The organism is Uliginosibacterium sangjuense, assembly GCF_059132465.1.
This window is the reverse complement of sequence record NZ_CP101132.1, coordinates 3346604-3400970: the sequence shown is the minus strand read 5'-3', so window position 1 is coordinate 3400970 and position 54367 is coordinate 3346604. Positions and strand designations below refer to the sequence as shown.

Sequence of the window (54367 nt, the reverse complement as noted above, 5' to 3'; positions counted from 1 at the left end):
TTGCTGCGCGCGCTGGCAGGCCTGTGGCCTTTTGCCGAGGGCGAGGTCGTGCGTCCCCAGGGCGCGCAGGCGCTGTTCCTCTCGCAACGTCCCTACCTGCCCCTGGGCAGCCTGCGCGCCGCCTTGTACTACCCCGCATCCGCCGAGCCGGGCGAGGCCGCTGCCGAGGTGTTGCGTCGCTGCCAGCTCGGGCATCTGAGCGCACGCCTCGACGACGAGGATGACTGGTCGCGCATCCTCTCGCTCGGCGAGCAGCAGCGCCTGGCCATCGGCCGCGCCTTGATCGCCCGCCCGGCGGCGATCTTCCTCGACGAATCCAGCTCGGCCATGGACGAAGGCCTGGAGCACGCCATGTACAGCCTGCTGCGCGAGGCCCTGCCACAGACCATCCTGGTCAGCGTGGGCCACCGCAGCAGCCTGCTCGCCTTCCACCGCTACGAGCTGAAGCTCAGCGGACAGGCCGGAGGCTGGAGCCTGCAGCCCCTGGCGGCGTGATGGAATGGGCGGTCGTGCGGAGTAGCCCACCATCATTCCGCCGGCCGCAGCCGCCTTTGATCCAATCCCACGGCGCCGCGCGCCAGTCTTGCTAGCCTTGAGGCAAACCACTCACCAGAGGATTGCCCCATGGACACCCAGCACCTGCTGCGCGAACTCGATGGCCTGTTCCAGCGCGGCGAATACGCCCAGGTCGAATCCTTCCTGCTGCAGAGCCTGCGCCAGGCGGAGGAGGAGGGCGACAAGCACACCGCCCTCAGCCTGCTCAACGAGCTGATGGGCTACTACCGCAGCGTGAGCCGCCTGCCCGAGGCTTTGGCGGCCTCCGAGAAGGCGCTGGGCATGCTGGAGGCGATGGGGCTCAAGGGCAGCATCCATTACGCGACGACCCTGATGAATGCCGCCACCGCCTACCGTGCGGATGGGCAGACGCCCAAGGCGATCGGCATGTTCGAGGAGGTGGGGCGACTCTTCCTGGCCTTGCAGGTGCAGGATGCCTACCTCGTCGCCACGCTCTACAACAACCTGGCCATGGCCTGGCAGGAGGCCGGAGATCACGGGCGGGCCATCCAGTTCCTCGAAGCGGCGCTGCCCATCATCCGCCAGCGGCCCGGTGGCGAGGCCGACGTAGCGGTGTCGCTGACCAATCTGGCGCTGTCGCGCGTCCGCCTGCAGCAACTGGCGGAGGCCCGCGTCGCCTTGCAGGAGGCGCTGCGCCTGTTCGAGTCGCAGCCTCGTCGCAGTGGGCATTACAGCGCCGCGCTGGCCGCCATGGCCGAGGTCCATTACAAGGAGGGCCGCGTGCAGGAGGCCATCGCCTGCTACGAACGCGCGCTGGGCGAGATCGAGGCGCGCTACGGCCGCAACCTGGACTACGCCACCACCCAGGCCAGCCTCGCGCTGGTGCTGGAGGCCCATGACCCGGCGCGCAGCGCCGCGCTGGCGAGCGAAGCGAAGCAACTGGCCGCCGCACTGGGAGCCGCGGCATGAACGGACTGGAACTGTCCCGGGCCTACTACCAGGCCGTGCGTGGCGACCTGTTGGCCGCCTATGCGCCGGTCTGCCATCGCATCGCGCTGGGCATTGTGGGGCATGGCTCGGAATGCTTCGGTTTCGATGACGCGCTGTCACGTGACCATGATTTCGGCCCCGGCTTCTGCCTGTGGCTGACCGACGAGGATTACGATGCCTTCGGCGCCAATCTGCGGGCGGACTACGAACGCCTGCCGCGCGAGTTCGGCGGCTTCGCCGCACGCTTGACGAGCCCGCGTAGCGGGCAGCGCGTGGGCGTGTTCCGCATCGATGATTTCTACGCCCAGTTCCTCGGCGCGCCGGAGCTGCCGATCAGCGACGCGGACTGGCTGCAGATTCCCGAGGAACTGCTGGCGGCCGCGACCAATGGCGAAGTCTTTGCCGATCCGCTGGGCGAGTTCAGCCGCAAGCGCGCCACGCTGCAGGCCTACTACCCGGACGGCGTGCTCCGCCGCAAGCTCGCGCAAGCTGTCGCCCGCATGGCGCAGAGCGGCCAGTACAACCTGCCGCGTGCCTTGCAGCGCGACGAGGCCGCTGCCGCCCTGCTGGCGCAGGCGGAATTCCTGCGCCACGCCTGTGCGGCGATCCACGTCCTCAACCGCCGCTATACACCCGTCTACAAATGGTTGCTGCGCAGTGTGCGTGACCTGCCGCGCCTGGGGGGCTTGCATCAAACCCTGGATCAACTCGCGCGCAGCCCGGCCGGTGCGGTGGGGCCCTTGGTCGAGACGGTCTGCGCCGCCGTGCTGGACGAGTTGGTCGCCCAGGGTTTCACCCGGCCCGGTGACAGCTTCCTGGAGGCGCATGTCGATGCCATCTTGAATCGCGCGCCGGAGGCCCGCCCATGAGCGTCGTCGACGACATCGTGCAACTGGAATGGTCCGCCTTCGACAAGGTGCAGAACGAGGGGGGGCGGGCCGGCTGCCAGGACGACTTCGAGACCTTCCGCATCATGCGCAAGAGCCAGTTCCTGAGCTGGGATACGGACACGCTGATGGGCTACCTGGGCGATCTGCAGCAGGCCGAGCGCGTCGGCCGCAATCTCGTGCAGGAGAAGTACGCGCGCATGATGGCCTCCACCGCCCCCGCGCAGTACGCCGGCTTCGCCCACCTGCTGCCGCCCTTGAGCGAATGGCAGCAGCGCTGCATCGAGCAGATCATCGAGACGCAACTGGCCTGGCGCGAGGATTTCGCGCGGCGCTACCCGCGTCTGTCCGGCCAGGCCCGCCTGATCCGCACAGCGGAGGACACCCCCTTCGCCACTTCCTTCGAGACCTACCTGCGTGGCGAGCTGGGCACCTATTCGGCGGACACCTTGCGCAGCTACCAGCGCATGGTCGAAGACTGTCTCTGCGAAGGGCGCAACCTCACCGAAGTGGCCATGACGCATACCGCCCGACTCTACGGTTACGCCGGGCTGGAGGAGGCCGAGCGCAAGCTGGCCGAGGGCGCGTGACCACGCTTTTCCCTTTTGTCTTCATGGGTTTGTCGTAGGGGTGAAGGGTTGGCCGGTTGGGGCGGCCGTGTTGCGGGATGTGCCAGAATGCGCTCCCCCCGGGTGCGCGGTGGCGCACCCAACACGGAGAGCACCACAACATGCATACCCCATCGCCCGCGCCCCGGCGACGTATCGCCTGGCTGCCCGACCGCCTGTGGGTCGACGCGCCGGAACGTATCCGCGCTTGCGTGGGCGCCTTGCTCGGCATCCTGATCACTGCGCTCGTCGGCCGCTGGTATGTCGATGGCGCGGTGGCGCTGCCCTGGCTGATCGCGCCGATGGGCGCATCTGCCGTGCTGCTGTTCGCGGTGCCGGCCAGTCCTTTGGCGCAGCCCTGGTCCCTGATCGGCGGCAATCTGGTGGCGGGCGTGCTGGGGGTGTTCAGTTGGCAGGTTTTTGGCGATCCGGTGCTGGCTGCGCCGGTGGCGATCGCGCTGAGCATCGGCGGCATGTTCCTGCTGCGTTGCATCCATCCCCCTTCCGGCGCGGTCGCGCTGACCGCCGTGCTCGGTGGGCCCGCGGTGCATGCGCTGGGCTATGACTTCCTGCTCGATCCGGTGATGCTCAACTCGCTGTGCCTGCTGGCCACCGCGATGCTCTTCAACCTGCTGACCGGGCGCCCGGTCCTGCACCGCAAGGCGCCCTCGCCGCTGGCCCCCGAGGTCACCCCGGCGCGCCTGATGGGCGTGACCGCGGAGGACCTCGACGAGGTGCTGCGCAACTACAACCAGGTGCTCGATATCAGCCGCGAAGACCTGGAGTCGCTGCTGACCCAGGTGGAAGGGGCCGCCTACCGGCGGCGTCATGGCGAGGTCTGCTGCGCCGACATCATGACCCGCGAGGTGGTGTGCGTGGAGTTTGGCACCTCGCTGGAGGAGGCCTGGGCCCTGATGCAGGCGCGCGGCATCAAGGCCTTGCCGGTGATTGACCGGGCGCGCCGGGTGATCGGCATCGTGACGCGCGCGGACTTCATGCGCCTGGCTGATCTCAGCGTGTATCCCGATCTCGCGCAGCGCCTGCGCCAGGCAATCCGGCGTAGCGGCAGCACCCATTCCGAGCGCCCCGAAGTGGTGGGGCAGATCATGAGCAGCCCCGCGCAGACGACCGATGCCGGTGCCCACATCGTCGACCTGGTGCCCCTGCTGGGAGGCGAGGGGCACAGCCATGTGCCTGTGATCGACGAGGAACGTCGCCTGGTCGGCATTGTCGCCCCGCGCGACCTGATCGCCGCGCTCTACCAGCGCCGCCTGGGGCTGGCTTAGCGCCTGTTCAAAGCGACCCCGCTGGCAGCAAGCGGTGGCGTGCGGCGTAGTGCGCGATTTCCAGGCTGTTGCGCAGGGCCAGCTTGTCGCAGATGCGTGCGCGGTAGGTGCTGATGGTGTTGGCCGAGAGCGAGAGCTGCTGCGCGATGTCGCTGACCGTGCGGCCCTGGGCGAGCAACTGCAGCACCTGGAACTCGCGGTTCGACAGGCTTTCGTGCGGCGCGCGGTCGTGCTCGCGGCGGATATCCTGCGCCATCAGCTCGGCGATGGCGGGCGTGACGAAGGTGCCGCCCTCGGCCGCGCGGCAGATCGCCGCCAGCAACTCCTCCGGCGCGCAGCCCTTGTTGAGGTAGCCGTTGGCGCCGCTGCGGATGGCGCGCAGGGCGAACTGCGACTCCGGGTAGACCGAGAGCATCAGCACACCGACGCGCGGGAACTCGTGGCGGATGCTGCCCAGCACGTCCAGCCCGTCGCGCTCGCCCAGGGCAATGTCGAGCAACACGACGTCGATCGTCTCGGTGCGGAGCAGCCGCAAGGCCGCCGGACCATCGGCCGCCTCGAAGATGTCGCCGATGCGTGCGTCCTCGGCCAGGATCTGGCGCAGGCCGCGGCGGATGATCATGTGGTCATCGACGAGCAGGATGCGGATCATGTGAAGACACCTTTAAGCCGGATGCGCACCGTGGTGCCCTGGCCGGGCGTGCTGTCGATGGCCAGCTCGCCGCCCAGCGCGCGGGCCCGCTCCTGCATGCCGAGCAGGCCGAAACTGCGTGGTTGCTGCGGCACATGCATGCCGCGCCCGTCGTCGGCCACCCCCAGCACGAGGTCGTTACCCTCGTCGCGTGCCCACAGCAGCACCTTGCTGGCCTGGGCGTGGCGCGACACGTTGGTGAGTACCTCCTGGGCGATGCGGTAGAGCGCGATCTCCGCTTCGCGGCCGAGGCGGCAATGTTCGACGCGTGGGGTGCAGTCGAACTGGCAGCGCAGGCTACTGCGTTGCTGGAAATCGGTCAGCAGCGCTTCCAGCGCGGCCCACAGGCCGAGGTGATCCAGCACCCCGGGGCGCAGGTCGTTGAGGATGCGGCGCACCGCGCCCATCGCGGTGCCGGCGATTTCCAGCATGCCGTCGAGCTTGCCGCGCATGGCCTCGTCGCCCAGCCGGCTGCGCAGCCAGTTCATCTCCAGTTGCAGCGCGGTCAGCGAGGCGCCCAGCTCGTCGTGGATGTCGCGCGCGATATGGCGCCGTTCCTCTTCCCGCACCACGTTGAGGTGGGCCGACAGGCGCTGCAAGGCCTGGTGCGACTGGCGCAGGTCTTCGGTGGCCGCCTGCAGCTCGGCGGTGCGCGCGGCGACGCGCCGCTCCAGCTCGTCGTGCGCAGCCTTCAGCGCCGCTTCGGTGCGCTTGCGCACGCTGATGTCGCTGAAGGTGACCACGGCGCCCAGCACGGTCTCCCCATGTTCGCTGGCGCGGATCGGGTAGGAGGCGTACTCGGCGGGGAAGGCGCTGCCATCACGTCGCCACAGCACCTCGTCGTCGACGCGTACGCCTTTGCCCTCCTGAAAGGCGCGGAAGATGCGGCAGTCGTGCACCGGCATCAGCGAGGCGTCCGCGTGCGAGTGATGGATCAGGTAATGCATGTTGCGCCCCAGCAGCTCGTCCGGGGTGTAGCCCAGCATCTCGGCGCCCGCGCCATTGATGAAGATGCAGCGGCCGCGCAGGTCGATGCCGTAGATGCCCTCGCCGGCGGACTCCAGCAGCATTTCGAGCTGGCGCCGCCAGGCGTGGTGATGGGAGAGCTGGTGCAGGTCGGCAAACATGGCCTGCACCCAAGCAAGGCGGGTGCCCGCTTTCGGTGCCGTGGCAGGGGCATTGCCAGGCCCTGCAAGGGCCGTGGATGCACCGTGGCGGGGCATCCGCCCGCCGGGATGCCTCAGCCTGCAGCAGGCTTGCGGCGTCCTGCTGGCTTGCGTGCTGCGGCGCCGGGGCGATCGGTGTCGCGTGGTGTATCCGGTGGCGCGGTTTCCGCAGGCGTCTCAGTCGCTGGTGCCTCGGGCATGGGGAAGGGCCAGGCCCACAGGGCCGGGTTGGCGAACAGGTTGGGCGGCGGGCTGCCGTCCTCGCCGGGCTGGCTCATGGCACGCATCGCAGCCAGCGTGGCCCGCTGCACCTCCAGGCCCTGGATGGTCATCTGCAGCATGGAGAGATTCATCTTGAGCCAGCCCTCCACGGTGCGCAGATCGTTGATGCGCTTTTCCAGCTCGCCCACGTCCAGCGTCGGGGTCACCATGCCGGGCAGGCCGAAGCCCATGCTGCTCCACATCCTGTTGAGGAAATCCATGCCATCGTCCAAGGGGGGAATCGACTCGCTCATGACCGGCTGCTCCATAGCACCCGCGGGTCTGCGGGGGAGGTCATGATACCGCTGCCACTCATGCGTCTGGCGACAGAAGATGGGTCAGCGCGGCGCGCAGGCGGGCCGGGCGTACCGGTTTGTGAAGCAGGGGGATGCCCTGATCGGTGGCCTGGCGCAGGGTCTCCGGGCCGGTATCTCCGGACAGCAACAGGCCCGGCATGCGCGGGTTGTAGCAGGCGCGTACCGAGGCGATCACGTCCAGACCATCCTTATCGCCGGGCAGGCGGTAGTCGCTGATGATGATGCGCGGCTCCACGCCAGTCTCGTCCAGCGCGTCGAACAGAGCTTCCAGGCTGTCCGCCGCGACCACGAAGCAGCCCCAGGCCCGCAGCAGGCCGGCCAGGCTCTGCTGCGCCAGGGCGTCGTCGTCGACCATCGCCACCACCTCGCCGGTCAGGTCGTGCTGCTGCGCATGGGTGACGCTGGGCACATCGACCGGGCGCGCCTGGGGCACCTCGATATGGAAGATCGAGCCGCGCCCCACGGCTGAGCGCAGGCCCACCGTATGGCCCAGCAACTCGGCCAGGCGGCGCACGATGGCCAGGCCCAGGCCGAGGCCCTTGCTGCGATCGCGCGCCGGGTTGTCGAGCTGCACGAACTCCTGGAACACCGCGTCCTGCGCTTCCTTCGGAATGCCCGGCCCGCTGTCGCGCACCTCGATGCGCACGCGGTTGCCGCCGCGTCGCCGGGCGGCCACCAGCACGGCGCCCCGTGGGGTGTAGCGCAGCGCGTTGCTGATCAGGTTGAGGAGGATGCGTTCGAGCAAAAGTGGATCGCTTTCGATCCACAGGCTGGTCGGGCAGATGCGTAGGCGCAGCCCGCGGTCGCGCGCGGCGCTGGCGAAGTCGCCCTCGATGCGTTCGAACACCGGCCCCAGGGCGAAGGTCTGGATGCTCACCGGCACCACGCCGGCATCCAGCTTCGAGATGTCGAGCAGACTGTCGAGCAGGTTCTCCATCGCTTCGGCCGAGGCGGCAATGCGGTCGATCAGGTAGCGGTTGTCGGCGCTGTGTTCTTTGCGCGCGAGATCGGCGATGAACAGGCCCAGCGCGTGCATCGGCTGGCGCAGGTCGTGGCTGGCCGCGGCAAGAAAGCGCGACTTGGCGAGGTTGGCCTTCTCCGCCTCCTCCTTGCGTGCGCGCAGCTCCACGGTGGAGGCCTGGACCCGCTGCTCCAACTCGCCCCGCGCCACCGACAGGCGTGCCGCCATGTCATTGATGCCAGTCGCCAGTTGCTGCAGCGAGCCCCCGCCCACCTCGGCCACGCGCGTGCCCAGCTTGCCGTGGCCAATGTCGGTCACCGCCTGCGCCATTTGGCTGATCGGCTGGCTCACCGACTGACTCATGTAGGCCGCCAGCAGCATGCTGGCCGTCAGCACCAGGCCCAGGGTCAGCAGGGCGGCGATGATCTGGGTCTGCTTGCGGCTCTCCAGCGCTTCCAGCGATACCAGCACCACGATGTCGCCGAGACGGGTGGTGGTGGCCTGCCCGCCGCTGGCGCCGGTCGTCATTGCATACGGATCGTCGACGGCTACCGGTGCCTGGGTGACCGGTTCGGTGATGCGCAACAGGCGCTTGCCGACCTGCTCCACGCGCGCGCCGCGGTTGGCTGCTTGCGGCGTATGCACCTGCAGCCCCGCGACGGCCATCAGGTTGCGGTCGCGATCGAAGATCGCCACCCCCTGCAGGTCGGAATTGTTGAGAACCGAGTTGGCCAGTCGATCCAGCACCTCGCGGTTGCCGGAGAACAGCCCGAACTCCGACGCCGCCGCGAGTTGCCGGGCGAGGGCCTGGCCGCGTTGCACCATCGCGTCCTCCAGGTCGGTCAGGCGCGAGAAGGTCAGGATCATGGTCAGCAACACGCCCAGTGCCAGCGTCGGCACCAGCGCCACGATCATGACCCGCGTCCGGATTCCCCAGGGGAGCTTCATGGTGCGCGCTCCAGGCGTTCCAGGCGTTCATGGATCGCGCTCTCGCTTTCCACCTGCAGACCCATTGCGCGCGCCACGTAGGCATTCACGCCTACCGTAAACAGGCGCGGGTACTGGGCTGCGGGCAGGCTGCTGCCGGCCAGCACCCCGCGCGCGATGTCGGCGCACTGGCGGCCGATCTGGGTGGGCGTCGAGTACAGCGCCGCCAGTGCCCCCGCCTTGTGCACAAAACTGGGCGAGAAGCCGATCACCGGCACGCGCATGCGGTAGGCCCCGAGCAGGATGTTCTGCACCGTCTGCGCGTTGTAGATGGTTGCGTCCGGCGTGGCGAGCAGGACCCCGCCGTCCATGAACATGCGTTGCATGGCCGGGTAAATTTCGGTCTCGGCGCTGACGTTCTCCACCTGTACGCGCAACTTGCGCTCGCGTGCAGCCTGCGCCAGGCGTTGTGCGCTGTCGCGCCCGTCACGCCCGGCCAGCAGGCCCACGCGCTCGACTTCCGGCAGGGTGGCTCGTACCAGCTCTATGTAACGGCCTGGCGGCTGGTCGATGAAGACTGCACTGAGGCGCCTGTCCTCGCGCTTCTGCTGCGACAGGCGCTCGTAAGTGGTGCGCGGCAGCATCGCCGCCAAGACCGGCGCGCGCAGTTCGCGCGCCGCCAGCGCCTGAGCCGCCTGGCTGCCCACGGCGACGATCACGGCCGCATCGTTGAGCGGGCGGGCGGCCGCCTGGTCGCGGTCCAGCACCTGCACCTCGTGTTCCCCGCTGCGGAACTCCTGCCGCAGGCTGTCGGCGAACTCCTGGTAGGGCGAGGACGCGTCGGACAGCACCACCGCCACCATCGCGGCATGGGCCTCGCCCGCAGCCAGCAACAGGCCGGTCAGCAGCAGGCGCAGCAGGAAGAGTCCGCGGCTCATGGTCGGGGTCGGCAGGGCTGAAAAAAAGGGCAGGATGGACGCAAGGCTTGTAAGGGGCCTGTAGGTGGCAACGCCGACACTGGGCCCGAATACTGGGCCCGACGCTAATGTACGGCAAGCCAGGCGCGCAACCATCTGCCCAAAAGAGAAGGGTCGGGTCCGCGCAGGGGCAGGGGAAGGCCCTGCCTGCGGCAGAGGAATACGGCGTGGTATGCTTATGGCAAGTTTCAACCCATGCTGCGCCGCCCACGGCAAACCACTCAGCCATGCAGACTTGCCGGATCCTGATCATCGAGGATCACGCCCTCGTGCGTGAGGCGATGGCCCATGCACTGGCAGGGCTGTCCATGCCATGTGCATTCACTGAGGCCGCCTGCGCACAAGATGCGTTGACGCAGATCGAGTCCGGCATCGAGTTCGACCTGGTCCTGATGGACCTGGGCCTGCCGGACATGAGCGGTTTTTCGCTGCTGTCTGTGCTGGCGCATCGCTTCCCGTCCATCCCGGTCATGATCGTGTCGGCCCAGGCCGACGAGTCCTCGGTCAAGCGCGCGCTGAAAGCCGGCGCGGCCGCCTTCGTGTCCAAGAATCTCAGCAGCGAGCAGTTGGTGCGCGCGGTCGAGACCGTACTGGCCGGCGGTACGGTGACGCCGGAAGAGGGGGGAGAGGCGGCGGCCACGGCGCACGGGCGTCCTGGCAAGCGACGCAGCGTGGAATCCATCGCCGCCCAGTTCGGCCTGACTGCTGCGCAGACGCGCGTCATGGAGCTGATGGTGGAGGGGCGGACCAATCGCGAGATTGCCGACCTCCTTGGTTTGGCCGAAGGCACGGTGAAGGTGCATTGCTCGGCCATCCTGCGTGCCCTCAACGTCCCGAACCGCGCCCAGGCCCTGGTCGTGCTGTCGCGGCAGGGCTTGCGCGGCTGAGATTGGCCGGGAAGCGCGTCAGCGTCCCGCAGGCGTGCCCATTGAGTTCAGCGCCTGGGTCACTTCCTCCTCGTCGTCCGCCAGCAGGTCCATGACTTGCTGCGCCAGACTGCGTGCTGCGTGGTTGAGCGGAGCCGGCAGCGCTTCCGGCGGGCGCACGGTCAGCAGGAGCTTGGACGCAGCCACGGCATAGACGGGGTCCAGCACGCGGGCCTGAAACTCCTCCGGCATGCTGGCGACCAGACTGTCGGCAGTATCCAGTGCCCACTTGTTGCGTGGCCACTGGGAGGGGAGGGCGAGTGCGCGCGGGAACAACTCCAGATCATGCATGACGATGCGCAAGTCTTCCGCGGAGTCGCGGAACGGTAGCAACACGAAGTCAGACATCTCGTACAGGGAGACATCGGTTTCGGTGCGGTTGGCGCCACCGTCCAGTACGCCGACCCAGCCCGACAGTTCGCGCAGCTTCGCCACCACCTTCTCGCGCGCCTGGGGCGAGCGTGCGTCCGCCATAATGTAGCGCCGGCTCTCGGGGCGCAGCGGCTCGCGGTACTCGTCGGTCATCACGCAGGCGGCACGCCGCCCCAACAGGGTCAGGCCATGGCAGAGCAGGTGGGAAATCGTGGTCTTGCCGCTGCCGCCCTTGGTTCCGATGACGCAGATGATCTCAGCCACGAGTTGCTTTCCTCCCTAGTCCTGGTGTCCGGCCCGCCACGCATTGTCCCCGTTCACTACGGCGGGGCGAGGGGATTCTTCAGTCGCTCCGGGCCGGAGCCCGCCGGGGATCTGATAGCAATAAAGGGTTCTGCCCTTGCCGTCTCCGACCCGCAAGACGGCACTGGCGTGCTGGCCGGGAATCTCGAAACTATTGCTGACCAGCCAACTGCCTGGCGCCATCTCCCGCCGGGCCTTCTGCCACAGACGTGCCATCGGCACGGGGGACAGGAAGGCATATACGACATCAACGCCGGACAGCTTCTCGGTCCAGAAATCACCGCGGCGGAGCTTGAGGTTAGGGCGTGAGCTCAGGCGGCGCCGCGCGATCCAGTATGGAAGCGGCGCATTCTCGATGCCGCTGATGCTCCAGTCGGGGCGCAGGCGGCTCAGGCCCGCCATGAAACTTCCGGTGCCACAGCCGAGGTCCGCGACCCGCAGGCCCGGTCGGTCAGGCAGCCAGCGCGCGAGGCGGTGAATGGCCGGGCGACCGGAAAGGTATAGGGGGACCTGGCTGCGAAAGCTGCTCCAGAACAGCAGGCTCAGCACGCAGAAACCCAGCAGATACAGCCAGGGTGGCACCGACCAGCGCAGGGCCAGGACGATCGAGGGCATGAAACCGAGTTCCAAGGGTAGCCACCATTTCTCGGTTCGTAGCCACAGTGCCATGAAGGTGGCCAGCACGCCCTGCAGGCAGGCCAGGGGCAGCAGGTCCAGGGGCGGCACCAGACCGCTGCGCGACAGGGTCAGCGTGGCCAGCAAGGCGATGATCTGGCAGCTCAGGGCTTTGAGGGCGGGCATGGTGCTGGAGGTGCGGCAAGACGTGGGCGACTCAGGCGCGCAGTCTGACCTGATCGTCTAACGATGACCAGTGGTGCGGAGTCTGTCAAAACAGCCCTCAACAGAGCTTGACTTCTAATTATTCGATCTCTATAGTGCTGCGTCTTACGTCTGGAGGGATTCCCGAGCGGTCAAAGGGATCAGACTGTAAATCTGACGGCACAGCCTTCGAAGGTTCGAATCCTTCTCCCTCCACCAAAGTTTTAAGAGCGCTGCCTAGTTCGGGTGGTGCGGCAGGTGTAGGGTCGCTGCGTTTTCGGCGCGGGTGTAGCTCAATGGTAGAGCTGAAGCCTTCCAAGCTTAAGACGAGGGTTCGATTCCCTTCACCCGCTCCAGGTTGTAAGTAGTGCGTTGTTTGTCGGTTTGCCCATGTAGCTCAGTGGCAGAGCACTCCCTTGGTAAGGGAGAGGTCGCGTGTTCAATCCACGCCATGGGCACCACGGTTAATGTGTTTGGGATCTTCGGACCCAGCTTTTGCGAAGGTTGATTGGGGTAAATAAATGGCCAAGGAAAAGTTTGAGCGGACGAAACCGCACGTGAACGTAGGGACGATTGGTCACGTTGACCACGGCAAGACGACGCTGACGGCGGCGATCACGACGGTGCTGGCATCGAAGTTCGGTGGTTCGGCCAAGGCGTACGACCAGATCGACGCGGCGCCGGAAGAAAAGGCCCGTGGTATCACGATCAATACCGCGCACGTCGAATACGAAACCGCCAACCGCCACTATGCCCACGTGGATTGCCCGGGGCACGCGGACTACGTCAAGAACATGATTACCGGTGCCGCCCAGATGGACGGCGCCATCCTGGTGTGCTCGGCCGCTGACGGCCCCATGCCCCAGACCCGCGAGCACATCCTGCTGGCCCGCCAGGTTGGTGTGCCCTACATCGTCGTGTTCCTGAACAAGTGCGACATGGTCGACGACGCCGAACTGCTTGAGCTCGTCGAAATGGAAGTGCGCGAACTGCTCTCCAAGTACGAATTCCCTGGCGACGACGTGCCCATCGTCAAGGGCTCGGCGCTGAAGGCCCTGGAAGGCGACAAGGGTGAGCTCGGCGAAGGCGCCATCATGGCCCTGGCCGAAGCCCTGGACAGCTACATCCCGACGCCCGAGCGCGCCATCGACAAGCCCTTCCTGATGCCGATCGAAGACGTCTTCTCGATCTCGGGTCGCGGCACCGTCGTGACCGGCCGTGTCGAACGTGGCGTGGTCAAGGTTGGCGAAGAAATCGAAATCGTCGGCATCAAGGCCACCGTCAAGACCATCTGTACCGGCGTCGAAATGTTCCGCAAGCTGCTCGACCAAGGTCAAGCGGGTGACAACGTCGGCGTGCTGCTGCGCGGCACCAAGCGTGAAGAAGTCGAGCGCGGCCAAGTGCTGGCCAAGCCGGGTTCGATCACCCCGCACACCCACTTCACCGGTGAAGTGTATGTGCTGAGCAAGGACGAAGGTGGTCGTCACACCCCGTTCTTCAACAACTACCGTCCGCAGTTCTACTTCCGTACCACGGACGTGACCGGCGCCATCGCCCTGCCGGAAGGCACCGAGATGGTGATGCCGGGTGACAACGTGTCGATCACCGTCAAGCTGATCGCCCCGATCGCCATGGAAGAAGGTCTGCGCTTCGCGATCCGCGAAGGCGGCCGTACCGTCGGCGCCGGTGTTGTCGCCAAGATCATCGAGTAATTTGGAGTGCTCAGGGCGGCTCGCCGCCCGGATGATCAAGATGGCGCACGGGAAGTGATTCCCGTGCGCTTTACAGTCTCTGCTGCAGGGGCATAGCTCAATTGGCAGAGCGTCGGTCTCCAAAACCGAAGGTTGGGGGTTCGAGACCCTCTGCCCCTGCCACTTTTACCGGATAGGCTGCTCTTTCAATGGCAGACAAAGTCAAGTTCGTACTGGCACTCCTGCTGCTGGTGGCGGGTCTTGCAGGCTTCTACCTGCTGGCAGGCCAGCCGGCCATCCTGCGCGTGCTCAGCGTGCTGGCGGGCTTGGCGGCCTGTGCCGCTGTCGGCTGGACGACCGAGCCGGGGCGCCAGTTTGCTGGTTTTGCCCAGGATTCGATCACCGAGGCCAAGAAGGTGGTGTGGCCGACTCGCAAGGAAACCATCCAGACCACGGGCGCCGTGTTCGCCTTTGTCGTGGTTATGGCCATCGTGCTGTTCGCGACTGACAAGACGCTGGAGTGGTTGTTGTACAGCGTGATTCTGGGGTGGAAGTAATGAGCAAGCGCTGGTACGTCGTACACGCCTATTCCGGCTTCGAGAAGTCGGTGCAGCGCGCGCTGGTGGAGCGCGTGGCGCGCTCTGGCATGCAGGACATGTTTGGCCAGATCCTCGTTCCCGTCGAAGAAGTCGTGGAAATGAAGGGGGGCCAGAAGAGCGTGACCGAACGCAAATTCTTCCCCGGCTACGTGCTCGTCGAGATGGATATGAACGACGACTCTTGGCACTTGGTGAAGAGCACGCCCAAGGTCACCGGCTTCGTCGGCGGGACTGCCAACAAGCCGACGCCGATTTCCGAAAAGGAAGTCGAGAAGATCCTGCACCAGATGCAGGAGGGCGTTGAAAAGCCGCGCCCCAAAATCCTGTTCGAAGTGGGCGAGATGGTGCGCGTCAAGGAAGGCCCGTTCACGGACTTCAATGGCAGCGTCGAGAGCGTCAACTACGAGAAGAGCCGCCTTCACGTGTCAGTCACGATCTTTGGTCGTGCCACGCCGGTGGAGCTTGAATTCAGTCAGGTCGAAAAGACCTGACGCCAGTTTTCCGGGCGCTGGTCAATGCCTGGAATCGAGGAGCGTCGGCAGGGAAACCGAGGGCGCGTTATCACTCACACTAAGGAGCCATCATGGCAAAGAAAATCGTCGGCTACGTCAAGCTGCAAGTGCCGGCGGGCAAGGCCAATCCTTCGCCCCCGATCGGTCCCGCGCTGGGTCAGCGCGGTCTGAACATCATGGAATTCTGCAAGGCCTTCAATGCCCAAACTCAGGGCATGGAGCCGGGCCTGCCGATTCCCGTGGTCATCACCGCCTACGCGGACAAGTCCTTCACGTTCATCATGAAGACGCCGCCGGCGACCGTGCTGATCAAGAAGGCTGCCGGCGTGCAGAAGGGTTCTGCCAAGCCGCATACCGACAAGGTCGGCAAGGTGACCCGCGCTCAGCTGGAAGAAATCGCTAAGACCAAGATGAAGGATCTCACTGCGGCTGACCTCGATGCCGCCGTCCGCACCATTGCTGGCTCCGCGCGCAGCATGGGCATCACCACGGAGGGCGTGTAATCATGGCCAAGCTGTCCAAGCGAGTTCAAGCGGTGCGTGCCAAGGTCGACCGCAACAAGCTTTATCCGGTTGCCGACGCACTGTCGTTGGTCAAGGAAATCGCCAGCGCCAAGTTCGATGAGTCGGTTGATGTCTCCGTCAACCTGGGCGTGGATGCCAAGAAGTCGGACCAGGTGGTGCGTGGCTCTGTTGTGCTGCCCGCAGGCACTGGCAAGACCGTACGCGTTGCCGTGTTCGCTCAAGGTCCCAAGGCTGAAGAAGCCAAGGCCGCTGGCGCCGATGTCGTCGGTTTCGACGATCTGGCTGAACAGGTCAAGGCCGGCAACATCGACTTCGATCTCTGTATCGCCACCCCGGACGCCATGCGCGTCGTCGGTGCGCTGGGTCAGATCCTCGGCCCGCGTGGCCTGATGCCGAACCCGAAGGTCGGCACCGTGACCATGGACGTGACGACTGCCGTCAAGAACGCCAAGGCCGGTCAGGTTCAGTACCGTACCGACAAGGCCGGTATCGTGCATGCCACGATCGGTCGCGCCTCCTTCTCGGCCGAAGCGCTGAACCAGAACCTGAGCGCGCTCATCGGTGCCCTGGTGAAGGCCAAGCCGGCTGCGTCGAAGGGTGTGTACCTGCGCAAGATCGCGCTGTCCTCGACCATGGGTCCTGGGGTGCGTGTCGAGCCGACGACGGTCGCGCAGTAAGAGTTTGCTGGGGTGGCCGCGTGCCACCCCGAAGTACTTTGGGCCTGTCACAGCAAAGTATCGCCGTGATGGGGTTGTCAAAGACCGTTGGGGATAAAGGCTCGTACTGCTTTGTCTTAATCAGATCGAAAGATCGGCCCAGCGCAGATGGCGCTACCCGAAAACAGGATTCCCGGCTAGTGCGCAAGCACTGGTCACCTGAATTTGAGGTCGCCGTGTCTGGACGGGAGGGTGAAAACCCAAGCGTTCTAATTGTTAGGAGCTGACCTTGAGTCTCAATCTCGAAGACAAGAAGGCCGTCGTGGCTGAGGTGTCTGCACAGGTTGCGAACGCTCAGACGATCGTGGTCGCCGAGTACGCTGGCATTGAAGTGGGTGATCTCACTGTGCTGCGTGCAAAGGCCCGCGAACAGGGCGTTTACCTGCGTGTGCTGAAGAACACCCTGGCCCGCCGTGCGGTGGCTGACACCGCGTTCTCCGGCCTTGCTGACCAGCTCGTCGGTCCGCTGATCTACTCGATCGGCGCTGACGCAGTGGCCCCGGCAAAGGTGCTGAACGACTTCGCAAAAACCAACGACAAGCTGGTCCTGAAGGCAGGCAGCTACAGCGGCAAGTTGCTGGACAAGGCGGGCGTGCAAGCGCTGGCTTCCGTCCCGACCAAGGAAGTGCTGCTGGCGCAACTGCTGGGCCTCATGCAATCGCCGATCTCTGGCTTCGCGCGTGCCATCGCCGCCGTTGCCGCGCAGAAGGGCGAGCCTGCTGCCGCTCCGGCCGAAGCTTGATTCATTCGCAACTCATTCAAATTCAGGAATATCAAAATGGCATTCGATAAAGACGCTTTCCTGTCCGCCCTGGACAGCATGACCGTGCTGGAACTCAATGACCTGGTCAAGGCCATCGAAGAAAAGTTCGGCGTTTCCGCTGCAGCCATGGCTGCTCCTGCTGCTGGTGGCGGTGCTGCTGCTGCTGCTGCTGAAGAAAAGACCGAGTTCACCGTTGTCCTGGCTGCTGCCGGCGACAAGAAGGTGGAAGTCATCAAGGTGGTGCGTGCTGCTACCGGCCTGGGCCTGAAGGAAGCCAAGGACCTGGTGGATGGTGCTCCGAAGCCTGTCAAGGAAGCGATTCCGAAGGCAGACGCCGAAGCGCTCAAGAAGCAACTGGAAGACGCTGGCGCGAAGGTCGAGATCAAGTAATCTCGCCTGTGTCACACGGGGTTGGCGGCCTGGGGCCGCCAGCCCTTTTGTGCTTTTGTATTACAGGCTGGCGCCTGGGGCGCTGGCAGGCCACGAGGCCACAATACAACGCTGTCATGCAGGATATCCCTTCCCGCGACAACGCTGTCTTCTGTCCTCTGACGTCGGACTCTTGACCCGGAGCATCTATGGCGTACTCCTACACCGAGAAAAAGCGCATTCGCAAGAGCTTTGCCAAGCGCGCGAGCGTTCTGAATGTACCTTTCCTGCTGGCTACCCAGTTGGAATCCTTTACTGCATTCCTGCAGGCGGATGTTCCGCCCGCGACGCGCAAGAACGAAGGTCTGCAAGCAGCCTTCACCTCGATCTTCCCGATCAGCTCGCACTCCGGCAATGCCCGGCTCGAGTTCGTGCACTACATCCTCGGTGAACCCGCCTTCGATGTGAAGGAGTGTCAGCAGCGCGGCCTGACCTTTGCGTCTCCGCTGCGCGCGCGCGTGCGCCTGGTGATCCTGGACAAGGAAGCCGCCAAGGAAACCATCAAGGAAGTGAAGGAGCAGGAAGTCTATATGGGCGAGATTCCGCTCATGACGACGACCGGTTCTTTCGTGATCAATGGCACCGAGCGTGTCATCGTGTCGCAGTTGCACCGTTCGCCGGGTGTGTTCTTCGAGCATGACCGCGGCAAGACGCATAGCTCCGGCAAGCTGCTGTTCTCGGCTCGCATCATTCCTTACCGCGGTTCCTGGCTGGACTTCGAGTTCGACCCGAAGGACTTCCTCTATTTCCGCGTCGACCGTCGCCGCAAGATGCCGGTCACCATCCTGCTGAAGGCCATCGGCATGTCCGCCGAGGACATCCTGGCGACTTTCCATGACTTCGATACCTTCGAGTTCGCCGGTCAGGATGTGCGATTCGAGATCGTGCCGGACCGCCTGCGTGGCGAAGTGGCGCGCTTCGACATCCTGGACGCCAAGGGCAACGTGATCGTTGGCAAGGACAAGCGCATCAACGCCAAGCACATTCGTGACCTGGCCACGGCTAACATCACCTCGATGCTGGTACCGGAAGATTTCGTGGTGGGTCGCGTGTTGGCGCATGACATCGCCGATCCTGAAACGGGCGAAATCCTGGCCCGTGCCAACGACGAGATCACTGAAGACCTGCTCGGCAAGTTGTCGGTGGCGGGCGTCAAGGGTTTCAAGACGCTGTACATCAACGATCTGGACCGCGGCGGCTACATTTCGCAGACCCTGCGTGCCGACGAGACGCTGGATCAGTGGCAAGCTCGCGTGGCCATCTACCGCATGATGCGTCCGGGCGAGCCGCCGACCGAAGATGCGGTCGAGGCGCTGTTCCAGGGGCTGTTCTACGCCGAAGAGCGTTACGACCTGTCGACCGTGGGTCGCATGAAGTTCAATCGGCGTGCTTACCCGGAGAAGATGGACGACAAGTCCCCCGAGTGGCTCAAGCGCTTCTACGCAACCGTCGGTGCGCGTGGCGAAGACGGTCCCGGTGTGCTGTCGAACGAAGACATCCTGGCCGTCATCGGTGTGCTGGTCGAACTGCGCAATGGTCGCGGCGACATCGACGATATCGATCACCTGGGCAACCGCCGCGTACGTTCGGTGGGTGAGCTGGCCGAAAACCAGTTCCGTGCCGGCCTGGTGCGTGTCGAGCGCGCGGTCAAGGAACGCCTCGGCCAGGCCGAGAGCGACAACCTGATGCCGCATGACCTGATCAATGCCAAGCCGATCTCGGCCGCGATCAAGGAGTTCTTCGGGTCTTCGCAACTGTCGCAGTTCATGGACCAGACCAACCCGCTGTCCGAGATCACCCACAAGCGCCGCGTGTCGGCTCTTGGCCCGGGCGGTCTGACGCGCGAACGCGCCGGCTTCGAGGTGCGCGACGTGCACCCGACGCACTATGGCCGCGTGTGCCCGATCGAGACACCAGAAGGTCCGAACATCGGCCTGATCAATTCGCTGGCTGTGTATGGCCGTACCAATCGTCACGGCTTCCTGGAGACGCCGTATCGTCGCGTCGACAGTGGCAAGGTCACGCAGGAGGTGGATTTCCTGTCGGCGATCGAGGAAGGTCAGTACATCATCGCCCAGGCCAATGCGCAGATCGGTGCTGGCGGTACGCTGGAAGGCGAACTGGTGTCTGCCCGCTACAAGGGCGAGGCCATGTTGGTCGAGCCCAGCCAGGTGCAGTACATGGACGTGTCGCCGTCGCAGATCGTGTCGGTCGCGGCTTCGCTGATTCCGTTCCTCGAACATGACGATGCAAACCGCGCATTGATGGGCGCCAACATGCAGCGTCAGGCCGTACCCTGTCTGCGTCCGGAGAAGCCCCTGGTCGGTACTGGTATTGAGCGCACTGTAGCGGTCGATTCGGGTACTACCGTGCAGGCGCTGCGTGGCGGTGTGGTGGACTACGTCGATGCTTCGCGCGTGGTGGTTCGCGTCAATGACGAGGAAACCGTGCCGGGCGAAGTCGGCGTCGACATCTACAACCTGATCAAGTACACCCGTTCCAACCAGAACACGAACATCAACCAGCGTCCGATCGTGAAGATCGGTGACCGTCTGGCCAAGGGCGACGTGATCGCCGACGGCGCTTCGACCGACCTCGGCGAACTCGCGTTGGGCCAGAACATGCTGGTCGCGTTCATGCCCTGGAATGGTTACAACTTCGAAGACTCGATCCTGATCTCGGAACGTGTCGTTGCGGATGATCGTTTCACCTCGATCCACATTGAGGAACTGACGGTCGTAGCGCGTGACACCAAGCTGGGGCCCGAGGAAATCACGCGCGACATCGCCTCGTTGGGTGAAGTGCAACTGGGCCGTCTGGATGAGTCCGGCATCGTCTATATCGGCGCCGAAGTCGACGCCGGTGACGTGCTGGTCGGCAAGGTCACGCCCAAGGGCGAGACCCAGCTGACGCCGGAAGAAAAGCTGTTGCGTGCCATCTTCGGCGAGAAGGCTTCCGACGTGAAGGACACATCGCTGCGCGTGCCCTCGGGCATGAATGGCACCGTCATCGACGTGCAGGTGTTCACGCGTGAAGGCATCGAGCGCGACAAGCGTGCGCAGTCGATCATCGACGACATGCTGCGCGGCTATCGCCAGGATCTGGGCGACCAGATGCGCATCGTGGAGCGCGATACCTTCGAGCGTATCGAGCGTCTGATCACTGGTCAGGTGGCCAACGGCGGCCCCAAGAAGCTGGCCAAGGGCGCCAAGATCGACAAGGCCTACCTGGAATCGATCGAACAGTACAACTGGTTCGACATCCGCCTGGCCGATGACGCGGTCGCGGTGCAACTGGAGCAACTGCGCGAAGGCCTGGAAAAGACCCGTAAGGATTTCGACCTGGCGTTCGAAGCCAAGAAGAAAAAGCTGACTCAGGGCGATGAGCTTCCCCCGGGCGTGCAGAAGATGGTCAAGGTGTACCTGGCCGTCAAGCGCCGCCTGCAGCCTGGCGACAAGATGGCCGGTCGTCACGGCAACAAGGGTGTGGTGTCCAAGATCGTGCCGGTTGAAGACATGCCTTACATGGAAAACGGGACGCCGGTCGATATCGTGCTGAATCCGCTGGGCGTGCCTTCGCGGATGAACATCGGTCAGATTCTCGAGACCCACCTGGGCTGGGCTGCCAAGGGTCTGGGCAACAAGATCGACGCGATGCGCCGCGCTAACGCCAACGCTAAGGAAGTGCGTGCGTTCCTGGCCCAGATCTACAGCAACAAGGACAAGGGCGAGAGCATCGACGGTCTGGCCGATGGTGAGGTGCTCGAACTGGCGGACAACCTTCGCAAGGGCGTGCCTTTCGCGACGCCGGTGTTCGACGGTGCGACCGAGGAAGACATCGACGGCATGCTCAAGCTTGCCGGCATGGATTCCGGTGGCCAGGTGACCCTGTTCGATGGCCGTAACGGCGAAGCCTTCGAGCGCAAGGTCACGGTCGGCTACAAGCATGTGCTGAAGCTGCACCACTTGGTCGACGACAAGATGCACGCGCGTTCGACCGGCCCGTACTCGCTCGTCACGCAGCAGCCGCTGGGTGGCAAGGCGCAGTTCGGTGGCCAGCGTTTCGGGGAAATGGAAGTGTGGGCGCTGGAAGCTTACGGCGCCGCCTACACCCTGCAGGAAATGCTGACGGTGAAGTCCGACGACGTGACCGGTCGTACCAAGGTGTATGAAAACATCGTCAAGGGCGAGCACAAGATCGACGCAGGCATGCCGGAGTCCTTCAACGTGCTGGTGAAGGAAATCCGCTCGCTGGCGATCGATATTGACCTCGACCGTTACTGATCCACGTTCGCGAATCCTGAGATTTGGAGTGATACATGAAGAGCTTGCTCGCTGATCTGTTCAAGCAAAGCCTCCCGAACGAGGAAGAGTTCGACGCTATTACCATCGGCCTCGCTTCGCCGGAGAAGATCCGCTCGTGGTCTTACGGCGAAGTGAAGAAGCCGGAAACCATCAACTACCGTACCTTCAAGCCGGAGCGCGATGGCCTGTTCTGCGCCAAGATCTTCGGCCCGGTGAAGGACTACGAGTGCCTGTGCGGCAAGTACAAGCGCCTCAAGCACCGTGGTGTCATCTGCGAGAAGTGTGGCGTCGAAGTCACGCTGTCGAAGGTGCGTCGTGAGCGCATGGGCCACATCGAGCTGGCCTCGGTGGTGGCGCACATCTGGTTCCTGAAGTCGCTGCCGTCTCGTCTGGGCATGGTCCTGGATATGACCCTGCGCGACATCGAGCGCGTGCTGTACTTCGAAGCTTTCGTCGTGGTTGAGCCGGGCATGACCCCGCTGACCAAGGGTCAGTTGCTGACCGAGGACGACTACCTCGCCAAGGTGGAGGAGTACGGTGACGAGTTCACCGCGCTGATGGGGGCCGAGGGTATCCGTGGCCTGCTGCGCGGCATCGACATCATGTCCGAAGTCGAGCGACTGCGTTCCGAGTTGGAAACCACCGGTTCCGAGGCGAAGATCAAGAAGATCGTCAAGCGCCTCAAGGTGCTGGAGGCCTTCCAGCAGTCCGGCATCAAGCCTGACTGGATGATCATGGAAGTGCTGCCGGTACTGCCGCCGGACCTGCGTCCGCTCGTTCCCCTGGATGGCGGTCGTTTCGCCACTTCCGACCTGAACGATCTGTATCGTCGCGTCATCAACCGCAACAACCGTCTGAAGCGTCTGCTGGAGCTGAAGGCCCCTGAAATCATCGTGCGCAACGAAAAGCGCATGCTGCAGGAAGCCGTCGACTCACTGCTCGACAACGGCCGTCGCGGCAAGGCCATGACCGGTGCCAACAAGCGCCCGCTCAAGTCGCTGGCCGACATGATCAAGGGTAAGGGCGGTCGTTTCCGCCAGAACCTGCTGGGCAAGCGCGTTGACTACTCGGGCCGTTCGGTGATTACCGTGGGCCCGCAGCTCAAGCTGCACCAATGCGGCCTGCCGAAGCTGATGGCGCTGGAACTGTTCAAGCCCTTCATCTTCAACAAGCTGGAGCTGATGGGGCTGGCTACGACCATCAAGCAGGCCAAGAAGCTGGTTGAATCGCAAGAGCCGGTGGTGTGGGACATCCTCGAAGAGGTGATCCGCGAACATCCGGTCATGCTGAACCGCGCGCCGACGCTGCACCGTCTGGGTATCCAGGCTTTCGAACCGACGCTGATCGAAGGCAAGGCCATTCAGCTGCACCCGCTCGTCTGCGCGGCGTTCAACGCCGACTTCGACGGTGACCAGATGGCCGTCCACGTGCCGCTGTCGCTGGAAGCCCAGATGGAAGCCCGCACCCTGATGCTGGCCTCCAACAACGTACTGTCGCCCGCCAACGGCGAGCCCATCATCGTTCCGTCGCAAGACGTGGTGCTGGGCCTGTACTACGCGACCCGCGCTGGCGTGAATGTGCCCGGCGAAGGCATGGCCTTCGTTGACGTGTCCGAGGTGAAGCGTGCTTACGAATCCAAGCAGATTTCGCTGCACGCCAAAATCTCCGTGCGTATCCGCGAAGTCGAGGTGAGCGAGTCGGGTGAGAAGACCGAGAAGATCACGCGCTACAACACAACGGCTGGCCGTGCGTTGCTGAGCGAGATCCTGCCCGCGGGCTTGCCCTTCAGCGTGATCGACAAGGCGCTGAAGAAGAAGGAAATCTCGCGCCTGATCAACACCAGCTTCCGTCGCTGCGGATTGCGTGAAACCGTGATCTTCGCCGACCGCCTGATGCAGTTCGGTTTCAGTCTGGCAACCCGCGCCGGTATCTCCATCGCAGTCAAGGACATGCTGGTTCCGAGCGCCAAGGAAAGCATCATCTCGGCCTCCGAGCACGAGGTGAAGGAAATTGCCCAGCAATACGCGTCCGGTCTGGTGACTGACGGTGAGCGCTACAACAAGGTGGTGGATATCTGGGGCCGCACCGGCGACCAGGTGGCCAAGGCCATGATGGAGCAGCTCGGCCAGGAAGACGTCATTGACCGCAACGGCAACAAGGTCAAGCAGGAATCCTTCAACTCCATCTACATGATGGCCGACTCCGGCGCCCGTGGTTCCGCTGCCCAGATCCGTCAGTTGGCGGGTATGCGCGGCCTGATGGCCAAGCCGGATGGCTCCATCATCGAGACGCCGATCACCACGAACTTCCGCGAAGGCCTGAACGTTCTGCAGTACTTCATCTCGACCCACGGTGCGCGTAAGGGCCTGGCCGACACGGCACTGAAGACCGCGAACTCCGGCTACCTGACGCGTCGTCTGGTCGACGTGACGCAGGATCTGGTCGTGACCGAAGATGATTGCGAAACCACCAACGGTTTCGTCATGAAGGCGCTGATCGAAGGCGGTGAAGTGGTTGAGCCGCTGCGTGAGCGCATTCTCGGTCGCGTGACTGCCGATGACATCGTCAATCCGGAGACGCAAGAGTCCGTGATCTACGCCGGCGATCTGCTGGACGAAGACGCCTGCGACCTGATCGACGCGTTGGGTATCGACGAGGTGCGCGTACGTACGCCGCTGACCTGCGACACGCGTTACGGCCTGTGCGCCAAGTGCTACGGCCGTGACCTCGGTCGCGGCAGCCTGGTCAACGCGGGTGAAGCGGTCGGTGTGATCGCGGCCCAGTCGATCGGTGAGCCCGGCACGCAGCTGACGATGCGTACTTTCCACGTCGGTGGCGCGGCTTCGCGTGCAGCGGTGGCGAGTTCTGTCGAAGCCAAGTCGGCCGGTTCGATTCGCTTCACCGGCAACATGCGCTACGTGACCAATGCGAAGGGCGAGAAGATCGTCATCTCGCGTTCGGCAGAAGTGCTGGTCGCGGACGACATGGGCCGCGAGCGCGAGCGTCACAAGATCCCGTACGGCGCGACCCTGCAGGTCGACGACGGCGACACGATCAAGGCCGGCAAGCAACTGGCGACCTGGGATCCGCACACCCGTCCGATCATCACCGAGTACTCGGGCTTCATCAAGTTCGAGAACGTGGAAGAGGGCGCCACGGTCGCCAAGCAGATCGACGAAGTCACCGGTCTGTCGACCCTGGTGGTCATCGACGCCAAGCGTCGCGCCGGTTCGGCTTCGTCCAAGGGCGTGCGTCCGCAAGTCAAGCTGCTGAATGCCGCTGGTGAGGAAGTCAAGATCGCCGGCACCGAGCATGCGGTGACCATCACCTTCCAGGTCGGCTCGCTGATCACGGTGAAGGATGGGCAGGAAGTGTCGGTGGGTGACGTGCTGGCCAAGATTCCGCAGGAATCCGCCAAGACCCGTGACATCACCGGGGGTCTGCCGCGCGTGGCTGAACTGTTCGAAGCCCGTGCTCCGAAGGACGCCGGTGTGCTGGCTGAAGTGACGGGTACCCTGTCCTTCGGCAAGGACACCAAGGGCAAGCAGCGCCTGGTGATCACCGAGCCGGATGGCACGGTGCATGAGACGCTGATCCCGAAGGACAAGCATGTGCTGGTGCACGATGGCCAGGTCGTCCAGCGTGGCGAACTGATTGTTGACGGTCCGGCCGATCCGCACGATATCCTGCGTCTGCAGGGAGTCGAGGCGCTGGCTCGCTACATCATCGACGAAGTGCAGGACGTCTATCGTCTGCAGGGCGTGAAGATCAACGACAAACACATCGAGGTGATCGTTCGCCAGATGCTGCGTCGCGTGATCGTGGTCGACCCGGGCGATACCAAGTTCATCCGCGAGGAGCAGGTGGAGCGCTCCGAAGTGCTGGATGAGAACGACAAGATTGTGGCCGACGGCAAGATCCCGGCGCAGTACGAATACATGCTGCTCGGTATCACCAAGGCTTCCCTGTCGACCGACTCCTTTATCTCGGCGGCGTCCTTCCAGGAAACGACCCGCGTGCTTACCGAGGCTGCCATCATGGGCAAGCGCGACGAGCTGCGCGGTCTGAAGGAAAACGTCATCGTCGGCCGTCTCATCCCGGCCGGCACCGGTCTGGCCTACCACCGCACCCGTCGGGCGCAGTCGGCGGGCCTGGACTTCGGTGGCGACATTCTCGGCATGTCCGGGGAAACCATTGTCGAAGGGGCAGAAACCCCCGAGGCTGGTTGACGAGTCTCGCGGGGGTTCTTATACTCCCGCGTCTTTAGTCTGAGGCGGCTACCCTTGGTAAGGTAGTCGCCTCATGTGTTTGACTGCGGCCCAATGGCGGAATCCTCTGCCTGGTGGTGCGGTCCGAGGGAAAGTAATGCCAACCATCAATCAACTCGTTCGTAAGGGCCGTGAAGCCACGGTCACCAAGAGCAAGGTGCCGGCGCTGGAGTCCTGTCCGCAAAAGCGTGGCGTGTGCACCCGTGTTTACACCACGACCCCGAAGAAGCCGAACTCGGCGCTGCGTAAGGTCGCCAAGGTGCGTCTGACCAACGGTTTCGAAGTCATCTCCTACATCGGCGGTGAAGGCCACAACCTGCAGGAACACTCGGTTGTGCTGATCCGCGGTGGTCGTGTGAAGGACTTGCCGGGTGTGCGTTACCACATCGTGCGCGGTTCGCTTGACTTGCAAGGCGTCAAGGACCGTAAGCAGGCCCGTTCCAAGTACGGCGCGAAGCGCCCGAAGAAGTCCTGATTTTGACGAAGAGAGGAGATTGATATGCCCCGTCGTCGTGAAGTACCCAAGCGCGAGATTCTGCCGGATCCGAAATTCGGTTCGCAGGACATCTCCAAGTTCATCAATGTGCTGATGATTGGCGGCAAGAAGGCTGTCGCCGAGCGCATCATCTATGGTGCTCTGGACCTGATCGCCACCAAGTCCGGCAAGGATGCGCTGGAAGTGTTCCAGTCCGCCCTGTCGAACGTGAAGCCGGTCGTCGAAGTGAAGAGCCGCCGCGTGGGTGGTGCCAACTACCAGGTGCCCGTCGAAGTGCGTCCGAGCCGTCGTATGGCCCTGTCCATGCGCTGGCTGCGCGAGGCAGCCCGTAAGCGTTCTGAAAAGTCGATGGCCCAGCGTTTGGCTGGTGAGATCATCGAGGCTTCGGAAGGCCGTGGCGCCGCGATGAAGAAGCGTGACGAAGTGCACCGCATGGCGGACGCCAACAAGGCGTTTGCTCACTTCAGGTTCTGATTGGAAGTCGTCAAAAGAACCTTCGGGCCCTGCAAAGGGCTCGATTGCTTTTAACGAATCGACCGCAGACTGCCTGATTCCCGCAACCTGATTGAATAAACGAAGGTAACGACCGTGGCACGCAAGACCCCGATCGAGCGATACCGCAATATTGGTATCTCGGCGCACATCGACGCCGGCAAGACGACGACGACCGAACGCATCCTGTTCTACACCGGTGTGAACCACAAGATCGGTGAAGTGCATGACGGCGCGGCCACCATGGACTGGATGGAGCAGGAGCAGGAGCGTGGCATCACCATCACGTCCGCTGCCACGACCTGTTTCTGGAAGGGCATGGCGAGCAATTTCGAAGAACACCGCATCAACATCATCGACACCCCGGGGCACGTGGACTTCACCATCGAGGTGGAGCGTTCCATGCGCGTGCTGGACGGTGCCTGCATGGTGTATTGCGCCGTGGGCGGCGTGCAGCCTCAGTCGGAGACCGTGTGGCGTCAGGCCAACAAGTACGGCGTGCCGCGTCTCGCCTTCGTGAACAAGATGGACCGTCAGGGTGCAGACTTTTTCAAGGTCTACAACCAGATGCGCACTCGTCTGTCGGCGAACCCGGTGCCCATCCAGGTGCCTATCGGCGCCGAAGACAACTTCTCCGGCGTCATCGACCTGGTGAAGATGAAGGCCATCGTTTGGGACGAGGCCTCGCAAGGCACCAAGTTCAGCTACGAAGACATCCCCGCGAACCTGGCTGCCACGGCTCAGGAGTGGCGCGAGAAGATGGTCGAAGCCGCCGCCGAGTCGTCGGAAGATCTGATGAACAAGTACCTCGAAGAAGGTGACTTGACGGAAGATGAGATCAAGGGTGCGCTGCGCGACCGTACCATCAAGGGCGAAATCGTCCCGATGATGTGCGGCACCGCCTTCAAGAACAAGGGCGTGCAGGCCATGCTGGACGCCGTCATCGAACTGCTGCCCTCGCCGGTTGATATTCCTCCGGTCAAGGGCCTGGACGAAGACGAAAAGGAAGTCGAGCGCCCCGCCGACGACAGTGCGCCGTTCTCGGCCCTGGCGTTCAAGCTCATGACTGACAAGTACGTCGGCCAACTGACCTTCATCCGCGTCTATTCGGGCGTGCTGAAGTCGGGCGACTCCGTCTACAACCCGATTAAGGGCAAGAAGGAGCGTATCGGTCGTCTGGTGCAGATGCACGCCAACAACCGCGAAGAAATCGATGAAGTCCGCGCGGGCGACATCGCGGCCTGTATCGGCCTGTCCTCGGTGACCACGGGTGAAACCCTGTGCCCGACCGACAGCGTCGTCACCCTGGAGCGCATGGAGTTCCCCGAGCCCGTGATTCACGTGGCCGTCGAACCCAAGACCAAGGGTGACCAGGAAAAGATGGGTATCGCCCTGGGCCGTCTGGCTCAGGAAGACCCCTCCTTCCGCGTGCGTACCGACGAAGAGTCCGGCCAGACCATCATTTCCGGCATGGGCGAGCTGCACCTGGAAATCATCGTCGACCGCATGAAGCGTGAATTCGGTGTGGAAGCCAACGTGGGTGCCCCGCAAGTGGCCTACCGCGAAACCATTCGCAAGACGGTGGAAGACGCCGAAGGCAAGTTCGTGAAGCAGTCCGGCGGCCGCGGTCAGTACGGCCACGTCGTGCTCAAGATTGAGCCGAACGAGCCGGGCAAGGGCTACGAATTCGTCGACGCCATCAAGGGTGGTGTGGTGCCGCGCGAATATATCCCCGCGGTCGACAAGGGCCTGCAGGAAGCGCTGCCGAACGGTATCCTGGCCGGCTTCCCGGTGGTGGATGTGAAGTGCACGCTGCACTTCGGTTCTTACCACGACGTGGACTCGAACGAAAACGCGTTCAAGATGGCCGCCTCCATGGCTTTCAAGGAGGGCTGCAAGAAGGCGAGCCCTGTGCTGCTCGAGCCGATGATGTCGGTCGAAGTGGAAACGCCGGAAGAGTTCATGGGCAACATCATGGGCGACCTGTCGGGTCGTCGCGGTGTCGTGCTGGGCATGGAAGACCTGCCTGGCGCCATCAAGGCGATCAAGGCGGAAGTCCCGCTGGCTGAAATGTTCGGCTACTCGACCACGATGCGTTCGCTGTCGCAGGGTCGTGCTACCTACTCCATGGAGTTCAAGCACTACGCCGAAGCGCCGAAGAACGTGGCGGACGCCATCATCAACAAGAAGTAATTCAACTCGCGAATTAAGGACGAAAAATGGCTAAGGAAAAGTTTGAGCGGACGAAACCGCACGTGAACGTAGGGACGATTGGTCACGTTGACCACGGCAAGACGACGCTGACGGCGGCGATCACGACGGTGCTGGCATCGAAGTTCGGTGGTTCGGCCAAGGCGTACGACCAGATCGACGCGGCGCCGGAAGAAAAGGCCCGTGGTATCACGATCAATACCGCGCACGTCGAATACGAAACCGCCAACCGCCACTATGCCCACGTGGATTGCCCGGGGCACGCGGACTATGTCAAGAACATGATTACCGGTGCCGCCCAGATGGACGGCGCCATCCTGGTGTGCTCGGCCGCTGACGGCCCCATGCCCCAGACCCGCGAGCACATCCTGCTGGCCCGCCAGGTCGGCGTGCCCTACATCGTCGTGTTCCTGAACAAGTGCGACATGGTCGACGACGCCGAACTGCTCGAGCTCGTCGAAATGGAAGTGCGCGAACTGCTCTCCAAGTACGAATTCCCTGGCGACGACGTGCCCATCGTCAAGGGCTCGGCGCTGAAGGCCCTGGAAGGCGACAAGGGTGAGCTCGGCGAAGGCGCCATCATGGCCCTGGCCGAAGCCCTGGACAGCTACATCCCGACGCCCGAGCGCGCCATCGACAAGCCCTTCCTGATGCCGATCGAAGACGTCTTCTCGATCTCGGGTCGCGGCACCGTCGTGACCGGCCGTGTCGAACGTGGCGTGGTCAAGGTTGGCGAAGAAATCGAAATCGTCGGCATCAAGGCCACCGTCAAGACCATCTGTACCGGCGTCGAAATGTTCCGCAAGCTGCTCGACCAAGGTCAAGCGGGTGACAACGTCGGCGTGCTGCTGCGCGGCACCAAGCGTGAAGAAGTCGAGCGCGGCCAAGTGCTGGCCAAGCCGGGTTCGATCACCCCGCACACCCACTTCACCGGTGAAGTGTATGTGCTGAGCAAGGACGAAGGTGGTCGTCACACCCCGTTCTTCAACAACTACCGTCCGCAGTTCTACTTCCGTACCACGGACGTGACCGGCGCCATCGCCCTGCCGGAAGGCACCGAGATGGTGATGCCGGGTGACAACGTGTCGATCACCGTCAAGCTGATCGCCCCGATCGCCATGGAAGAAGGTCTGCGCTTCGCGATCCGCGAAGGCGGCCGTACCGTCGGCGCCGGTGTTGTCGCCAAGATCATCGAGTAAGACTGCATCAGGCGGCAGGCCGAAAGGTCTGCCGCCCTTGTTTTTGTTCTTTCGTTCTTTTGCTCTTTTAAGGAAGCATCATGGCAAACCAGAAGATCCGTATCCGTCTCAAGGCTTTCGACTATCGCCTGATCGATCAGTCCGCCCTTGAGATCGTCGACACCGCCAAGCGCACCGGCGCTGTCGTGCGTGGCCCCGTGCCGCTGCCGACCCGCATCGAACGCTTCAACATCCTGCGTTCGCCGCACGTGAACAAGACCTCGCGTGACCAGTTCGAAATCCGCACGCACCAACGTCTGATGGACATCATCGACCCGACCGACAAGACGGTCGACGCGCTGATGAAGCTGGACCTGCCGGCTGGCGTCGACGTCGAGATCAAGCTGCAGTAATTCTTTGTGCTTGCGCTGGAGCGCAAGTACGAGCTAGAATCGCAGGCTTCGCACTTTGGGGTGCGAAGCTTGTGCGTTTTTTGAGCGCTTTCAAGCGTTATTCAACGGCGGCTCCGGTCAATCGAAACCGGTGCCATAGGAGAAAAACATGAGTCTAGGCCTTGTTGGTCGCAAGGTCGGCATGACTCGCATCTTTGCTGAGGATGGGGCTTCCATCCCGGTGACGGTGCTTGACGTGTCGAACAATCGCGTGACCCAGATCAAGACCCCGGAAACGGATGGCTACTCGGCTGTCCAGGTTGCATTCGGCACGCGTCGCGCGAGCCGTGTGACCAAGGCGTTGGCTGGCCATCTGGCCAAGGCTGGCGTTGAAGCGGGTTCGGTCATGCGCGAATTCCCGGTTTCCACCGAGCAGCTTGGTGGCTACAAGCCGGGTGACGTGATCAGTGTTGAAATCTTCGCTGTCGGGCAAAAGGTGGATGTCACCGGTACCTCGATCGGTAAGGGTTACGCTGGCACGATCAAGCGTCACAACTTCTCGTCGAACCGTGCTTCGCACGGTAACTCCCGTAGCCACAACGTGCCGGGTTCGATCGGTATGGCGCAGGATCCGGGTCGCGTTTTCCCGGGCAAGCGCATGACTGGTCACCTGGGTGCGGTCAAGGCCACTGTCCAGAATCTGGAAGTGGTGCGTGTGGATGCCGAGCGTGGTCTGCTGTTGGTCAAGGGCGGTGTGCCTGGCCATGACGGCGGCGACGTGATCGTGCGTCCGGCGGTCAAGAGCTGAGCGGGGGCGACATGGAACTCAAGCTGATTAACGATCAGGGTCAGGCGGCGTCCACGCTGCAGGCCTCTGATGCGCTGTTCGGTCGCGATTACAACGAAGCGCTGGTGCACCAGGTCGTCGTGGCTTACCAAGCCAACGCGCGTTCCGGCAACCGCGCCCAGAAGGATCGTGGCCAGGTCAAGCATTCGACCAAGAAGCCTTTCCGTCAAAAGGGTACGGGTAACGCCCGTGCCGGTATGACGTCCTCGCCGCTGTGGCGCGGAGGCGGTCGCATCTTCCCGAATAGCCCGGAAGAAAACTTTACCCAGAAGATCAACCGCAAGATGTTCCGCGCCGGTATCGCTGCGATCCTGTCGCAGCTGGTGCGTGAAGATCGTCTGCAGGTGGTCGAGAACGTGAGCGTCGAGGCTCCGAAGACCAAGCTGCTGGCCCAGAAGCTCAAGGGTTACGGCGCGGACAACAAGGTGCTGGTGATTACCGACGAGATGGATGAGAACCTCTATCTGTCGTCGCGCAATCTGCCGAACGTTCTGGTGCTCGAAGCGCATGAGGCCGATCCGGTTTCGCTGGTGCGCTATCCCCGCGTGCTGGTGACCCGTGCCGCGGTCGCCAAGATGGAGGAGATGTGGCAATGAGCTTCAGCCAAGAACGTTTGCTGCAGGTGCTGCTCGCGCCTCAGGTGTCGGAAAAGGCGACCACGGTTGCCGAAAAGCATGAGCAAGTGATCTTCCGTGTGGCGTCTGACGCCACCAAGCCGGAGATCAAGGCTGCGGTCGAGCTGCTGTTCAAGGTCCAGGTCGAATCTGTCCAGGTCCTGAACGTCAAGGGCAAGGTCAAGCGCTTCGGTCGTACGATCGGTCAGCGCAAAGACTGGAAGAAGGCTTTTGTGTGCCTGAAGCCCGGCCAGGAAATCAATTTTGCCGAAGGGGGGGCCGCGTAAATGCTGGTCAAAGTTAAGCCCACTTCCGCCGGTCGTCGCGGCGTCGTCAAGGTCGTCAATCCGAATCTGCACAAAGGCGCTCCGGTTGCCTCGCTGATTGAGAAGAAGACCAGCACGGCTGGCCGTAACAACAACGGCCACATCACGACCCGTCATAAGGGTGGTGGTCACAAGCAGCACTATCGTGTCGTTGACTTCAAGCGCAATAAGGATGGCATCCCGGCCAAGGTCGAGCGTATCGAATACGATCCGAACCGTACCGCCAACATCGCGCTGCTGTGCTACGCCGACGGTGAGCGTCGTTACATCATCGCCCCGAAGGGCGTGCAGATCGGCCAGGAAATCCTGTCCGGCGCCGAAGCTCCCATCAAGGCCGGTAACGCGCTGCCGATCCGTAACATTCCGGTCGGTACCACGATCCACTGCATCGAGATCCTGCCCGGCAAGGGTGCTCAGCTCGCCCGCTCGGCCGGTACCTCGGTCCAGCTGCTGGCGCGCGAAGGCTCCTACGCCCAGTTGCGTCTGCGCTCCGGTGAAATCCGTCGTGTGCATATCGAATGCCGCGCCACCATTGGTGAAGTCGGCAACGAAGAGCACAACCTGCGCAAGATCGGCAAGGCCGGCGCGCAACGTTGGCGCGGTATCCGTCCGACGGTTCGTGGTACGGCCATGAACCCGGTGGATCACCCGCACGGTGGTGGTGAGGGTAAGACGGGTGAGGGCCGCGTGCCGGTCAGCCCGTGGGGTACCCCGACCAAGGGTTATCGTACGCGTAAGACGAAGCGTACCGATAGCATGATCGTTCAGCGTCGTCACAAGCGTTAAGAGGAAGTCATGGCACGTTCTATTACCAAGGGACCGTTCGTCGACGACCATCTGATCAAGAAAGTCGACGCTGCGGTCAGCTCCAACGACAAGCGTCCTATCAAGACCTGGTCGCGCCGTTCCACGATCCTGCCCGAGTTCATCGGTCTGACCATCGCGGTTCACAACGGTCGTCAACATATTCCGGTCTTCGTGACCGAGAACATGGTCGGCCACAAGCTGGGCGAATTCGCGCTGACGCGTACCTTCAAGGGTCACGCTGCCAGCAAGAAGGCCAAGAAGTAAGAGGGGATCATGGAAACGAATGCGATTCTGCGCGGCGTTCGCCTCTCGGCCCAGAAGGGCCGTCTGGTGGCGGACCTGGTGCGCGGCAAGAAGGTCGACCAGGCCCTCAACATCCTGGCCTTCTGCCCGAAGAAAGGTGCAACCATCATCAAGAAGGTTCTGGAGTCCGCGATTGCGAACGCCGAACACAATGATGGTTCCGATATCGATGCGCTGAAGGTCACGCGCATCCATGTGGAAAAGGCGACTTCGCTGAAGCGTTTCACGGCTCGTGCAAAGGGCCGTGGCAACCGCATCGAGAAGCAGACCTGCCACATCTACCTGACTGTTGGGGAGTAAGCGAGCTTATGGGACAGAAAATCCATCCGACCGGGTTCCGCCTTGCGGTGACTCGTGACTGGGGCTCTCGCTGGTTCGCCAACAGCCAGAGCTACGCCAAGATGCTGCGTGAGGACATCATGGTGCGTGAGCACCTGAAGCGTAAGCTCTCGCACGCATCCGTCAGCCGCGTGCTGATCGAGCGTCCGGCCAAGAACGCCCGTATCACTGTCTTCTCGGCACGTCCGGGCGTGGTGATCGGCAAGAAGGGCGAAGACATCGAAGCGCTGAAGGCCGACCTGCAGAAGATCATGGGCGTGCCGGTGCATGTGAACATCGAAGAAGTGCGCAAGCCCGAAATCGATGCTCAGCTGATCGCCGACTCGATCGCCCAGCAGCTCGAAAAGCGGATCATGTTCCGTCGCGCCATGAAGCGCGCGATGCAGAACGCGATGCGTCTGGGTGCCCAAGGCATCAAGATCATGAGCTCGGGTCGTCTGAACGGCATCGAAATCGCGCGTACCGAGTGGTACCGCGAAGGCCGCGTGCCTCTGCACACCCTGCGTGCCGATATCGACTACGGCTTCTCCGAAGCACGTACGACCTACGGCATCATCGGGATCAAGGTGTGGGTGTACAAGGGCGAATACGCTGCTCGCGACGAACAGGCCGCAGCAGTGGAAACCAAGGAAGATGAAGGCCGTCGTGGTCGCCGTCCGGCGCGCAACGATGGTGACGCCAAGCCGGCCGCGCGCCGCACGGTACGCAAGTCCGCTGGCGTGAAGACCGCAGGAGCGAGCGATGCTGCAGCCGAATAGAAGGAAGTACCGCAAGGAGCAGAAGGGCCGTAACAAGGGCGTGGCCACGCGTGGCAACGCTGTGAGTTTCGGTGACTTCGGTCTCAAGGCGATTGGTCGTGGTCGTCTGACCGCTCGCCAGATCGAGTCCGCTCGTCGTGCCATGACGCGTCACATCAAGCGTGGTGGCCGCATCTGGATTCGCATCTTCCCGGACAAGCCCATCTCGAAGAAGCCCGCCGAAGTCCGTATGGGTAACGGCAAGGGTAATCCGGAATACTGGGTTGCCGAGATCCAGCCCGGCAAGGTGCTGTACGAGATGGATGGTGTGGACGAGACGCTGGCGCGCGAGGCTTTCCGCCTGGCTGCTGCCAAGCTGCCGCTGGAGACCGCGTTCGTGACGCGGCATGTGGGGTAATCATGAAGGTTAGCGAACTCCGCGCCAAGGGCGCTGAAGACCTGAACAAGGAGCTGCTGGAACTGCTCAAGGAGCAGTTCTCGCTGCGCATGCAACATGCGACGCAACAGCTGTCGAACACGTCCCAGTTGGGTCGCGTCCGTCGTGACATTGCGCGTGTGCGTACCATTCTGCGTGAGAAGGCGGTGACGCAATGAGCGAAGAGAAGCAAGTCGTGCGTCGTACGCTGGTGGGCCGCGTGGTGAGCGACAAGATGGACCGTACGGTCACTGTCTTGATTGAGCGCCGCGTCAAGCACCCGCTGTATGGCAAGGTGATCGTGCGTTCGGCGAAGTATCACGCCGATGTCGACAACGGTGTGACCGGCGAAGGCGACCTGGTTGAGATCGAGGAATGCCGTCCGATCTCCAAGACCAAGAGCTGGCGCGTCACGCGCGTGGTCGAAAAGGCGCAAGCCTGACAGATCTGAAACAGCACCGCGCTTCCGAGTGCGGTGCTTGTTTTTTTTAAAAAGCCGGTCTATACTCTCTGGCTCAGCTTACCTGCCGGCCTTTCGGCGGGTGTTATTCCCGGACGGGATCCAAGACTGTGGTGCCTTTGGCGCCGCAAGTTGGATGGAGTAAAAACAAATGATCCAAATGCAGACGATTCTCGACGTCGCCGATAACACCGGTGCGCGTTCGGTGATGTGCATCAAGGTGCTGGGCGGCTCCAAGCGGCGTTACGCCGGTGTGGGCGACATCATCAAGGTGTCCATCAAGGATGCGGCTCCGCGTGGTCGCGTCAAGAAGGGTGATGTTTACAACGCTGTGGTGGTGCGTACCGCCAAGGGCGTGCGCCGCAACGACGGTTCCTTGATCAAGTTCGACAAGAACGCCGCGGTGCTTCTCAACACCAAGCTGGAGCCCATTGGCACCCGTATCTTCGGGCCGGTTACGCGCGAGCTGCGTACCGAGCGCTTCATGAAGATCGTGTCGCTGGCTCCTGAAGTTCTCTGAGGCGCGAGCATGAACAAGATTCGCAAAGGCGACGAAGTGGTCGTCCTGACCGGTAAAGACAAGGGCAAGCGCGGTTCCGTGCTGCGTGTCGATGAAGACCGCGTGGTGGTGGAGGGCGTCAATCGCGTCAAGAAGCACACCAAGCCGAACCCGGTGAAGGGTCAGGTTGGCGGTATCGTGGAAAAGGAAATGGCGCTACACATCTCGAATGTCGCGCTGTTCAATCCGACGACGCAAAAGGCCGACCGCGTGGGTTTCAAGATTGAAGATGGCAAGAAAGTTCGCGTCTTCAAATCGAACGGCAACGTGGTGGGGGCATAAGTCATGGCTCGTTTGCAAGAATTCTACAAGTCGACGGTCGCGCCCGAGTTGGCCGCCAAGTTTGGCTACAAGTCGGTCATGGAAGTGCCGCGCATCACCAAGGTCACCTTGAATATGGGTGTGGGTGAGGCAGTGGGTGACAAGAAGGTCCTGGACAACGCGCTGGGTGACCTCGTCAAGATCGCCGGCCAGAAGCCGGTGACCACCAAGGCCAAGAAGTCGATCGCCGGTTTCAAGATCCGCGAAGGCTATCCGATCGGCTGCATGGTCACGCTGCGTGGCCCGCGCATGTTCGAATTCCTGGATCGTCTGATCACTGTGGCGATGCCGCGTATCCGCGACTTCCGTGGTGTGATGTCCAAGGGTTTCGATGGTCGTGGCAACTACAACCTCGGCGTGAAAGAGCAGATCATTTTCCCCGAGATCGAGTACGACAAGATCGACGCCCTGCGTGGTCTGAACATCAGCATCACCACTACGGCTAAGACGGACGAAGAGGCGCGTGCGCTGCTCGCCGCCTTCAAGTTCCCGTTCAAGAACTGAGGCTCTCATGGCAAAACTGGCTCTGATTAATCGTGAAGAAAAGCGTCGCAAGACGGTGGCGAAGTTTGCTGCCAAGCGCGCAGCCCTGATCGCCGTGATGGACGACGTGAACCGTTCCGAAGAGGAGCGTGCCGAAGCGCGTGCCAAGTTCAATAAGCTGCCGCGCAACGCCAGCCCCAGCCGTCAGCGTAACCGCTGCGAACTGACGGGTCGTCCGCGTGGTGTGTTCCGCAAGTTCGGTCTGTGTCGCAACAAGCTGCGTGAAGTGGCTTTCCGCGGCGAAGTGCCGGGCATGTCCAAGGCTAGCTGGTAAGGAGATCGAGAGATGAGTATGTCTGATCCGATCGCCGATATGCTGACGCGCATCCGCAATGCGCAAGCTTCGCAAAAGGGTTCCGTGGTGATGCCCTCGTCGAAGCTGAAGGTTGCGATCGCGCAGGTGTTGAAAGACGAAGGTTACATCGACGACTTCGTCGTTCGCGGCGAAGGTGCGCTGCGCGAGCTGGATATCGCGCTCAAGTATTACGCAGGTCGTCCGGTCATCGAACGCATTGAGCGCGTAAGCCGTCCTGGCCTGCGCGTCTACAAGGGCAGCACCGAGCTGCCGCGCGTGATGAACGGCCTTGGCGTGGCCATCGTGTCGACTCCCTCTGGCGTCATGACGGACCGTCGTGCCCGCGCCAGCAAGGTCGGCGGCGAAGTGCTTTGCATCGTGGCCTAAGGAGAACACTATGTCGCGTGTTGCAAAGAATCCGGTCGTGCTGCCCTCTGGTGTCGATGTGACGCTGGGTCAGGGCGAGATCACCGTCAAGGGTCCGCTGGGTACGCTCAAGCAGCGTCTGAACGGTTCGGTGAAGATCGAGCGTGATGGTGCGAACTTGCAATGTTCCGCCGTGGAGGGTGCCGACAATGCCAACGCCATGTCGGGTACGGTGCGTGCCCTGCTGGCGAACATGGTGGTTGGTGTAAGCAAGGGTTTCGAGCGCAAGCTGACCCTGGTGGGCGTGGGTTATCGCGCTCAGGCCCAAGGCGATAAGCTGAACCTGACGCTCGGCTTCTCTCACCCCGTGGTGCATCAGATGCCCGCCGGCGTGAAGGTGGAAACGCCCTCGCAGACGGAAATCATCATCAAGGGTGTCGACAAACAACAGGTTGGTCAGGTGGCTGCCGAAGTGCGCGCTTACCGTGCTCCCGAGCCCTATAAGGGCAAGGGTGTGCGTTACGCCGACGAAGTGGTGGTCATCAAAGAGACCAAGAAGAAGTAAGGGCTGACGTTATGAACAAGAAAGATGCACGTTTGCGCAGGGCCCGTAAAACCCGGGCTCACATTGCCGAGCTGCGGGTTGCCCGACTGACGGTGTTCCGCTCCAATCTGCACATCTATGCGCAGATCATCTCTGAGAGCGGCGACCGCGTTCTGGCGTCGGCCTCGACGGTGGAAGCCTCGGTGAAGTCCCAGGTTCCGAATGGCGGCAATGTGAAGGCGGCGGAAGTGGTTGGCAAGCTGATTGCCGAGCGCGCTGTGGCAGCCGGGGTTCAGTCGGTCGCATTTGACCGCGCTGGTTTCAAGTACCACGGTCGCGTCAAGGCGCTGGCGGAAGCCGCGCGTGAAGGCGGTCTCAAGTTCTAAGGCGAATGAGTCATGGCTAAGCAACAGACCAAGAAACCTCAGGGTCAGGAAGAACGCGACGACGGCCTTCGCGAAAAGATGGTGTCGATCAACCGTGTCACGAAGGTCGTGAAGGGTGGTCGTATCCTCGGTTTCGCTGCGCTGACCGTCGTGGGGGATGGCGATGGCGCCGTCGGTATGGGCAAGGGCAAGGCGCGTGAAGTGCCGGTCGCTGTCCAGAAAGCGATGGACGAAGCCCGTCGCAAGATGGCCAAGGTGGCGCTGAAGAACGGCACGCTGCAGCACTCGGTCGTCGGCAAGCACGGCGCCGCCGTGGTGCTGATGCAGCCGGCGCCCAGCGGTACCGGCATCATCGCGGGTGGCGCGATGCGCGCAGTGTTCGACGTCATGGGTGTGACCGACGTGATCTGCAAGTGCATCGGTTCCACCAATCCGTACAACGTGGTTCGTGCAACGCTCAATGGCCTGCTGGCAACCAGCACGCCGGCTGAAATCGCAGCCAAGCGCGGCAAGACCGTCGAAGAGATTCTGGGGTAATACCATGGCCGACAAGAAAATTCGCGTCACCCTGGTGAAGAGCCTGATCGGCACCAAGCAGCCGCACCGCGCCACCGTGCGTGGTCTGGGTCTGCGTCATGTGAACCACACGGTGGAACTGGTTGATACGCCTGCTGTGCGCGGCATGATCAACAAGGTGTCCTACCTGGTTAAGTGCGAGGGATAAATGCAACTCAACAAGCTCAAGCCGGGTGCTGGCTCCAAGCACGCTGCCCGCCGCGTTGGCCGCGGTATCGGTAGCGGTCTGGGCAAGACCTGTGGCCGTGGTCATAAGGGGCAGAAGTCCCGCGCCGGTGGTTTCCACAAGGTCGGCTTCGAAGGCGGTCAAATGCCGATCCAGCGTCGTCTGCCCAAGCGTGGTTTCGTGTCGCTGACGGCGGCACGTAACGCCGAAGTGCGTCTTTCGGAGATCAACGCGTTGCCGATCGATGAGATTGACCTGTTGTCGCTGAAGCAAGCCGGCATCATCGCGGGCGACGCACTGTCGGCCAAGGTTGTGCTGTCGGGCGAGATCACCCGCAAGGTGACCCTGCGGGGCATTGCAGTGACCAAGGGTGCGCGTGCAGCCATCGAGGCGGCCGGCGGTTCGATTGCAGACGTAGCAGCTGAGTAAGACAGGAACCAAGCGTGGCCAATCCATCGGCAGTCATCGGAAAGAGTGGCAAGTTCACCGATCTGAAGCGTCGGCTGTGGTTCTTGCTTGGCGCCTTGGTTGTGTATCGGATCGGCGCGCACATTCCGGTTCCGGGTATCGACCCGACGGAGCTTGCGCGTTTGTTCGAATCGCAGAAAGGCGGCATCCTCGGCGTGTTCAACCTGTTCTCAGGGGGAGCGCTGTCTCGCTTTACCATCTTTGCGCTGGGGATCATGCCGTACATTTCGGCATCGATCATCATGCAACTGCTGGCGATCGCTTCGCCGCAGTTGGAGGCGTTGAAGAAGGAGGGGGAGGCCGGTCGTCGCAAGATGACTCAGTACACGCGCTACGGGACGGTCGCGTTGGCGTTGTTCCAGGCCTTCGGTATCTCTATGGCCTTGCAAAACCAGCAAGGTTTGGTGATCCAGCCTGGCCCGATGTTCATGATCACGACCGTGACGACGTTGGTGACCGGAACGATGTTCCTGATGTGGCTGGGTGAACAGATCACCGAGCGCGGCATTGGCAACGGCATCTCGATCATCATTTTCGGCGGCATTGCGGCAGGCTTGCCGAGCGCGATTGGTGGTTTGTTCGAGTTGGTCCGGACCGGTGCGATCCATGCGCTGTGGGCTTTGTTCATCTGTGCAGCCGTCGTGTTGGTGACCGCCTTCGTGGTGTTCGTTGAGCGTGGGCAGCGCAAGATCCTGGTGAACTACGCCAAGCGGCAGGTGGGTAACAAGGTCTATGGCGGGCAAAGTTCGCATCTGCCGTTGAAGCTCAACATGTCGGGCGTGATCCCGCCGATCTTCGCCTCGTCGATCATTCTGTTCCCAGCGACTGCCGCGCAATGGTTTAGCAGCGGTGACAGTATGGTTTGGCTGAAGGACGTCGCCAGTACGCTGTCACCTGGTCAGCCGATCTACACACTGCTGTACTGCGCTGCCATCGTGTTTTTCTGCTTCTTCTATACGGCCTTGGTGTTCAATGCCAAGGAGACAGCAGACAACCTGAAGAAGTCGGGTGCCTTCGTGCCGGGTATTCGTCCGGGCGAGCAAACTGCGAAGTACATCGACAAAATTTTGATGCGTCTGACATTGATCGGGGCTGCATACGTCACCTTCGTGTGTCTGATCCCGGAGTTGATGATTCAGCAATGGCAGGTTCCGTTCTACTTTGGCGGCACGTCCTTGATGATTATCGTGGTTGTAACCATGGACTTCATGGCGCAGGTGCAGGCATACATCATGTCGCACCAGTATGAAAGCCTGCTCAAGAAGGCCAACTTCAAAGGCGGCTCGATGTTGCCGGTCAAGTAAGGGATGAGCAAGGAAGACGTTATTGAAATGCAGGGTGAAGTGACCGAGACCCTGCCGAATGCGACCTTTAGGGTGAAGCTGGAAAACGGTCATATGGTGCTGGGGCACATTTCCGGAAAAATGCGAATGCATTACATCCGGATACTTCCCGGCGACAAGGTGACGGTGCAGCTGACCCCTTATGACCTCACCAAGGGTCGCATCGTGTTCCGCTCGAAATAGAACTGGTTTTTGGGAGCAAGCAAATGAGAGTACAAGCCTCTGTCAAGGCGATCTGCCGCAAGTGCAAGATCATCCGTCGTAAGGGCGTGGTTCGTGTGATCTGTGAGGATCCCCGCCACAAGCAGCGCCAGGGTTGATCGGGTTTGTTTTTTGTAATAGAATCTTCCGTTTCCCTTTCGCGCGTCGATTGTGCGGAAGTTGTATGTAAAAGGTAAATCATGGCCCGTATTGCTGGTGTCAATATTCCGAATCACAAGCACGCGGAGATCGCGCTGACCGCGATCTACGGGATCGGCCGTCCTCGTGCGCAAAAGATCTGTGATGCAGCTGGCATTGCCCGCAGCACCAAGATGAAGGACCTCACCGAAGAGCAGATGGATCGTCTGCGCGAAGAGGTGGGCAAGTTCACGGTGGAGGGCGATCTGCGTCGCGAGATCACCATGAACATCAAGCGTCTGATGGATCTGGGCTGCTACCGTGGCGTGCGTCATCGCCGTGGTTTGCCGGTTCGTGGTCAGCGTACCCGTACGAATGCCCGTACGCGCAAGGGTCCGCGCAAGACGATCGCTGGCAAGAAGTAATCAGGAATAGAACATGGCTAAGACTGCTGCGAAGGTACGCAAGAAGGTCAAGAAGAACGTTGCTGAAGGTATCGCGCACGTTCATGCTTCCTTCAACAACACGATCATCACGATCACTGACCGTCAGGGTAATGCCCTGTCATGGGCAACCTCGGGTGGTGCCGGCTTCAAGGGTTCCCGCAAGAGCACCCCGTTTGCCGCCCAGGTGGCCGCCGAGGCCGCTGGCCGCGTCGCCCAGGAGTGTGGTGTGAAGAATCTGGAAGTGCGCATCAAGGGCCCCGGCCCTGGTCGTGAATCGGCCGTGCGTGCGCTCAACGCGCTTGGCATGAAGATCACCTCGATCACCGACATCACGCCGATCCCGCACAACGGCTGCCGTCCGCCGAAAAAGCGCCGCATCTAACAAGGAGTTTGAACAGTGGCTCGCAATCTCGACCCCAAGTGCCGTCAGTGCCGTCGTGAGGGTGAAAAGCTCTTTCTGAAGGGCGAAAAGTGTTTTACCGACAAGTGCGCCATCGAGCGCCGCGCATATGCGCCTGGCCAGCATGGTCAGAAGTCGGGCCAGCGTCTGTCCGGGTACGGTCAGCAGTTGCGCGAAAAGCAGAAGATCCGTCGTATCTACGGCGTGCTGGAAAGCCAGTTCCGCAAGACCTACGCCGAAGCCGACCGCAAGAAGGGTCAGACCGGTGAGAACCTGCTGCAACTGCTGGAAGGTCGTCTGGATGCCGTCGCTTACCGCATGGGTTTTGGCGCGTCGCGTGCCGAGGCTCGTCAGGTCGTGCGTCACAACGGCGTGCTGGTCAATGGCAAGCGCGTGAACATCCCGTCCTATACCCTGCGTCCGGGCGACGAAGTCACGCTGACCGAGCGTGCGCGCGGTAGCCTGCGCGTCAAGGCTGCGCTGGCCGCTGCCGAAGGTCGTGGCTTCCCCGAGTGGCTGTCGGTTGATGCGAAGGAAGGCAAAGGCGTGCTGAAGGCTTATCCGCAGCGTGCTGAGTTGTCTTCGACGATCAACGAGAGCCTCGTGGTCGAACTGTACTCGCGTTAATTCGTCGGGCTCGCGTAGCCCTGAGATAAGGAATGCCAATGCAGAGTAATAGCCTTCTGAAGCCGCGCATCATTGATGTGCAGAACGTTTCTCCTGTGCACGCTGTTGTCGTGATGGAGCCGTTCGAGCGCGGTTATGGCCATACCCTGGGTAATGCGCTGCGCCGTATTCTGTTGTCCTCGCTGCCCGGTCACGCCGCGACAGAAGTGTCGATCGACGGCGTGCTGCACGAGTACTCCACGCTGGATGGCGTGCGTGAGGATGTGGTCGACATCATGCTCAACCTGAAGGGCGTGGTGTTCAAACTGCACAATCGTTCGGAAACGGTGCTCCGCCTGTCCAAGTCGGGCGAGGGCGTGGTCAAGGCCGGTGATATCGAAACGACGCACGACGTCGAGATCATCAATCCGGAACACGTGATCGCGCACATTGCTCCGGGCGGCAAGCTGGACATGCAGGTGAAGGTGGAGCAGGGCCGTGGCTACGTGCCGGGCAACATGCGTCCCGCTGCGAACGAGAACAAGATCATCGGCCGTGTCGTGTTGGACGCTTCGTTCAGCCCGGTGCGTCGTGTCAGCTACCAAGTCGAGAGCGCCCGCGTCGAGCAGCGTACCGACCTGGACCGTCTGGTCATCGACATCGAAACCAACGGTGCCGTCGAGCCGGAAGAAGCGATCCGCTACGCAGCCCGCGTGCTGATGGATCAGCTGTCCGTGTTCGCCGACCTGGAAGGTACGCCGGTGGCGGACGTGAAGCCGGCCGCTCCGGCCATCGACCCGATCCTGCTGCGTCCGGTGGACGATCTGGAACTGACTGTTCGTTCGGCCAATTGCCTCAAGGCTGAGAACATCTATTACATCGGTGACCTGATCCAGCGCACCGAAACTGAACTGCTGAAGACCCCCAATCTCGGTCGCAAGTCGCTGAACGAGATCAAGGATGTCCTGGCCTCCCGTGGCCTGACGCTGGGTATGAAGCTGGAAAACTGGCCGCCGGCTGGCTTGGAAAAGCTGAGCTGAGCAGCAAAGCACTAGGGAAACATAAAAATGCGTCACGGTAACGGTCTCCGTAAGCTCAACCGCACCAGCAGCCACCGTCAGGCTCTGCTGCGCAACCTGTCCAACGCCCTGCTGCGTCACGAGGTCATCAAGACCACGCTGCCGAAGGCGAAGGAACTGCGCCGCGTGGTTGAACCCATCATCACTCTCGGTAAGCAGCCCAGCCTGGCTAATCGCCGTCTGGCGTTTGATCGCCTGCGCGACCGTGAAATGGTCGTCAAGGTCTTCGACACGCTGGGCCCGCGTTTCGCGAAGCGTAACGGTGGCTACCTGCGCATCCTGAAGTGCGGCTTCCGCGTTGGTGACAACGCGCCGATGGCGTACGTGGAATTGCTGGATCGTCCGGAAGGCACCGAAGCTGTGGCCGCTGAATAAGCGCCTGTAGTTTTCTGCCATCAGCAAAAAGCCCGCTTCGTGCGGGCTTTTTGTTTTGGTGTTGCTCAGTTGACGGCCTACAGGTGGCATCCGGGTCTGGGTCGGCCTTGCGGCGAGGATCTCGCAGCGTCGCATCCGAAACAGGGGCATGCGCCTGGCGGTCAGGGCCTGTTCGCGTGTCGTTGAAGCTACTGGATTCCAGCCTTTGCGGGGATGGCGTCGCTTGGGTGGGCCGCACCGCGGGACCCTGTCTGCCCACTTAGGCGGAATCCGGCGCTGCCCGATGAGCTGTCGCTCGATGCAGGTGATCTCACTGGCGCGGGACGTTCTGGCTTTTGCCGGGCTCGGTTGCTTGAGCGTCAGTCACCTCTGGCGCGGAGGGCACCGCTGCGTCGTCCGCTTCACGCTCCAAGGCTTCCGCTTCCGCCTGCCGCGCCGCCATGTCGCGCAGGCGGATGCGCTGGGTGTAGAACATCCAGATGCCGACGCTGACCAGCAGGACGGCAACAGACAGCACGCCGCCACCGCTCAGCCAACCCATCGGTGCGATGGCGACGCCTGCGACAAGCAGGATCAGGCCGATGGATTCGCGCAGTGTGGTATCGAAACGCTTGCTCATCATTTGTCTCGCGCGAGATAGCGGCCGGTGTGGCTTTGCTTGCACTTGGCCACTGTCGCAGGAGTCCCTGAAACGAGGATCTGTCCGCCGCCAGCGCCGCCTTCGGGGCCAAGGTCGATGAGCCAGTCGGCGGCACGGATCACGTCCAGGTTGTGCTCGATGATGACGATGGTATTGCCGTGCTCGCGCAGGCGGTATAGCACCTTGAGCAGCATTTCGATGTCCTGAAAGTGCAGGCCGGTGGTGGGTTCGTCGAGGATGAACAGGGTGCGGCCGGTGTCGCGCTTGGACAGTTCCAGCGCCAGTTTCACACGCTGCGCCTCGCCGCCGGACAGCGTGGTCGCGCTCTGACCCAGGCGGATGTAGCCGAGGCCCACGTCCATCAAGGTCTCCAGCTTGCGTGCGACGACGGGCACGGCGTCGAAGAAGCGCAGCGCTTCTTCCACCGTCATCTCCAGCACTTCGTTGATGCTCTTGCCTTTGTAGCGGATTTCCAGGGTCTCGCGGTTGTAGCGTTTGCCGTGGCAGACATCACAGGGCACGAACACGTCGGGCAGGAAGTGCATCTCCACCTTGATCATGCCGTCGCCTTGGCAGGCTTCGCAGCGTCCCCCTTTGACATTGAAGGAGAAGCGGCCCGGGCCGTAGCCGCGCGAGCGGGATTCAGGCACGCCGGCATATAGTTCGCGGATCGGCGTCAGCAGGCCGGTGTAGGTGGCCGGGTTGGAACGTGGCGTGCGTCCGATGGGCGACTGGTCCACGCTGATGACCTTGTCGAACAGTTCCAGGCCGACGATCTCACGGTAGGGTGCCGGCTCGATGCTGGCGCCGTTGATCTCGCGGGCGGCGATGGCGTACAAGGTGTCGTTGATCAGCGTGGACTTACCGGAGCCGGAGACGCCGGTGACGCAGCTCATGAGGCCGACGGGGATCTCCAGTGTGACGTCCTTGAGGTTGTTGCCTGTCGCGCCGATCAAGCGCAGATAGTCGAGGGACTTAGGCGGTTTCTGCCGTGGTGGCATCTCCAGCTTGCGCCGACCCGACAGGTAGGCGCCTGTCACCGAGTCGGAGTGTGCCATTACCTCCTGCGGCGTGCCATGGGCGACGATCTGGCCGCCGTGTTCACCCGCGCCTGGACCCATGTCGATGACGTAGTCGGCGTGGCGGATCGCGTCTTCATCGTGTTCCACCACGATCACGGTGTTGCCGATGTCGCGCAGGCGGGCCAGCGTGCCGAGCAGGCGGTCGTTGTCACGCTGGTGCAGACCGATCGAGGGTTCGTCCAGCACGTACATGACGCCGGTGAGGCCGGAGCCGATCTGCGAGGCGAGCCGGATACGCTGCGCCTCGCCGCCCGAGAGCGTGTCGGCAGAGCGGTTCAGCGACAGGTAGTCCAGGCCGACGTCGATCAGGAACTGCAGGCGCGCGGCCACCTCTTTCATCACCTTGTCGGCGACCTGCGCCTTGTGGCCGCTCAGGCTGGTGTGTGCGAAGTAGTCGCGGCAGGCGCCAATCGGCAGTGCGGTGACTTCGGGTAGCGTCTTGGTGCCAATGCGTACATGGCGCGCTTCGCGACGCAGGCGACTGCCGCCGCAGGCCGGGCACGCTTGAGCGGAACGATATTTGGACAGTTCCTCACGCACCACGATGGAGTCAGTCTCGCGATAGCGCCGCTCAAGATTGGGGATGATGCCTTCGAAGCTGTGTTCCTTGGTCGTCATGCGGCCCGACTCGCTCATGTACTTGAACGGCAGCTTGCGCGTGCCGGAACCATACAGAACGGCCTGGCGCGCGGCCTCGTCGAGTTCGGCGAAGGGCGTGTCGACGCTGAACTGGTAGGCGCTGGCCAGGCATTGCAGCATCTGGAAGTAGAACTGGTTGCGGCGGTCCCAGCCCTTGATGGCGCCGGCGGCGAGTGACAGCTCGGGGTGGGCGACCACGCGCAGCGGATCGAAGAAGTCGAGCGTCCCGATGCCGTCGCACTGCGGGCAGGCGCCGACCGGATTGTTGAAGGAGAACAGGCGCGGCTCCAGCTCCGGCACCGCGAAGCTGCACACCGGGCAGGCGTAGCGGGCGGAGAACAGGTGCTCCTTGCCGGACTCCATCTCAAGCGCGATGGCACGGCCTTCGGCATGGGCCAGCGCCGTCTCGAAACTCTCCGCCAGGCGTTGGCGCGAGTCGGGACGCACTTTGATGCGGTCGACCACAATGTCGATGTTGTGCTTGCTGTTCTTGTTGAGCGCGGGCGCGCGGTCGATTTCGTGGATTTCACCGTTGATGCGCAGGCGTACGAAACCCTGGGCGCGCAGCTCGTTGATCAGCTCCTCGTGGCTGCCCTTGCGCTCTGTGATGGCGGGCGCCAGGATCATCAGCGCCGTGCCCTCGGGCAGGCTCTGCACCTGGTCAACCATCTGCGATACGGTCTGCGCTTGCAGCGGCAGGTCGTGGTCCGGGCAATAGGGCGTGCCGGCCCGCGCGAACAGCAGGCGCAGGTAGTCGTGGATCTCGGTGACCGTGCCCACGGTGGAGCGCGGGTTATGGCTGGTGGCCTTCTGTTCGATCGAGATCGCCGGTGACAGGCCCTCGATGTGGTCTACATCCGGCTTCTCCATCAGTTGCAGGAACTGGCGCGCATAAGCGGACAGTGATTCGACGTAGCGGCGCTGCCCTTCGGCGTAGAGCGTGTCGAAGGCAAGCGAACTCTTGCCGGAGCCGGACAGGCCGGTGATCACCGTGAGGCGGTCGCGCGGGATGTCGAGATTGATGTTCTTGAGATTGTGCGTGCGTGCGCCGCGAATCCTGATCCAGTCCATGCTGTCTTGTAAGGGCGTCCGGCCGAGGGGGAACCCGAGACTATAGCGCCCCGTTCCCTCGCAAAGAAAGTCTTGCGCCACCCTGCTGCCAGGGGGTGAGCTGGGCAGGCGGCGCTGGTAGAATCCACGCCTTGCTTGCGCCCACCGTTTCGGGCGAGGCGCGCGCCCCCATCCGTCGTCCCAGTCGTCCATCCCCGTTTGTCCATGAGCCGTTATCCCGAGCCCGAAGACCGCATGAGTCGCAGCGAACTGCGCGCCGGCATCGCGCTGGCGGCGATCTACGGCCTGCGCATGCTGGGGCTGTTCCTGGTGTTGCCAGTGTTCGCGGTGTTCGCCTCGGGCCTGCCGGGGGGGCAGGATGTCTTCCTCGTGGGGCTGGCGCTGGGCATGTTCATGCTGGTGCAGGCCATCCTGCAGGCGCCTTTTGGTTTCGTATCGGATCGCCTTGGGCGCAAGCCGGTCATCGTGCTGGGCCTGCTGCTCTTTGCTGGCGGGTCGGTGATGGCGGCCTGGGCGCCGGACATCTACTGGATGATCGCCGCGCGCGCGGTGCAGGGCCTGGGCGCCGTGTCCGCCGCGATCAGCGCGCTGGCGGCAGATCTCACGCGCGAGCAGCATCGCACCAAGGTGATGGCCATGATCGGCTCCACCATTGGCCTGGTATTCGCGCTGTCCTTGGTCGTCGCGCCAGCGCTGTATGCCTGGATCGGCATGTCCGGCATGTTCCTGTTGATCGCGGCACTGGCCGTGCTGGCCATTCCGCTCTTGCTGCGCGGCGTGCCGAATCCGCCGGCCATGGTGGCGCGCGCCACGGTGCCGGTGGGCCAGGTGCTGCGCGACGGGCAATTGCTGCGCCTGAACTTCGGCATTTTCGCGCTGCACGTGCTGCAGACCGCCATGTTCCTGGTCGTGCCGCGCCAGCTTGAGGCCCTGCATCACATGCCGGTAGCCACCCACTGGCACATCTACCTGCCGGTGGTGCTGGGCAGTTTCGTGATCGCGGTGCCGGCCATTATGCGCTCCGAGCGCGGCGGGCGTGGCCGTCAGGTCTTCCTGGTGTCGCTGTTTCTGCTGGCCGCGTCGCAACTGGGCTTGTTGCTGGGTGTGGCGCATTTTGCGATGGTGGCGGGCATGCTGTGGCTGTTCTTCGCGGCCTTCAACATCCTGGAGGCTTCGATGCCGGCCCTGGTGTCGCGCTTTGCGCCGGTGCGCGCCAAGGGCACCGCACTGGGCGTGTTCAATACCGCTCAGGCGCTGGGCGCGGCGGCTGGCGGCGCGATCGGTGGCTGGGTGGCCCTGCACTTCGGGGACGAAGCGGTGCACCTGATGGGGGTGCTGCTGGTAGTCTGCTGGATCGTCGTGGCCTGGACCATGCGGGCGCCGCCCCGCTTGGCTCATAAGGAGTTCGAAGTGGCGCCGCATGTCGATCTGGATGTGCTGTTGCGTCAACTGGGCGAGGAGCCGGGCGTGCGCGAGGTGGCCTATGAGCCGGCGCGGCGCGTGGCGAAACTGAAAATAAACCCGGAGCGCTGGGACGAAGCCCGGCTGCGCCGTTTGACTGAAGGGGAAGCCTGAATGGCCTCGGTAAATAAAGTGATCATCGTCGGCAACCTGGGCCGCGATCCTGAGACCCGCTACGCACCGAGCGGGGACGCGTTCTGCACCATCACGGTGGCAACCACCGACACCTGGAAGGACAAGCAGACTGGCGAGAAGAAGGAGGCCACCGAGTGGCACCGCATCGTCTTCAATGGCCGCCTGGCCGAGATCGCCGGCCAGTACCTGAAGAAGGGGCGCGCGGTCTACGTTGAAGGCAGCCTGCGCACGCGCAAGTGGACCAACAAGGAAGGGGTGGAGCAGTACACCACCGAGATCCGTGCGGACCAGATGCAGATGCTGGGTGGTGCGCGCGAAGGGGGCGAGGCTCCGATGCGCGGCGGAGATGACTTTGGCGGCAGTGGTGGTGGCGGCAACGCGCCGCGCCGTCCGGCGCCGCAGCGCGAGGGCCGTCAGGAGTCCGCGCCGCCGGCTGGGAACTTCGGGGATTTCGACGACGACATCCCGTTCTAAGTGGGATCCGATGCCTGGCTGATGGGCTGCGTCCGGAAGGAGGCAGCCCATTTTTCATGCCGGCAGGATCAATATCGGTGGAGTATGCTGTAGTGCAACAAGCCCGACGCATCAAAGCGTCATCTATATGAAGTAGAAGACAAGGAGAGATTCAATGAAGAAGTTGCAAGCGCTTGCCCTGTCGTTGTCCATCGTGCTGGTCCTGCCGGTGGCTGCGTCGGCTGCTGGTGCGGATGCCGGCGCCGTGGTGACCAAGTCGGCTGACAACAAGAAGGTGGCCGCAGTGGCGACCATCAAGGTTGTGGCGGACGTGGTGGCCGTCGATGTGGCGACGCGCGAGTTGGTGCTCAAGACTGTGCGTGGCGACGAGCTCGTCCTGGTGGCTGGCGAGGAAGTGAAGAACTTTGCCCAGATCAAGACGGGTGATCGCCTGGCTGTGCAATACGTGGAGTCGCTGGTGATGGCGCTGAAGAAGGGCACGGCCGGCATTCGCGAACGCGTGGAAGGCGCCGATGCGGTCAAGGCGGCCGAAGGTGCCAAGCCCGGCGTGGCCGGCGCGCGTCAGGTATCGGTGGTGGCCGATGTGGTGGCGGTGGACGCCAAGCGCCAGGACGTGACGCTCAAGGGGCCCAAGCGCACCGTCACCCTGCATGTGGAAGACAAGGCGGTGTTCGCCAACATCAAGGTCGGCGACCAGGTGGCCGCGACCTACACGCAGGCCCTGGCCGTCGCGGTCGAGCCGGCGAAGTGAGCGCAACACAGTCAGCAAAGTAGTCGCGGGGAGCGGCGTTGGCCGCTCCCGGAAGGTCCGGGTTTTCGTTGCGTAACAGCCGGGTGGACCTGGGTGTCCGTCCGATCAGGAGGAAGCCATGCTTGCGGATTTCGGAAAGCAACTCGCCGCCAGTCAGAAACTGCTCGCCAATACGAGCAGGCTGTACCAGAAGCGCTCCCAGGTGGCCGCGCAGCGCGCCACCGAGCGGTTGAAGCGTGATTTCGAGAAGCTCGCCGCAGGCGGTAGCCCGCTGGATTATTGGTCCGGCTGGCAGGCCTACCTGAGTGATGCGGCACAGCGCAGCATCCTGTTCTGGGACACTTTGCGCCAGCGCGGCAACGTATTCATCGAGCACGAGCGCGCCGGCAAGCCGCCGCTGCTGCACTTCGACTACGAGATGATCGTCGACGCACGGACCTTCGAGCCCCCGGTCAACTACGCGCTGCTCAAGATCACCCCGCCACCGGGCATCACGATCGACAACAAGCGCCGCCCCTACATCATCATCGACCCGCGTGCCGGCCATGGGCCCGGCATTGGCGGCTTCAAGGAAGACTCGCAGGTGGGGGTCGCGCTGCGCGACGGCCACCCGGTCTACTTTGTGATCTTCTTCCCGCAGCCCGAACCGGGGCAGACCCTGCTCGACGTGGCTGCGGCCGAGCGCGCCTTCATCGCCGAGGTGCGGCGGCGTCACCCGCACAGCCCGAAGCCGGTGCTCATTGGCAACTGCCAGGGGGGCTGGGCGGCCATGATGCTGGCGGCCTCCGATCCGCAGGACACCGGGCCGGTGGTGATCAACGGCGCGCCCATGTCCTATTGGGGCGGGGCGTTCAGCGAGGGCGAGGGCGACAACCCCATGCGTTATTCCGGCGGCATGCTGGGTGGGTCCTGGCTGTCCTCGCTGGTGGCAGATCTTGGCAACGGCGTCTTCGATGGCGCCTGGCTGGTCCAGAACTTCGAGAACCTGCATCCCTCGAACACTTTCTGGGACAAGTACTACCACGTGTATGCCAACGTGGACACCGAACCGCCGCGCTTCCTCGAGTTCGAGCGCTGGTGGGGCGGCTTCTTCCTGATGAATCGCGAAGAGATCGAGTGGATCGTGCGCAATCTCTTCGTCGGCAACAAGCTGTGGGACGGCAGCATCCGTTCGCATGAAGGCGAGGCCTTCGACCTGCGCAACATCCGCTCGCCCATCGTGCTGTTCGCCTCCATGGGCGACAACATCACGCCGCCGCAGCAGGCCTTCAACTGGGTCGCTGACGTGTACTCGTCCACTGAGGACATCAAGGCGCGCGGCCAGGTCATCGTCGGGTTGCTGCACGAGGACGTCGGCCACCTGGGCATCTTTGTCTCCGGCCGCGTGGCCAAGAAGGAGCATGCCCAGATCGTGTCGGTGCTCAAGTCCATCGAATCCCTGCCGCCCGGGCTGTACGGCATGCAGATCAAGGAGAGCAAGGGGGCGGGCGGCAAGATCGACTACGAGGTCCAGTTCGTCGAGCACACGCTGGAGGACGTGGTGGCCCGCCTCAACCGCGCCCAGCGGCGCGACGAGGACGCCTTCGAGTCTGTCGCCAAGCTGTCCGAGCTGAACCAGCGCGCCTACGAGCTGTTCATGCGGCCCTGGGTGCGTGCCTTCAGCACCGAGCAAGGCGCGCAACTGGGGCGGATGTTCCATCCCTTGCGTTTGCAGCGTTGGGCGTTTTCCGATCTCAACCCCGCGCTCGCCTGGCTGGGGCCGGCAGCGGCCCTGGTCAAGGGGGCCCGCCAGGAACTGCCGGCGGATGCGCCCTTGCGCAAGCTGGAGAAACTGGGTGCAGAGAGCATCGGCACGGCGCTGGATTTCTATCGCGACATACGCGATGCCGCCACCGAGTTCGCCTTCTTCCAGACCTACGGCAACCTGCATGCCGCCGGCTTCGAGGACAAGGACCGCGCCGTCCAGCAGCCGCACACGGCGACCCGCAAGGACCCGATGATCGCCGAAGCCCTGGCGGCCATCGAGCGTGGTGGCTATGTCGCCGCGGTGGCGCGCGCCGCCTCGTTGCTGGCCAATCGCCATGGCCCGCTGCCCCTGTCGCGCCTGGAGCTCAAGCGCGAACTGATGGCGGACTACGCCGATCTGCTGCCCGAATTGCCGGCCGAGGAACTGCGCCGCCTGCGCGGCCAGCAGGACATCATCTGCAAGCATGCGCCCAAGCGCGCGCTGCAGACCCTACCCAGCCTGCTGGCTGAGCCGGCTGATCGTCAGCGCTTCCTGCGTCTGTTGGGGCTGGTGGAGAACGACCCGCGCGTGCATGAGGCGGGTGTCACCGAGCAGCAGCGCGAGATGGCCGCACGCCTGCGCGCGGTACTGGCGGAAGAGGCGGCCACACGCTCGGCCGAGGTGGCGAGCCAGGTCGTGCGCAAGGCGGTGAGCACGCCGCGCGTGGCCCCGAAGGCGGCTCCGAAGCCGGCTCCCAAGGCGGCGCCCAAGCCCGTGTCCAAGGCGCCGCCCAAGGCCGTCGCCAAACCCGTTGCCAAACCTGTTGCCAAGGCGGCACCCAAGCCCAAAGCTGCGGCGGCGGCCAAGAAGCCGGCGGCGGCCAAAGCCGTGGTGCCGCTGAAGCCCCGTCGCAAGTTGGCCGCCAACGGCTGAGCATGACAAGACCGGACGCCGGGCGCGTGTGCCCCGGCGTACCGGCTGCACGAGGAGACAGACGCGATGCGATTCCTGCAGATCGAATTCATGGATGGCAGCAAGGAGACCTTCTCCTTCCCCGTGCAGGCCACGACCCCTGCGGCTCAACGCATGCGCCTGGATGACTTTTTCCAGGGGCAGTTCGCGGTGATTGCCTGCGAGAGCGAGGTGCTGGTCTTCCCGCTCGCCAACATCAAGGCCTTGCGTCTCACCCTGCCGGAGACGGAGGTGCAGGCCCTGCACCTGCCACCCTCGGCCATTCGCGGCGCCGAGCCGCGCTGAGCTCGCGCTGACGCCACGCTTGTTGCGCTGCGGTATCCGACAGGCATGTTGCCGCCCGGCGCATGGCGTGCGTGTGCGTTGGCGCGACTGGGTTAGAATCGCGTACCGCATGTCCAGCGCCGCCGTACAACGGCCATCACGTGGCTTTGTCGCAAGGCGGGCGGCACATGTCGCCAGGCCACCCTTTGGCGGCCTGAGCATTGCATCCCAATCAATTGGAGCACCGGCGGTTACCCATGACCGGTGCCATTTAGCCAAGAGGCATCTTGCATGAGCGAGGGTTCACAAGGCGGCAAACCGGAACGGGAATACTGCAGTACCAGCGATGCGGCGCAGATGCTTGGCGTCTCGCTGGGTACCGTGCAGCAGATGGTGGAGAACGGCCTGCTGGATGCATGGAAGACGGCGGGTGGTCACCGGCGCATCCGGGTGACATCGGTGGAAGCCTTCCTGCGCAGCCGTCAGACCGGTGGCGGTGTGTCGCAGGGCGATGCCGGCGTGCTGCGCCTGCTGGTGGCGGAAGATGACCGCATCATGCAGGCCTTGTACGAGCACACCATTCCCGGCTGGTCGATGCCGATCGAGATGAAGATCGTGGCCGGTGGTTTCGAAGGCTTGATGGAGATCGGTCGCCAGGTGCCGCACCTGCTGATCGCAGACCTGGTGATGCCGGACCTCGATGGCTTCGCGATGATCCGCAAGCTGCGCAGCGATCCGCAACTGGCCGGCATGGACATCCTGGTGGTGACCGGCTTGTCGCCCGACGAGATCGAGCGCGAGGGCGGTCTGCCTGAGGACGTGATCGTGTATGCCAAGCCGATCCCCTTCAAGGAGATCAAGGGCTACATCCAGGCCAAGCTGGTACAGA

63 protein-coding genes and 4 tRNA genes (2 of these 67 cut by a window edge) are annotated in these 54367 nt (G+C 63.1%); 58 read left to right on the top strand and 9 right to left on the bottom strand.

Translation table 11 applies throughout. The features are described from left to right. From NMB43_RS15505 to NMB43_RS15485, 5 genes are all read left to right on the top strand, one after another. On the top strand, positions 1-495 hold the 3' portion of the coding sequence (locus NMB43_RS15505; protein WP_494349063.1) for an ABC transporter ATP-binding protein/permease. Its footprint begins 1296 nt before the window's first position; the window shows 495 of its 1791 coding nt (coding positions 1297-1791); its start codon lies beyond the left edge, outside the window; the stop codon is at positions 493-495. Between the two features lie 129 nt (positions 496-624). Then, entirely contained in the window at positions 625-1485 is an 861-nt protein-coding gene (locus NMB43_RS15500) for a tetratricopeptide repeat protein (protein WP_494349062.1), read from the top strand. Beyond that, a complete protein-coding gene (locus NMB43_RS15495; protein WP_494349061.1) occupies positions 1482-2375 on the top strand; it encodes a DUF4037 domain-containing protein in 894 nt (297 codons plus the stop codon). Before NMB43_RS15500 ends, NMB43_RS15495 begins: the two co-directional genes overlap by 4 nt. Next, positions 2372-2983: a DUF4125 family protein gene (locus NMB43_RS15490; RefSeq protein WP_494349060.1), complete on the top strand. Its 612-nt coding sequence runs from the start codon at positions 2372-2374 to the stop codon at positions 2981-2983. Before NMB43_RS15495 ends, NMB43_RS15490 begins: the two co-directional genes overlap by 4 nt. 140 nt (positions 2984-3123) lie before the next feature. Further along, complete coding sequence (locus NMB43_RS15485; RefSeq protein ID WP_494349059.1) at positions 3124-4287, top strand: HPP family protein; 1164 nt, start codon at positions 3124-3126, stop codon at positions 4285-4287. A gap of 7 nt (positions 4288-4294) precedes the next feature. On the opposite strand, the gene NMB43_RS15480 is transcribed toward NMB43_RS15485, so the two are convergent. The 5 genes from NMB43_RS15480 to NMB43_RS15460 all read right to left on the bottom strand — a co-directional run bounded on the left by NMB43_RS15480 (position 4295) and on the right by NMB43_RS15460 (position 9548). Beyond that, positions 4295-4939, bottom strand: coding sequence for a response regulator (locus NMB43_RS15480; RefSeq protein ID WP_494349058.1), 645 nt, complete (start codon positions 4937-4939; stop codon positions 4295-4297). Continuing rightward, complete coding sequence (locus NMB43_RS15475; protein ID WP_494349057.1) at positions 4936-6105, bottom strand: PAS domain-containing sensor histidine kinase; 1170 nt, start codon at positions 6103-6105, stop codon at positions 4936-4938. Before NMB43_RS15475 ends, NMB43_RS15480 begins: the two co-directional genes overlap by 4 nt. Positions 6106-6218: 113 nt before the next feature. Continuing rightward, complete coding sequence (locus NMB43_RS15470; protein ID WP_494349056.1) at positions 6219-6659, bottom strand: PhaM family polyhydroxyalkanoate granule multifunctional regulatory protein; 441 nt, start codon at positions 6657-6659, stop codon at positions 6219-6221. A gap of 58 nt (positions 6660-6717) precedes the next feature. After that, positions 6718-8631, bottom strand: a complete 1914-nt coding sequence (locus tag NMB43_RS15465; protein ID WP_494349055.1) for a hybrid sensor histidine kinase/response regulator — start codon at positions 8629-8631, stop codon at positions 6718-6720. Continuing rightward, positions 8628-9548 (bottom strand): ABC transporter substrate-binding protein, encoded by a 921-nt coding sequence (locus tag NMB43_RS15460; protein ID WP_494349054.1) that lies wholly within the window; start codon positions 9546-9548, stop codon positions 8628-8630. Before NMB43_RS15460 ends, NMB43_RS15465 begins: the two co-directional genes overlap by 4 nt. A 266-nt stretch (positions 9549-9814) precedes the next feature. On the opposite strand from NMB43_RS15460, the gene NMB43_RS15455 reads away from it, so the two are divergent. Further along, positions 9815-10474, top strand: coding sequence for a response regulator transcription factor (locus tag NMB43_RS15455; RefSeq protein ID WP_494349053.1), 660 nt, complete (start codon positions 9815-9817; stop codon positions 10472-10474). An 18-nt stretch (positions 10475-10492) separates the two neighbouring features. On the opposite strand, the gene NMB43_RS15450 is transcribed toward NMB43_RS15455, so the two are convergent. Both NMB43_RS15450 and NMB43_RS15445 read right to left on the bottom strand, forming a co-directional pair. Next, positions 10493-11149, bottom strand: coding sequence for a ParA family partition ATPase (locus tag NMB43_RS15450; protein ID WP_494349052.1), 657 nt, complete (start codon positions 11147-11149; stop codon positions 10493-10495). A 15-nt stretch (positions 11150-11164) separates the two neighbouring features. Then, complete coding sequence (locus NMB43_RS15445; RefSeq protein ID WP_494349051.1) at positions 11165-11989, bottom strand: class I SAM-dependent methyltransferase; 825 nt, start codon at positions 11987-11989, stop codon at positions 11165-11167. A 152-nt stretch (positions 11990-12141) separates the two neighbouring features. Between NMB43_RS15445 and NMB43_RS15440 the strand changes: the two genes are divergently transcribed. The 46 genes from NMB43_RS15440 (at position 12142) to rplQ (ending at position 44263) form a co-directional block, all read left to right on the top strand. After that, positions 12142-12226: transfer RNA gene (locus NMB43_RS15440), tRNA-Tyr, on the top strand. A gap of 63 nt (positions 12227-12289) precedes the next feature. Next, positions 12290-12363: transfer RNA gene (locus NMB43_RS15435), tRNA-Gly, on the top strand. A 30-nt stretch (positions 12364-12393) separates the two neighbouring features. Beyond that, a tRNA-Thr gene (locus NMB43_RS15430) sits at positions 12394-12468 on the top strand. Between the two features lie 60 nt (positions 12469-12528). Continuing rightward, on the top strand, positions 12529-13719 hold the full coding sequence (gene tuf, locus NMB43_RS15425; RefSeq protein WP_494349039.1) for an elongation factor Tu: 1191 nt from the start codon (positions 12529-12531) through the stop codon (positions 13717-13719). Between the two features lie 86 nt (positions 13720-13805). Then, positions 13806-13881: transfer RNA gene (locus tag NMB43_RS15420), tRNA-Trp, on the top strand. A gap of 26 nt (positions 13882-13907) precedes the next feature. Further along, positions 13908-14255 carry a preprotein translocase subunit SecE gene (secE, locus tag NMB43_RS15415; RefSeq protein ID WP_494349050.1) on the top strand — a complete coding sequence of 116 codons (348 nt, stop codon included), beginning with the start codon at positions 13908-13910 and terminating at the stop codon, positions 14253-14255. Further along, positions 14255-14788: a transcription termination/antitermination protein NusG gene (nusG, locus tag NMB43_RS15410; protein ID WP_494349049.1), complete on the top strand. Its 534-nt coding sequence runs from the start codon at positions 14255-14257 to the stop codon at positions 14786-14788. Before secE ends, nusG begins: the two co-directional genes overlap by 1 nt. A 92-nt stretch (positions 14789-14880) precedes the next feature. Beyond that, positions 14881-15312 carry a 50S ribosomal protein L11 gene (gene rplK / locus NMB43_RS15405; protein WP_494349048.1) on the top strand — a complete coding sequence of 144 codons (432 nt, stop codon included), beginning with the start codon at positions 14881-14883 and terminating at the stop codon, positions 15310-15312. A 2-nt stretch (positions 15313-15314) separates the two neighbouring features. Beyond that, a complete protein-coding gene (gene rplA / locus NMB43_RS15400) occupies positions 15315-16010 on the top strand; it encodes a 50S ribosomal protein L1 (RefSeq protein ID WP_494349047.1) in 696 nt (231 codons plus the stop codon). Between the two features lie 268 nt (positions 16011-16278). Continuing rightward, positions 16279-16791 carry a 50S ribosomal protein L10 gene (rplJ, locus tag NMB43_RS15395; protein WP_494349046.1) on the top strand — a complete coding sequence of 171 codons (513 nt, stop codon included), beginning with the start codon at positions 16279-16281 and terminating at the stop codon, positions 16789-16791. A gap of 36 nt (positions 16792-16827) precedes the next feature. Next, a complete protein-coding gene (gene rplL / locus NMB43_RS15390) occupies positions 16828-17202 on the top strand; it encodes a 50S ribosomal protein L7/L12 (RefSeq protein WP_494349045.1) in 375 nt (124 codons plus the stop codon). Between the two features lie 188 nt (positions 17203-17390). After that, positions 17391-21524, top strand: coding sequence for a DNA-directed RNA polymerase subunit beta (gene rpoB, locus NMB43_RS15385; protein ID WP_494349044.1), 4134 nt, complete (start codon positions 17391-17393; stop codon positions 21522-21524). A 35-nt stretch (positions 21525-21559) separates the two neighbouring features. Then, positions 21560-25774 carry a DNA-directed RNA polymerase subunit beta' gene (gene rpoC / locus NMB43_RS15380; RefSeq protein ID WP_494349043.1) on the top strand — a complete coding sequence of 1405 codons (4215 nt, stop codon included), beginning with the start codon at positions 21560-21562 and terminating at the stop codon, positions 25772-25774. 136 nt (positions 25775-25910) lie between these two features. After that, on the top strand, positions 25911-26288 hold the full coding sequence (rpsL, locus tag NMB43_RS15375) for a 30S ribosomal protein S12 (RefSeq protein ID WP_494349042.1): 378 nt from the start codon (positions 25911-25913) through the stop codon (positions 26286-26288). A 24-nt stretch (positions 26289-26312) separates the two neighbouring features. Then, positions 26313-26783, top strand: coding sequence for a 30S ribosomal protein S7 (gene rpsG, locus NMB43_RS15370; protein WP_494349041.1), 471 nt, complete (start codon positions 26313-26315; stop codon positions 26781-26783). Positions 26784-26897: 114 nt separating this feature from the next. Next, the gene (gene fusA / locus NMB43_RS15365; RefSeq protein ID WP_494349040.1) at positions 26898-28994 is read left to right on the top strand and encodes an elongation factor G; all 2097 of its coding nucleotides are present in this window, start codon (positions 26898-26900) and stop codon (positions 28992-28994) included. Positions 28995-29020: 26 nt separating this feature from the next. Next, positions 29021-30211: an elongation factor Tu gene (gene tuf, locus NMB43_RS15360; protein ID WP_494349039.1), complete on the top strand. Its 1191-nt coding sequence runs from the start codon at positions 29021-29023 to the stop codon at positions 30209-30211. Between the two features lie 80 nt (positions 30212-30291). Beyond that, positions 30292-30603 (top strand): 30S ribosomal protein S10, encoded by a 312-nt coding sequence (gene rpsJ, locus NMB43_RS15355; protein ID WP_345533810.1) that lies wholly within the window; start codon positions 30292-30294, stop codon positions 30601-30603. Positions 30604-30751: 148 nt separating this feature from the next. Then, positions 30752-31390, top strand: a complete 639-nt coding sequence (gene rplC, locus NMB43_RS15350; protein ID WP_494349038.1) for a 50S ribosomal protein L3 — start codon at positions 30752-30754, stop codon at positions 31388-31390. Positions 31391-31401: 11 nt separating this feature from the next. Next, positions 31402-32025: a 50S ribosomal protein L4 gene (gene rplD / locus NMB43_RS15345; protein ID WP_494349037.1), complete on the top strand. Its 624-nt coding sequence runs from the start codon at positions 31402-31404 to the stop codon at positions 32023-32025. Then, complete coding sequence (rplW, locus tag NMB43_RS15340) at positions 32022-32330, top strand: 50S ribosomal protein L23 (RefSeq protein WP_494349036.1); 309 nt, start codon at positions 32022-32024, stop codon at positions 32328-32330. Before rplD ends, rplW begins: the two co-directional genes overlap by 4 nt. After that, positions 32331-33155 carry a 50S ribosomal protein L2 gene (rplB, locus tag NMB43_RS15335; protein WP_494349035.1) on the top strand — a complete coding sequence of 275 codons (825 nt, stop codon included), beginning with the start codon at positions 32331-32333 and terminating at the stop codon, positions 33153-33155. 9 nt (positions 33156-33164) lie between these two features. After that, the gene (gene rpsS / locus NMB43_RS15330; RefSeq protein ID WP_494349034.1) at positions 33165-33440 is read left to right on the top strand and encodes a 30S ribosomal protein S19; all 276 of its coding nucleotides are present in this window, start codon (positions 33165-33167) and stop codon (positions 33438-33440) included. A gap of 9 nt (positions 33441-33449) precedes the next feature. Next, positions 33450-33779, top strand: coding sequence for a 50S ribosomal protein L22 (gene rplV, locus NMB43_RS15325; RefSeq protein ID WP_494349033.1), 330 nt, complete (start codon positions 33450-33452; stop codon positions 33777-33779). Positions 33780-33787: 8 nt separating this feature from the next. After that, positions 33788-34576 carry a 30S ribosomal protein S3 gene (rpsC, locus tag NMB43_RS15320; protein ID WP_494349032.1) on the top strand — a complete coding sequence of 263 codons (789 nt, stop codon included), beginning with the start codon at positions 33788-33790 and terminating at the stop codon, positions 34574-34576. Beyond that, entirely contained in the window at positions 34560-34973 is a 414-nt protein-coding gene (gene rplP, locus NMB43_RS15315; protein WP_494349031.1) for a 50S ribosomal protein L16, read from the top strand. Before rpsC ends, rplP begins: the two co-directional genes overlap by 17 nt. A gap of 2 nt (positions 34974-34975) precedes the next feature. Then, positions 34976-35170 carry a 50S ribosomal protein L29 gene (rpmC, locus tag NMB43_RS15310; RefSeq protein WP_494349030.1) on the top strand — a complete coding sequence of 65 codons (195 nt, stop codon included), beginning with the start codon at positions 34976-34978 and terminating at the stop codon, positions 35168-35170. After that, complete coding sequence (rpsQ, locus tag NMB43_RS15305; RefSeq protein WP_494349029.1) at positions 35167-35433, top strand: 30S ribosomal protein S17; 267 nt, start codon at positions 35167-35169, stop codon at positions 35431-35433. Before rpmC ends, rpsQ begins: the two co-directional genes overlap by 4 nt. A 169-nt stretch (positions 35434-35602) precedes the next feature. Next, on the top strand, positions 35603-35971 hold the full coding sequence (rplN, locus tag NMB43_RS15300; protein ID WP_494349028.1) for a 50S ribosomal protein L14: 369 nt from the start codon (positions 35603-35605) through the stop codon (positions 35969-35971). Positions 35972-35980: 9 nt separating this feature from the next. Further along, entirely contained in the window at positions 35981-36292 is a 312-nt protein-coding gene (gene rplX, locus NMB43_RS15295; RefSeq protein ID WP_494349027.1) for a 50S ribosomal protein L24, read from the top strand. Between the two features lie 3 nt (positions 36293-36295). Next, positions 36296-36835, top strand: coding sequence for a 50S ribosomal protein L5 (gene rplE, locus NMB43_RS15290; protein WP_494349026.1), 540 nt, complete (start codon positions 36296-36298; stop codon positions 36833-36835). Between the two features lie 7 nt (positions 36836-36842). Further along, entirely contained in the window at positions 36843-37148 is a 306-nt protein-coding gene (gene rpsN / locus NMB43_RS15285; protein WP_494349025.1) for a 30S ribosomal protein S14, read from the top strand. Between the two features lie 12 nt (positions 37149-37160). Further along, entirely contained in the window at positions 37161-37556 is a 396-nt protein-coding gene (gene rpsH, locus NMB43_RS15280; protein WP_494349024.1) for a 30S ribosomal protein S8, read from the top strand. A 10-nt stretch (positions 37557-37566) separates the two neighbouring features. Beyond that, positions 37567-38100 (top strand): 50S ribosomal protein L6, encoded by a 534-nt coding sequence (rplF, locus tag NMB43_RS15275; protein ID WP_494349023.1) that lies wholly within the window; start codon positions 37567-37569, stop codon positions 38098-38100. An 11-nt stretch (positions 38101-38111) separates the two neighbouring features. Next, positions 38112-38465: a 50S ribosomal protein L18 gene (gene rplR, locus NMB43_RS15270; protein WP_494349022.1), complete on the top strand. Its 354-nt coding sequence runs from the start codon at positions 38112-38114 to the stop codon at positions 38463-38465. Positions 38466-38477: 12 nt separating this feature from the next. After that, positions 38478-39002: a 30S ribosomal protein S5 gene (rpsE, locus tag NMB43_RS15265; RefSeq protein WP_494349021.1), complete on the top strand. Its 525-nt coding sequence runs from the start codon at positions 38478-38480 to the stop codon at positions 39000-39002. 4 nt (positions 39003-39006) lie between these two features. After that, positions 39007-39189: a 50S ribosomal protein L30 gene (rpmD, locus tag NMB43_RS15260; protein WP_494349020.1), complete on the top strand. Its 183-nt coding sequence runs from the start codon at positions 39007-39009 to the stop codon at positions 39187-39189. Then, positions 39190-39636 (top strand): 50S ribosomal protein L15, encoded by a 447-nt coding sequence (gene rplO / locus NMB43_RS15255; RefSeq protein WP_494349019.1) that lies wholly within the window; start codon positions 39190-39192, stop codon positions 39634-39636. It abuts the gene before it with no gap. A 14-nt stretch (positions 39637-39650) separates the two neighbouring features. Beyond that, the gene (gene secY, locus NMB43_RS15250) at positions 39651-40979 is read left to right on the top strand and encodes a preprotein translocase subunit SecY (protein ID WP_494349018.1); all 1329 of its coding nucleotides are present in this window, start codon (positions 39651-39653) and stop codon (positions 40977-40979) included. 3 nt (positions 40980-40982) lie between these two features. After that, the gene (gene infA, locus NMB43_RS15245; RefSeq protein WP_494349017.1) at positions 40983-41201 is read left to right on the top strand and encodes a translation initiation factor IF-1; all 219 of its coding nucleotides are present in this window, start codon (positions 40983-40985) and stop codon (positions 41199-41201) included. Positions 41202-41224: 23 nt separating this feature from the next. Further along, complete coding sequence (gene rpmJ / locus NMB43_RS15240; protein WP_494349016.1) at positions 41225-41338, top strand: 50S ribosomal protein L36; 114 nt, start codon at positions 41225-41227, stop codon at positions 41336-41338. Positions 41339-41419: 81 nt separating this feature from the next. Further along, positions 41420-41782 carry a 30S ribosomal protein S13 gene (gene rpsM, locus NMB43_RS15235; RefSeq protein WP_494349015.1) on the top strand — a complete coding sequence of 121 codons (363 nt, stop codon included), beginning with the start codon at positions 41420-41422 and terminating at the stop codon, positions 41780-41782. A gap of 13 nt (positions 41783-41795) precedes the next feature. Further along, positions 41796-42185 (top strand): 30S ribosomal protein S11, encoded by a 390-nt coding sequence (gene rpsK / locus NMB43_RS15230; protein ID WP_494349014.1) that lies wholly within the window; start codon positions 41796-41798, stop codon positions 42183-42185. Between the two features lie 15 nt (positions 42186-42200). Continuing rightward, positions 42201-42830 carry a 30S ribosomal protein S4 gene (rpsD, locus tag NMB43_RS15225; protein ID WP_494349013.1) on the top strand — a complete coding sequence of 210 codons (630 nt, stop codon included), beginning with the start codon at positions 42201-42203 and terminating at the stop codon, positions 42828-42830. 38 nt (positions 42831-42868) lie between these two features. Continuing rightward, positions 42869-43849 carry a DNA-directed RNA polymerase subunit alpha gene (locus NMB43_RS15220; RefSeq protein ID WP_494349012.1) on the top strand — a complete coding sequence of 327 codons (981 nt, stop codon included), beginning with the start codon at positions 42869-42871 and terminating at the stop codon, positions 43847-43849. 27 nt (positions 43850-43876) lie between these two features. Then, positions 43877-44263 (top strand): 50S ribosomal protein L17, encoded by a 387-nt coding sequence (rplQ, locus tag NMB43_RS15215; RefSeq protein ID WP_494349011.1) that lies wholly within the window; start codon positions 43877-43879, stop codon positions 44261-44263. 310 nt (positions 44264-44573) lie between these two features. Here rplQ and NMB43_RS15210 read toward each other — a convergent pair whose 3' ends face one another. Together NMB43_RS15210 and uvrA are read right to left on the bottom strand one after the other, a co-directional pair. After that, positions 44574-44882: a hypothetical protein gene (locus NMB43_RS15210; RefSeq protein WP_494349010.1), complete on the bottom strand. Its 309-nt coding sequence runs from the start codon at positions 44880-44882 to the stop codon at positions 44574-44576. Then, the gene (gene uvrA / locus NMB43_RS15205; RefSeq protein WP_494349009.1) at positions 44882-47695 is read right to left on the bottom strand and encodes an excinuclease ABC subunit UvrA; all 2814 of its coding nucleotides are present in this window, start codon (positions 47693-47695) and stop codon (positions 44882-44884) included. The genes NMB43_RS15210 and uvrA overlap by 1 nt, the downstream gene beginning before the upstream one ends. Positions 47696-47899: 204 nt before the next feature. Between uvrA and NMB43_RS15200 the strand changes: the two genes are divergently transcribed. The 6 genes from NMB43_RS15200 to NMB43_RS15175 all read left to right on the top strand — a co-directional run. Next, a complete protein-coding gene (locus NMB43_RS15200) occupies positions 47900-49270 on the top strand; it encodes an MFS transporter (RefSeq protein ID WP_494349008.1) in 1371 nt (456 codons plus the stop codon). Continuing rightward, positions 49271-49765 carry a single-stranded DNA-binding protein gene (gene ssb, locus NMB43_RS15195; RefSeq protein WP_494349007.1) on the top strand — a complete coding sequence of 165 codons (495 nt, stop codon included), beginning with the start codon at positions 49271-49273 and terminating at the stop codon, positions 49763-49765. It begins immediately after the preceding gene. Between the two features lie 154 nt (positions 49766-49919). Beyond that, a complete protein-coding gene (locus tag NMB43_RS15190; protein ID WP_494349006.1) occupies positions 49920-50516 on the top strand; it encodes a hypothetical protein in 597 nt (198 codons plus the stop codon). Positions 50517-50634: 118 nt separating this feature from the next. After that, complete coding sequence (locus NMB43_RS15185; protein WP_494349005.1) at positions 50635-53175, top strand: DUF3141 domain-containing protein; 2541 nt, start codon at positions 50635-50637, stop codon at positions 53173-53175. A gap of 66 nt (positions 53176-53241) precedes the next feature. Continuing rightward, entirely contained in the window at positions 53242-53499 is a 258-nt protein-coding gene (locus NMB43_RS15180; RefSeq protein WP_494349004.1) for a hypothetical protein, read from the top strand. Positions 53500-53769: 270 nt separating this feature from the next. Continuing rightward, positions 53770-54367: the 5' portion of a helix-turn-helix domain-containing protein gene (locus NMB43_RS15175; protein WP_494349003.1), read on the top strand. Its footprint extends 23 nt past the window's final position; 598 of the gene's 621 nt are visible here — the first part of the coding sequence; its start codon is at positions 53770-53772; its stop codon lies beyond the right edge, outside the window.

Coding starts and splice junctions, on each gene's coding strand:
- NMB43_RS15500 (WP_494349062.1), top strand. CDS start 625: ATGGACACCCAGCACCTGCTGCGCGAACTCGATGGCCTGTTCCAGCGC.
- NMB43_RS15495 (WP_494349061.1), top strand. CDS start 1,482: ATGAACGGACTGGAACTGTCCCGGGCCTACTACCAGGCCGTGCGTGGC.
- NMB43_RS15490 (WP_494349060.1), top strand. CDS start 2,372: ATGAGCGTCGTCGACGACATCGTGCAACTGGAATGGTCCGCCTTCGAC.
- NMB43_RS15485 (WP_494349059.1), top strand. CDS start 3,124: ATGCATACCCCATCGCCCGCGCCCCGGCGACGTATCGCCTGGCTGCCC.
- NMB43_RS15480 (WP_494349058.1), bottom strand. CDS start 4,939: ATGATCCGCATCCTGCTCGTCGATGACCACATGATCATCCGCCGCGGC.
- NMB43_RS15475 (WP_494349057.1), bottom strand. CDS start 6,105: ATGTTTGCCGACCTGCACCAGCTCTCCCATCACCACGCCTGGCGGCGC.
- NMB43_RS15470 (WP_494349056.1), bottom strand. CDS start 6,659: ATGAGCGAGTCGATTCCCCCCTTGGACGATGGCATGGATTTCCTCAAC.
- NMB43_RS15465 (WP_494349055.1), bottom strand. CDS start 8,631: ATGAAGCTCCCCTGGGGAATCCGGACGCGGGTCATGATCGTGGCGCTG.
- NMB43_RS15460 (WP_494349054.1), bottom strand. CDS start 9,548: ATGAGCCGCGGACTCTTCCTGCTGCGCCTGCTGCTGACCGGCCTGTTG.
- NMB43_RS15455 (WP_494349053.1), top strand. CDS start 9,815: ATGCAGACTTGCCGGATCCTGATCATCGAGGATCACGCCCTCGTGCGT.
- NMB43_RS15445 (WP_494349051.1), bottom strand. CDS start 11,989: ATGCCCGCCCTCAAAGCCCTGAGCTGCCAGATCATCGCCTTGCTGGCC.
- tuf (WP_494349039.1), top strand. CDS start 12,529: ATGGCCAAGGAAAAGTTTGAGCGGACGAAACCGCACGTGAACGTAGGG.
- secE (WP_494349050.1), top strand. CDS start 13,908: ATGGCAGACAAAGTCAAGTTCGTACTGGCACTCCTGCTGCTGGTGGCG.
- nusG (WP_494349049.1), top strand. CDS start 14,255: ATGAGCAAGCGCTGGTACGTCGTACACGCCTATTCCGGCTTCGAGAAG.
- rplK (WP_494349048.1), top strand. CDS start 14,881: ATGGCAAAGAAAATCGTCGGCTACGTCAAGCTGCAAGTGCCGGCGGGC.
- rplA (WP_494349047.1), top strand. CDS start 15,315: ATGGCCAAGCTGTCCAAGCGAGTTCAAGCGGTGCGTGCCAAGGTCGAC.
- rplL (WP_494349045.1), top strand. CDS start 16,828: ATGGCATTCGATAAAGACGCTTTCCTGTCCGCCCTGGACAGCATGACC.
- rpoB (WP_494349044.1), top strand. CDS start 17,391: ATGGCGTACTCCTACACCGAGAAAAAGCGCATTCGCAAGAGCTTTGCC.
- rpoC (WP_494349043.1), top strand. CDS start 21,560: ATGAAGAGCTTGCTCGCTGATCTGTTCAAGCAAAGCCTCCCGAACGAG.
- rpsL (WP_494349042.1), top strand. CDS start 25,911: ATGCCAACCATCAATCAACTCGTTCGTAAGGGCCGTGAAGCCACGGTC.
- rpsG (WP_494349041.1), top strand. CDS start 26,313: ATGCCCCGTCGTCGTGAAGTACCCAAGCGCGAGATTCTGCCGGATCCG.
- tuf (WP_494349039.1), top strand. CDS start 29,021: ATGGCTAAGGAAAAGTTTGAGCGGACGAAACCGCACGTGAACGTAGGG.
- rpsJ (WP_345533810.1), top strand. CDS start 30,292: ATGGCAAACCAGAAGATCCGTATCCGTCTCAAGGCTTTCGACTATCGC.
- rplC (WP_494349038.1), top strand. CDS start 30,752: ATGAGTCTAGGCCTTGTTGGTCGCAAGGTCGGCATGACTCGCATCTTT.
- rplD (WP_494349037.1), top strand. CDS start 31,402: ATGGAACTCAAGCTGATTAACGATCAGGGTCAGGCGGCGTCCACGCTG.
- rplW (WP_494349036.1), top strand. CDS start 32,022: ATGAGCTTCAGCCAAGAACGTTTGCTGCAGGTGCTGCTCGCGCCTCAG.
- rplB (WP_494349035.1), top strand. CDS start 32,331: ATGCTGGTCAAAGTTAAGCCCACTTCCGCCGGTCGTCGCGGCGTCGTC.
- rpsS (WP_494349034.1), top strand. CDS start 33,165: ATGGCACGTTCTATTACCAAGGGACCGTTCGTCGACGACCATCTGATC.
- rplV (WP_494349033.1), top strand. CDS start 33,450: ATGGAAACGAATGCGATTCTGCGCGGCGTTCGCCTCTCGGCCCAGAAG.
- rpsC (WP_494349032.1), top strand. CDS start 33,788: ATGGGACAGAAAATCCATCCGACCGGGTTCCGCCTTGCGGTGACTCGT.
- rplP (WP_494349031.1), top strand. CDS start 34,560: ATGCTGCAGCCGAATAGAAGGAAGTACCGCAAGGAGCAGAAGGGCCGT.
- rpmC (WP_494349030.1), top strand. CDS start 34,976: ATGAAGGTTAGCGAACTCCGCGCCAAGGGCGCTGAAGACCTGAACAAG.
- rpsQ (WP_494349029.1), top strand. CDS start 35,167: ATGAGCGAAGAGAAGCAAGTCGTGCGTCGTACGCTGGTGGGCCGCGTG.
- rplN (WP_494349028.1), top strand. CDS start 35,603: ATGATCCAAATGCAGACGATTCTCGACGTCGCCGATAACACCGGTGCG.
- rplX (WP_494349027.1), top strand. CDS start 35,981: ATGAACAAGATTCGCAAAGGCGACGAAGTGGTCGTCCTGACCGGTAAA.
- rplE (WP_494349026.1), top strand. CDS start 36,296: ATGGCTCGTTTGCAAGAATTCTACAAGTCGACGGTCGCGCCCGAGTTG.
- rpsN (WP_494349025.1), top strand. CDS start 36,843: ATGGCAAAACTGGCTCTGATTAATCGTGAAGAAAAGCGTCGCAAGACG.
- rpsH (WP_494349024.1), top strand. CDS start 37,161: ATGAGTATGTCTGATCCGATCGCCGATATGCTGACGCGCATCCGCAAT.
- rplF (WP_494349023.1), top strand. CDS start 37,567: ATGTCGCGTGTTGCAAAGAATCCGGTCGTGCTGCCCTCTGGTGTCGAT.
- rplR (WP_494349022.1), top strand. CDS start 38,112: ATGAACAAGAAAGATGCACGTTTGCGCAGGGCCCGTAAAACCCGGGCT.
- rpsE (WP_494349021.1), top strand. CDS start 38,478: ATGGCTAAGCAACAGACCAAGAAACCTCAGGGTCAGGAAGAACGCGAC.
- rpmD (WP_494349020.1), top strand. CDS start 39,007: ATGGCCGACAAGAAAATTCGCGTCACCCTGGTGAAGAGCCTGATCGGC.
- rplO (WP_494349019.1), top strand. CDS start 39,190: ATGCAACTCAACAAGCTCAAGCCGGGTGCTGGCTCCAAGCACGCTGCC.
- infA (WP_494349017.1), top strand. CDS start 40,983: ATGAGCAAGGAAGACGTTATTGAAATGCAGGGTGAAGTGACCGAGACC.
- rpmJ (WP_494349016.1), top strand. CDS start 41,225: ATGAGAGTACAAGCCTCTGTCAAGGCGATCTGCCGCAAGTGCAAGATC.
- rpsM (WP_494349015.1), top strand. CDS start 41,420: ATGGCCCGTATTGCTGGTGTCAATATTCCGAATCACAAGCACGCGGAG.
- rpsK (WP_494349014.1), top strand. CDS start 41,796: ATGGCTAAGACTGCTGCGAAGGTACGCAAGAAGGTCAAGAAGAACGTT.
- NMB43_RS15220 (WP_494349012.1), top strand. CDS start 42,869: ATGCAGAGTAATAGCCTTCTGAAGCCGCGCATCATTGATGTGCAGAAC.
- rplQ (WP_494349011.1), top strand. CDS start 43,877: ATGCGTCACGGTAACGGTCTCCGTAAGCTCAACCGCACCAGCAGCCAC.
- NMB43_RS15210 (WP_494349010.1), bottom strand. CDS start 44,882: ATGAGCAAGCGTTTCGATACCACACTGCGCGAATCCATCGGCCTGATC.
- uvrA (WP_494349009.1), bottom strand. CDS start 47,695: ATGGACTGGATCAGGATTCGCGGCGCACGCACGCACAATCTCAAGAAC.
- NMB43_RS15200 (WP_494349008.1), top strand. CDS start 47,900: ATGAGCCGTTATCCCGAGCCCGAAGACCGCATGAGTCGCAGCGAACTG.
- ssb (WP_494349007.1), top strand. CDS start 49,271: ATGGCCTCGGTAAATAAAGTGATCATCGTCGGCAACCTGGGCCGCGAT.
- NMB43_RS15190 (WP_494349006.1), top strand. CDS start 49,920: ATGAAGAAGTTGCAAGCGCTTGCCCTGTCGTTGTCCATCGTGCTGGTC.
- NMB43_RS15185 (WP_494349005.1), top strand. CDS start 50,635: ATGCTTGCGGATTTCGGAAAGCAACTCGCCGCCAGTCAGAAACTGCTC.
- NMB43_RS15180 (WP_494349004.1), top strand. CDS start 53,242: ATGCGATTCCTGCAGATCGAATTCATGGATGGCAGCAAGGAGACCTTC.